Below are 57,671 nucleotides of genomic sequence, written 5' to 3'. Positions count from 1 at the left end.
GAGCTCAACGCCGAGGGCCGCACCTTCGTCATCGTCGAGCACAACATGGAGCTGGTGATGAGCCTCTCCGACCATGTCGTGGTCTTCGACCGCGGCCGGCCGATCGCCTCCGGTGCGCCGGCGGACGTGCAGAACGACCCACGAGTCCTGGAGGCCTACCTTGGTGTCTGAACCGCTTCTCGCGCTGCGCGACATCGAGGCCGGCTACGGCCGCGCGGCACTGGTCCTGCGTGGCCTCACGGTCACCGTTCCGGCAGGTCAGATCGTCTGTCTCGTCGGTCCCAACGGTGCCGGCAAGTCCACCGTGCTCAAGGTCGCCAGCGGCATGCTGACGCCACGCTCGGGCACCATCACGGTCGACGGCGTCGACGTCACCCGCAACGGTCCGCAGCAGATGCTCCGCGCGGGCATGGCTCACGTCCTCCAGGGCCACTCGGTCTTCAAGGAGATGACCGTCGCCGAGAACGTCGGGCTGGGCGCCTATACCGTTCGCGACGCGGCGGCGGTGGCCGAGCGGACCGACTTCGTCAAAAGCCTGTTCCCGGTCGTCGCGGAGCGCTGGCACACCCTCGCCGGCGCGCTCTCGGGCGGTCAGCAGAAGCAGGTCGAGTTCGCCCGCTCGCTGATGGTGAGCCCGAAGGTCGTGCTGCTCGACGAGCCCAGCATGGGCCTGGACCCGAAGACCACCGCGACCGTGTTCGAGCAGGTCGTCCGCATGCGCGACGCCGGTCTGGCGGTCCTGCTCGTCGAGCAGAACGCCCGGCGGGCCCTGGAGTCGGCCGACCTGGGCTGCGTACTCGATCTGGGGAAGGTGCACATCGCAGGGGCAGCCGCCGACCTGCTCGCCGACCCGCGGATGGCGGAGCTCTATCTCGGGGGAGCCGCGACGACCTCAGCAGGGGCCACCGATGGTCCCGAATAGGGGAAGGGAAGCACCATGAGATGGAAGCTGAACCGAATGATGGGGCGAGGCGTACGCGCCGGTGTGATCGCCCTCGCCGTTGCCCTGGCCGCTCCGATTGTCGGAGCGCAGGCCCATAGCACCGAAGGCCCCGGCCTGGCCGTGGTCAAGCCCCGGGCCAGTCTGGCCGACTGGGATCCGCTGACCGATGAGAAGTGGGCCTTCGAGGACGGCCAGGTGATCCTGACCGAGCCGGGGACGCCACAGCCGGGCCCGCGACGCCCCTTCGAGTACGCCATCGTCACGCAGGGCCCCGAGATCGGCTCGCTCACCTACCGCGCCGAGGTGCGCATCGACGAGGCCGTCACGGTCACCAACCGTGACGTGATCCTGGTCTGGAACTACCAGTCGCCGACGCGCTTCTACTACGCCCACCTCTCGACCGACAACACCATCTACCCCCACAACGGCATCTTCGTGGTCAACGACGCCGACCGGCTGCGGATCGACCACCAGTGGAACGGCACGGTCGGTGCCGCGCCGTCGATCACCGACGCGGAATGGCACGACGTACGCCTCGACTACAACGCCCGCACGGGCGCGATCGCGGTCTACCTCGACGGTGCCGACGAGCCTCGGATGACCGCCACCGACACCAGCTTCGCCGGAGGCCGGTTCGGCTTCGGTTCCTTCGACAACTTCGGGCGCATCCGTGACGTGACCGTCGCGGGCGTACGTCATCGCTGAACCTTCGGTAAGGAGAGAACAACCCATGGAAACCTCACGTCTATGGGGCAGACAGGCGCGGGCCGGCCTCGCCGTCGGCGCCCTGCTCGCCGCGCTGCTCACCCCCACGCTCTCGCTCAGTTCCGCAGGCGCCGCCATCCCCGGCAGCGAGCCCGTCCCCGACCCCATCCCCGAACAGCCCGTACGCAGCAGCCTCGGTCTCGTGCTCGAGGAGGTCACCCAGCTTCCTGCGACCGAGCCCTACCCGGCCCCCACCGACCAGCGCCTCGTACGCCACAACCGCATCAACTTCATCGGTGAGGTCCCCGACGGCTCGGGCCGGATGTACGTCCCCGACCTCAACGGGCCGATGTACCTGCTCGAGAACGGGCAGCAGCATGAATACCTGAACCTCCGGGACCACTTCGTCGACTTCTGGTCCGGTGCCGGGCTGGGCAGTGGCGCGGGCTTCATCACGTTCCACCCCGACTTCGAGAAGAACGGGCTCTTCTACACCACCCACACCGAGCGCTTCGGCGGCTTCGCGAAGACCCCGACGTTCCCGTCCCAGACCAACCCCGGCTCCGGGCGGACGGTCAGCGTCGTGACCGAGTGGCACGCCACCGACCCGACCGCGGACACATTCGCAGGAACCAGCCGTGAGGTGATGCGGATCGACTTCGCCGGACAGATCCACGCCATCCAGCAGATCGACTTCAACCCGACCGCTCGGCCCGGCGACGAGGACTACGGCCTGCTCTACATCGCCTCCGGTGACGGCGGCAACGGCGTCCGCAGCGACGACCCGCAGAACCTCGCCAATCCCTTCGGCAAGATCCTGCGCATCGACCCGCTCGCCCGCGACGGGCGCAACGGGGCGTACGGGGTCCCGGACAGCAACCCGTTCGTCGACCGGGAGGGCGCGATCGGCGAGATCTGGGCGTACGGCATGCGTGATCCGCACCGGTTCTCCTGGGACGTCGAGACGGGCCGGCTGCTGCTCGGCCACATCGGCCAGCACGCGATCGAGGGCGTCTACGACGTCCGGGCCGGCGACAACCTCGGCTGGAGCGAGATCGAGGGCCGGCTGCTCTACGACAACACCGACGAGTGCGCCCTCTACACGGTGCCCGACGACTACGACATGTCCGGCTTCACGCTCCCGGTCGCGTCCTTCGACCACGACCCGCCGGCCAACTACCCCTGCACCTCCGACAGCGGCCACGCGGTCAGCGGCGGTGTCGTCTACCGCGGCCGCTTCGACGACCTCCGCGGAAAGTACGTCTTCGGCGACCTGGTCAACGGCGAGGTCTTCTGGACCGACGCCCGGCAGATGAAGCGGGGGAGCAGCCGAGAGGCGACCCTGCACCAGATGCAGCTCTTCGACACCTCGGGCAAGCGGCTCTCGATGCAGGACTTCGTCGACCACCCGCGCGTCGACCTGCGCTTCGGTACCGACTCTCGTCGCAACCTCTACCTGCTGGCGAAGGCCAACGGGAAGATCTGGAAGGTGGTGAACACGGTGCAGCGGCCGTGGCCGAGCGAGGTCGTGCCGTCGCTGCGCGAGGACCTGGTCAGCTACTACGACTTCGAGCACCCCTTCGCGCCGGGGTCGCGCGAGGAGGACCAGGGCTTCTCACGGACGCTGCTGAACCAGGTCAACGGCGGCAACGCGATGCAGGTCACCGACTCTGCCTACCGGACCAGCAACAACGCCCTGCAGACCAAGCAGGTCGACCCGGAGGTCAACGGCAACGACGACTGGAAGGCAGGGTCGTGGAACCAGAACGGCGTCGCGTCGCTGGCGCCGTTCGCGGGAGCCGAGCAGATCACCGTGGCCGGCTGGTTCAAGGTCGACATGGACGGTCCCGCGCTCAACTCGGTGACCGCCGACCCGACGGACCGCTACAACGCCATCGGTCTGGCAGGGGTGCTCTCGGGCAACTCCGACGGCCACGGCGTACGCGCTCTGCTCGAGCTCATCAACGTCAACGGCACCCTGCGCCTGGTCGCGCTCGGCCGCCGGCTCGACGAGGGGGCGTCGCAGACGTTCGCGGCCTCGGCGGACTGGCAGACCCTGCTGCCGCGCGGGCAGTGGGTGCACCTGGCGGCGACGTTCGACTACACCACCGGGAAGATGGCGCTCTACCGCAACGGCAAGGCCGTCGAGGGGTTCTACACCTCGGCCGGTGACCCGTGGCAGGTCGACGGCACCGGCACCTCCGACACGTTGCCGCGAGGCATCAAGGTCGGCGGGTCGTTCCCGCAGGACACCGTCGAGCGAAACCCCTGCGACTGCCGGATGGACTCGCTGATGTTCCTCGACCGGGCGATCACGCCGGACGAGGCGCGGGCGCAGTACCAGCGGTTCGTCAACGGCCGCTGACGCCCGGGGGCTCCACGGCTCGGTCCATCAACGGACCGGGCCGTGGACCTCGCTACGGAGCCTGGCCATGGTGGTGTCGAGGTCGGCCGCGGTGCGGGCGGCGGCGCCGAGCTCGTCGCGCAGGGTCGAGGGGACGGTGCCGTCGTACTTGTAGTAGATCGAGTGCTCGACGCTGGCCCAGAAATCCATCGCGATGGTGCGGATCTGCAGCTCGACCGGGACGTCCACAGCGCGGTCGGAGAGGTAGACCGGCACCTTGATGATCAGGTGGAGGCTGCGGTAGCCGTTGGCCTTCGGCTCGGCGATGTAGTCCTCGACCTCGACGACGTCGACGTCTGACTGGCTGCCCAGCATCTCCATGATCCAGTAGACGTCGGAGACGAACGGGCAGACGACCCGGATCCCGGCGATGTCGCGGATCTGCTGCTCGAGCGCCTCGAGGGTGAGCGGGCACCCGATCTTGCGGGCCTTCGCGAGCAGGCTGTCGGGCGACTTCAGCCGGGTGCGTACGTGCTCGATCGGGCTGTGGTCGTGGGTGTGCTCGAACTCCTCGCGCAGGATCGCGATCTTGGTAGACACCTCGTCGATCGCGAACTTGTAGCGCATCCGGAACCTCGCCAGCTCGCGCGCCATGTCACGAGTCATGTCGCCGGCGCTCGTCTCGACGAGATCGACCAACCCGTTGATCGGGTTGTCGTCGACTGTTGTCATTGTCCCCTCCTGACAGAGTCATCTTTGCAGGCGGCGACAAGAAGATGATGCGGTGCCCGACACGCGACCGACATGCGACCGACACGCGATCGGCACACGAGGGCACGAGACCGAGGCGAGCGGCCCATACCTCACCGGGTCTTCCGTCCCTCACTTGGACACCAGGTGTGCAGCCGGATGGGTGCGCTCGATACAGTGACACCCCTCGGGGGATAAATACCCCTCGGGGGATACCAGGTCTTTCCGGGTTGCCTACGAGTAAGGACACTTCCCCCACATGCGCATTCTGCTGCTCGTCTCCGCGTTCAACGGCCTGACCCAGCGGGTCTGGTGCGATCTGAAGGAGGGTGGCCACGACGTCGGTGTCGTGCTGGCGCCCGTTCATGACGACTCGTCCCTGGTGGCGACCGTCGAGGCGATCGAGCCCGAGCTGATCCTGTGCCCGTTCCTCAAGCACCGGGTGCCCGAGGCGGTCTGGGGGAGCTACCCCACGGTCGTGATCCACCCGGGCCCGGTCGGTGACCGGGGTCCTTCCTCGCTCGACCACGCCACGCTCGACGGGCGGGACCGTTGGGGCGTCACCGCTCTGTCGGCCGTCGAGGAGATGGACGCCGGGCCGGTCTGGGCGACCGAGACCTTCGCGATGCCCGAGGTCCCGATCGCGAAGAGCGCCCTCTACAACGGGCCGGTCGCCGACGCGGCGATGGCCTGTGTCGCGGAGGTCGTCCGGATGGTCGCGGCCGGGGAGGCGCCGAAGCCCGCCGAGGAGTGGCCTACGGAGGTCGAGGGCACCGGTGAGCTGCCGCTGCTGCGTCGGAAGGCGTTCGAGATCGACTGGTCCGCGCCGGCCACCGAGATCGCGCGAAGGATCGCGGCGGCGGATGGCGCGCCGGGTGCTCCGGCGATCGTCGAGGGCAAGACGTACTGCCTCTTCGATGCGGTGGCGACCCCGGACGACCATGGCGAGCACGAGCACGGCACCGTGGTCGGTGTCGACACCGACGCGGTCGCGATCGCCACCGGCGAGGGCACCTTGTGGGTCGGCTACGCCGCGACGCTCGAGAAGAAACGCGGCCCGAAGCTCCCGGCGGCGTGGGTGCTCGACACCCGCCACGCCCCGTATCTGAGGATGCCTGACGCGTTGGCCGAGACGACCTACGAGCGCGACGGCGACGTCGGCTACCTCACCCTCCGCTCCTACAGCGGCGCGATGCACACCCAGCAGTGCCGGCGAATGACCGATGCGGTGCGCAAGGCGCTCATCGAGGACACCACGGTCCTGGTCGTACGCGGTACCGAGCACGCCTTCTCCAACGGCATCCATCTCGGTGTGATCGAGGCGGCGCAGGACCCGGCGGCCGAGGCCTGGGACAACATCCGGGCCATCGACGAGCTCTGCGTGGCGATCGCCGAGGCCGAGCAGCTGACCATCGCCGCGTTCACCGCCAACGCAGGTGCGGGCGGCGTGATGGCCGGGCTCTGTGCCGACATCACGGTCGCGCGCACCGGGGTCGTGCTGAACCCCTACTACGACATGGGCATCTTCGGCTCCGAGCTGCACACCTGGGGCCTGCCGAGCCGTGTCGGCACCGAGAAGGCCGATGAGCTGCTCGGTGCGAAGCTGCCGATCTCGGCTGCCGAGGCCGCCCGTATCGACATGGTCAGCGAGCTCGGTCCGCGCGACTCGGCCGAGTTCGAGGGCTGGCTGCGCGACCTGGCGAAGAGCTACACCGCACCCGAGGCGTACGTCTCGGCCCTGGCCGCCCGCGAATCACGCCGGGACCGTGCGATGCCGCTGTCCTACTACCAGAGCATCGAGCTGGCCGAGATGGCCCGCGACATCTTCGACGACCGGCACGGGTTCGCCGCGAAACGGAAGGCATTCGTCACCAAGGCCGCGCCGACCGAGACGCCCTCGAAGATCCGGTTCTGACAGGTGACCTGTTGACAGACTAGAACGTGTTCCACCAATCTGAGACGTGTGATCTGACTCACACGCCTCAAGGAGGAGCACGTGACCCAGGCGCCCCCGCCGCCCGAGATGACCTTCCAGAAGTCGGGCCGCGATCCTGCGGCGATCGGCACCGTGCTGGCGGAGTGGCTGGCCACGGCGCTGCCGCCCGGTGCCGATCCCGAGGTCGCCATCCTCGGCGGCATCGACGCCAACGGGCTCTCCAGCGAGACCGTCCTGCTCGACGTCACCTCGACGGTGGACGGGTGGAGGCAGACGAAGGCGTACGTCCTCCGGGTGGCGCCCCGCCCGGAGGACATCCCGGTCTTCGCGACCTATGACCTGCAGGCGCAGTACGACGCGATGCGCCTGGCCGGCTCGCTGTCCTCCGTGCCGGTGCCGGAGGTCGGTCTTGCCGAGATGAGCGGCTTGGTGCTGGGGACGCCGTTCTTTCTGATGGAGCGGGTCGAGGGGGTGGTCCCGTCGGACGTGATGCCCTACAACTTCGGCGACAGCTGGCTCTTCGACGGCTCTGCCGCGGATCGGGCGGCGCTGCAGAAGCGCTCGGTCGAGGTGCTCGCCGGGCTCCATGCGATCCCCGATGCCGCCTCGCGGTTCGCCTTTCTCGACCCGGCCGTGGCCGATCATCCCGGCGAGACGCTGATCGCTCGCAATCTGGCCAAGACGCGCGCCTGGTATGACTTCGCCTCCTCCGCCGAGGAGTGGGGCGGCCGCTCGCCGCTGGTCGAGCGAGGCCTGGCCTGGCTCGAGGCCAACCTGCCCGACGATGGCGGCGAGCCCGTCCTGTGCTGGGGTGACGCGCGGATCGGCAACATCATCTACCGCGACTTCGCGCCGGTCGCCGTCCTCGACTGGGAGATGGTCGGCCTCGGCCCTCGCGAGATGGACGTGACCTGGATGATCTTCGCCCACCGCATCTTCGAGGACCTGGCCGCGATGCTCGGCCTTCCGGGGATGCCGGACTTCCTCACCGCCGACGACGTCCGCGACGCCTATGTCGCCGCGAGCGGTGTCGAGCTCGGCGACCTGACCTGGCACGAGGTCCACGCCGCGGTCATGTGGGGCGTCATCTACCTGCGGATCGCCGCCAGACAGATCCACTTCGGTGAGATCGAGGCACCCGAGGATCCCGAGTCGGCGCTCTATCACCGGGCGATGTTCGAGGCGATGCTCGACGAGGTAGGGGCATGAGGGTTCCGGGGGCTCACGGGGAGTACGTCGGCGTCGGCCCGCTCGACGAGTACCCGATCCACCAGTTCCCGCGACCGGCGGCCTGGGCCGGCAGCAGCGACCGCAACTTCTACGACCGCTGCTATCTCAACGCCCACGACCGCACCGGCGACCTCTTCCTGATCACCGGCATGGGGTTCTACCCCAACCTCGGCACCAAGGACGCGTACGTCCTGCTCCGCCGTGGCGACGAGCAGACCGCCGTGCATCTCGGCGACGGTGCCGACCCGCGGGGCGGTGACCGGATGGAGCAGCGGGTCGGGGCGTACCGGATCGAGGTCACCGAGCCGCTGCGCAAGCTGCGGCTGGTGATGGAGGAGACCCACGGGGTCGCGCTGGACCTGCGGTGGGAAGGCTCGTTCGACGTGGTCCAGGAGCAGCCGCACGTGATGCGCCAGGGGGCCGCCACCGTCCTCGACGCACAGCGGTTCGCGCAGGTCGGGACCTGGGAGGGGGTGATCGAGGTCGACGGCGAGACGATCGTCGTCGACCACGATCGCTGGGTCGGCACCCGGGACCGGTCCTGGGGCATCCGTCCATCGGGGGAGGGCGTGCCGCCGGGCAAGCCGGCCGACCCGGGGTTCGAGGGGATGTGGTGGCTCTACGTGCCGTTACGGTTCGAGGAGTTCGCCGTCGTCCTGATCATCCAGGAGACGCCCGACGGCTTTCGCACGCTCAACGACTGCACCCGGCTGTTTGCTGACGGGCGGGTCGAGCAGCTCGGCTGGCCGCACGTCCGGATCCACTACCGGGACGGGACGCGGATCCCGGAAGGCGCGACGATCACATGTACGACGCCGGCTGGCGAGCAGCTGCTGCTCGAGGTCTCCTCGCTGCTGGGCTTGCCGATCCATGTCGGTGGCGGCTACGGCGGCGACTCCGACTGGACGCACGGGGTGTGGAGGGGCGCCGGGTTCACCGAGCGGCTGACCTATGACCTGAACGCGCCGGAGGTCGCCGGCCGGGTGCCGTTCGGCGTGATCGACCACGTCGGGCGCGCGGTCGCGCACGGACCGGGCGCCGACGGTGTCGAGGGCTGGGGGCTCTTCGAGCACGGGGTCCTCGGTCGCCACGACCCCTCCGGTTTCACCGACTGGCTCGACCGGGTCTGACGCTCGCCGACTCGGCGAGGGTGGTGCTGCGGTCAGCGGACGACGTCGGGCGTCATCAGATCCTGGTTCTCGTCGACCCACTCGCCCATCCGATCCTCACGGACGGCGCGCCACAGGTCGCGGTCGCGGGAGGGGTCGAGACGTACGACCGACTGGTCCCCGACCATGCCGGTGCCGTCGGTGGGGACGGTGAGGTAGCTGATGTCGTCGGTGCGGAGGTTGCGGAGCGAGGCGGCGAGCTTGGCCATCTGGGTGGTCGACCAGTCGTCGTCGACGGAGGCGTGCTCGGAGAAGAGGGTGAGAAGGTCGAGGACCTGGTCGGGGTTCTTGCGCAGCTCCTGGTTGAGGGTCTGCTTGAGGAGCGTGCGGAGGAAGGCCTGCTGGCGGGCGACGCGGTCGAGGTCGCCGTCCTGGAGCCCGTAGCGCTGGCGTACGTAGAGGAGCGCCTGCTCGCCGTCGAGGTGATGGCGGCCCGCCTCCCAGCGGACGTCCCGGGCTGAGTCGTAGACGGTCTTCGGGATGTCGATGTCGACGCCGCCGACGGCGTCGGTCAAGGCCTTGAAACCGTCCCAGTCGATGACCGCGAGGTGGTCGATGCGTACGTCGGTCATCTTCTCGACCGTCTCGACGGTGAGCCTGGGGCCGCCGAAGGAGTAGGCCCAGTTGACCTTGCCCTTCCCGTGGCCGGGGATGTCGACCCAGGAGTCACGGGGGATCGAGATCACCGAGGCGGAGTGCCGGTCGCCGTCGAGATGTACGAGCAGCATCGTGTCCGACCGCGCCTGACCCGGCTCCCAGCCAGGAGCCTCGGCGCCGGTGGTGGGGGCGTCGGAGCGGGTGTCGGTGCCGAGCACGAGGATGTTCACCGCGTCCGCGGCCGACCCGGAGGTGGGCTTGGCCGGCCGGTCGGTCAGCCCGGTGAAGGTGTCGGGCAGTCGGTTGATGTTGCCCTCCACCTTGGCCTGGAGCCACAGGATCCCGGTGAGTGCCGCCGCGCACAGCAGCAGGAGGCACACCAGCAGCCCGATCAGAGGCTTGCGGGCGCGGCGCCATCCGCGCGCGGGGGTCTCGCCCGCAGGATCCGACTGCGGCGGCACGGGCGGGTGATCGAGGAGGGCCACCCGAGTATGTGACCCGGCACGCCGCCCTGGCGGGGCCGAGATGCTCGCCATTCCTCAATTTCAGGCACCGGTCGGTAACGGCTGGTAACCAAAAATAGGTAGGCAATACGTCGTGCGGAGCGACTGAGTAAAGTCACTTTGCTGTACGGCGCTGTTCATGCCGGAGCTCGGGGTCTCCGCGTGTTTCCAGCCGCCTGGCTGTGTCTTGGGAGGGCGCAGCACGAAGATGACCAGGGGAGAGCTGTGTCGAAGTCAAGAGTCGGTCCGGACGAGCCAGCCCGGCTGCACGAGGCTGCCTCCGTGCTGGCCGGGATCAGGGCGGCGACCACGCTGCTCAACTCGCCGAGCGGGATCGACGGGATCGGCGAGGAGCGGCGCGCCGCGATGTCGGCGATGGTGCAGAGCGAGCTGGAGCGGCTCGAGCGGATGGTGCGCCGGCAGCAGCAGGCCGTACGCCCGGCGAACCCGGAGCCCACCGATGACGTCCGCGCCGAGGTGATCGACCTCGACGCAGTGGTCGCCACCATGGTTCTCGCCCACGAGGCCAAGGGCACCGAGGTCGCGTGGTGCCCCAGCCGGATGCTGGCGCTCGGCGACTCCGACCAGGTGACCGAGGCCCTCAACGTGCTTCTCGACAACGCCGCCGACCACGGCAGCGGCTCGGTCCGGATCGAGGTGCGTGCCGCCGGACCTGGAGACTCGTCGGTCGAGATCGCGGTGACCGACGACGGGCCCGGGGTCGCGCCGGAGCTGCGCCGCCGGATCTTCGCCCGGGGCGTCAGCCGACCGGGATCGGCCGGCCAGGGGATCGGGCTCCACACCGCCCGCGACCTGATGGAGCGGCAGGGTGGCTACCTCGAGCTGGCCGAGACCGGAGAGCGCACCACCTTCGTCCTCGGCATCCCGATGCTCGGCTGCGTCGACGATCACGACACCCCGACCAGGGGAGGTCGCCGTGGTGTCGCCGCGTAAACGGGTGAAGGTGGTCATCGTCGAGGACCACACCCTGTTCGCGGAGTCCCTCGAGCTGGCCCTCACCTTCGAGGGTTACGACGCCCACCGCATCGATCTTCCGGAAGAGCCGCCGTCGGAGGCCAAGCTCACCTCGCTGATCATGCGCTCCCAGCCACGCATCGTCCTGCTCGACCTCGATCTGGGGCAACACGGCTCGGGCGTACGCCTGATCGCCCCGCTCGCCAGAGCGGGCGCCGACGTCGTCGTGGTGACCGGCGCGACCGACGAGGCCCGCTGGGGCCACGCCCTGCACGCCGGGGCGCGGACGGTGCTGTCCAAGACGGTGCCGCTGGGCGAGATCCTGGGCACCGTACGCCGCCTCAACTACGGCCTCAGCGTGCTCGACGTCGACGAACGTGAGCGCCTGATCCGAGCCTGGGTGGGACAGGAGCAGGGCATCATCGAGATCCGCCGTCGCCTCGCGCAGCTCTCCCGACGGGAGTCGCAGGTGCTCGAGCACCTGATGGACGGCCTCACCGTGGGCGAGATCGCCAAGCTCCGCGTGGTCTCGGAGGCGACCGTGCGCACGCAGGTGAAGTCGATCCTCGCCAAGCTCGGCGTCTCCTCGCAGATCGCGGCGGTCAGCATCGCCCACAAGGCCGAGTGGCGGGCTGCCTGACGTCCCGCCGGCTCAGCGCGCGACCAGGCCGTCGTCGTCGTTCGTGCCACGCAGGACGTAGAGGGTGCCGGTCTGCGGGCAGCGCCAGGCGTCTCCCTGGGCGACCAGCGGCGCGCCGGCATGCCCGACCCAGCCCACCCGCCGCGCCGGGACCCCGACGACCAGGGCATGGTCCGGTACGTCCCGGGTGACCACGGCACCCGCCGCGACCATCGCCCAGGCGCCGATCGTGACCGGAGCGACGCAGACGGCGCGGGCGCCGATGCTGGCGCCGGTGCGTACGGTCACGCCGACCGCGTCCCAGTCGTCTCCGTCCTTCAGGGTGCCGTCCGGGTTGACGGCACGAGGCAGGCAGTCGTTGGTGAACACCACCGCCGGCCCGACGAAAGCACCGTCCTCGAGCACCGCCGGCTCGTAGACCAGCGCATGGTTCTGGATCTTGCAGCGGTCGCCCACCACGACCCCGGGACCGACGTAAGCCCCGCGGCCGATGATGCACTCGCTGCCGACGCGGGCGTGCTCGCGGATCTGGGCCAGATGCCAGACGAGGGTTCCGGCGCCGATCATGGCGCGGTCGTCGATGTCCGCGCTCGGTTCGATGCGGGGTTCGATCCGAGGTTCGACCCGGGGTGCGATCCGGGGCTCCGCCCCTATTTCCTCCATGGTCATACCGTCAGCAAAGCGGGACCGGGAGGCGTGCGGGGCGGCCTCGGCGCGGCGTACCCGATTCAGCGTAGGACCGCGGGCGAGGCCGCCTCCGAGATGAGGACCCGCGGCTTCGCGGAGGCCGAGGTGTCGAGGGACCAGACGTCGCTGACCGGCTCGTCCTCCCGCTCGAGGCCGTAGAGGACGGTGTCGTCGTCGAGCCACTCGATCTGGTCGTCGATGCTGTGGGTCTCGCCGGCGAGCACGGTGCGCCGCCCGGTGGCGAGGTCGAGCACCGCGGGCGCCCACCGGGTGCCGTCCTCGACGGCTTCTTTGAACGCGATCCGGGTGCCGTCGGGAGAGAGCGAGGGACACTCGACGTGGTCGGCGATCGTGGTCAGGGAACGCGCGGAGAGGTCGCCGCGGGCCAGGTAGGTCCGGCCGCCGGTGGCGACGGTGGCGTAGAACGTACGGTCGTCGTCGGCGAAGGTGACGCCCCAGATGTTGCGGTCGACGGGCGAGACCCGGCGGCCGTCGACGACCAGCTCGAACTTCTCCAGGTCCCCGTAGCTCGCCCCGCCGATCCGGCGGACGACGGTGCGCGTCGAGAAGCCGCTGACCATGTAGGAGTCGCCGTTGACGAAGACGGTCGAGGAGACCAGCTTCCCGTCCGGCGAGATCCGGGTGCGGCTGGGCAGCCCGGGCAGATCGATGCCGTCCACCTCGCGCCATTCCGTCCCCGGGGTCGAGGTCGTCAGGTCGGTCGCCCGGTAGCGGCTGACCACACCCCGCTCGGTCGTCAGGCAGGAGACCGACTTCGCCTGCGCGTAGACCCGGTCGCAGCTCAGGTCGGTCAGCGCGCGGGCACCGCCGGGGTCGGCCAGCGCCACCGCGCCGACATGGCCGTAGTCGGCATCGCGTCCGGTGTGCTGGAAGAGGATCCTGGGCCCCTCCTCGACTTGCGCAAGGGAGGTGGTCGTCGCGTCGGTCGCCTGGGACGTCCGGCGGTCGTTCTCGGCGATCGCCGAGAGGGCGTACGCGGTCATGCCGGCCGTGACGAGGACGACGACCGCGCCGAAGGCCGCGGTGCGCCGCGTCATGGGTGCACCTCGGTGGCGATCTCGGCGCCGCTTCGCTCCGACCCCAGGAACCGGCGCAGCACGGCGAGCCCGGCAGGGATCGCGGCGACCAGCACCACGCAGACGGCGAGCATCGCGACCCGGGGGCCGACGGCGTACCAGAGCAGGCCGAAGCCGGTCGCCGCGACCAGCCGGGCGAGAGCGACGGCGGTCTGGGCGGTGGCGATGCCGGTGGCGCGTACGGTCTCGGGGACCAGCCGTCCGGCCACTGCGGCCAGGGTGCCGTCGGTCGCGGCGTAGAAGACGCCGAGGAGGAGCACGGCGGCGCAGGTCGTCCAGAGCGCGCCGGAGCCGCTGGCGGCGCACAGGTAGGCGGCCGCGAGCGGGAGGTGGCCGAGCACGAGGACCTTGACCCGCCCGACGCGGTCCGCGAGCCGGCCCATCGGGACGGCCAGGGCGAGGTAGGCGAGGTTGGTGCCGACGTAGAGGACCGGGAACCACTGGGCCGCGAAGCCACCGGTCTCGAGCAGCGCCAGGTAGACGAAGCCGTCGCCGACGGTCAGGAGCGCGAGGACACCGGACACGGCCGTCACCCGGGTGAGGCCGGGGGTGAGCGCGGCACGCCAACGCATCTTGGCGCGTGGCGTGCGGCGCGGCCCGGCCCGGCGGACATCTCGGCGGACGGCCCCGGTGCGGAACGGGACGAAGAAGGCCATCGTGGCCACCCCGAGCACCGCGAAGCCGAGCGAGACGACCAGGACCGTGTCGTAGCCGTCGGCGATCCGCCACAGGATCACGAACGCCAGCAGCGGCCCGAGCGTGGCCCCGATCGTGTCCAGCGCCCGGTGGACGCCGAAGCTGCGGCCGAGGCGCGCCGGGTCGCTGGTGGCGGCGATCATCGCGTCGCGCGGAGCGGTGCGTACGCCCTTGCCGACGCGGTCCAGCGAGATCGCTGCGGAGATCGTCCCGAAGCCACCGGCGAAGATCAGCCCGAGCCGCGCGACCGCGCTCATCGCGTAGCCCGCCAGCGCCACCGGTTGTGGCCGGTCGGTGCGGTCGGCGGCCCATCCGGCCGCGATCCGCACCAGCGAGGAGACACCCTGGTAGAGCCCGTCGATGAGCCCGTACGCCACCGGCGAGAGCCCCACCACCGCGGTCAGGTAGAGCGGCAGGATCGCCGAGACCGACTCCGAGGAGATGTCGGTCAGCATGCTGACGATGCCGAGGGTGATGACCGTCCGGGAGACCCGCCCGCCGGTGCGCTGCGGCCCGGCACTCGTGGTGGGACGGTCGCTGAGAGAGAGGTACACCGGCGCTCAGGTCTTCGTGCGAAGGACGGAGTAGAGGCTGAAGTCGACGGCTCGACGGCCGGTTCGGGTGACCGTGACGCTCACCGTCTCGTCGCCGCGCTGCAGCGACACGGCAGGGGCGTTCTCGACCGAGGCCGTGGTGACCTCCTTGAACCCGTGCTGCGCGAGGCGGGTCCGGAAGTGGCGCAGTACGTCGCAGGGCCGCCGGCAGCTCGCGGTCAGCGCCACCTGGAGCACACCCTTGGTGGGCGTGACGCTGGAGACGTCGACGGTGGTCCGCGCCGGCGGCGCGAGAGCGGTCGGGTAGCCGGCGACGAGCGCGCCCTTGCGCACCGCCTGCTCGGGCAGCGGCTCCGAGATCAGCGCCGCCGACTTCGTACGCGGCTTCTCGGTCAGTCCGGGAAGGCCGGACTCGGTGGGGCTCGAGGCCGCCTCCGGCAGCGCCTCGGTCGCGGGCTCGGGATCCGACTTCGACTTCTGCCCGGACCCCGATCCGGAGCTCGCGTCGGCACCCGGTGAGCCCGACTGGGACGCCGACGCGCCCGCCTGAGCCCCGTCCTTGCCGGACGAGGAGTCGGCGAAACGTCCGGGCACCCAGAAGATCGTGACGCCGACGAGCACGCCGAGCAGCACGAGAAGAGCGAGACGCTTGAGGTTCACGAGACCAGTCGACGCGCTGGGGAGCCGCGTCGAGACCGATGCGTGTGCCGCGTACCAAATTTCAGGCAGCCTGCCGGACCGGCCACCGTCCGTGGAGTGGAGCCGTGCGACGTTGCCGTAGCCGGGAACTGTCCCGGCCGTAGCATCCCGGGGGACGGGCCACGTTGAACACCGCCGACTTTCTTCTCGAGCTAGCGCCCGAGGATTCGATCGCGCTCGCCGAAGCGGGTCGCGAGTACACCTTCGAAGAACTGCGATCCAGCGTGTCCGTGCTGACCGAGCGTCTCTCCACGCTCGGTCTGACCCCGGGTACGCCGGTCGGGATCATGGCGCCCAACGGGCTGTTCTGGGTCTCGGCCTATCTCGCGGCGCTCCGGATGGGTCTGGTCGTGGTGCCGCTGGCCGTCACGCTGCCGGCCGAGGAGGTGGTGGCCCGGGTGCGATGGGTCGGTGCGGATGCGCTGCTGGTGGGGCGCTCCCAGGCCGAGGCGCTGCGGCTGAGCCTGCCCAGGAGCCTCCCGGTCGTCGTGGAGCGGAAGGAGCGGCTCGTCCCGAAGCAGCGATCGGCGCCGGTCGAGCTGCCCGAGGCGGTCGACGTCGACCCGGACCAGGACGCGCTCTACATGTTCACCTCCGGCACCACCGGCGACCCGCGCGCGGTGCGGCTCACCCACCGCAACATCCAGGCGAACACGACCTCGATCCTCGGCTACCTCGACATCACCTCGGCCGACCGGATGCTGGTGGTGCTGCCGTTCACCTACGTCTTCGGGCTCTCGCTCCTGCACACCCATCTACGCGCCGGCGCCGCGATGGTCATCCAGCCGACGTTCGTCTTCCCGCAGGCGGTGGTGGACCGGATGGCGTCCGCGCGCTGCACGGGCTTCGCCGGGGTGCCCTCGACGTTCGGGATGCTGCTGCGCAACAGCACGTTCGGCTCCACGGCGGTCCCCACGCTGAGGACGATCCAGCAGGCCGGTGGCCGGCTGGCCCCCGCCCTGGTCGAGCAGATGGCGCGCGCCCAGCCGCAGGCGAAGGTCTTCGTCATGTACGGGGCGACCGAGGCCACCGCCCGGCTCTCCTACCTTCCGCCCGAGGAGCTCTTCTGCCGGCCGGGGTCGATCGGCCGGGGAATCCCGGGCGTGGACCTGCGGGTGCTCGACAGCGACGGGGTGCACGTCGAACCGGGCGCAGTCGGCGAGATCTGGGCCAGCGGCGCGAACATCTCGCCCGGCTACCTCGACGACCCCGAGGCGACGGCCCGGAAGATGCCCGGCGGGATGCTGCGTACGGGAGATCTGGCGAAGGTCGACGAGGACGGCTACATCTACGTGGTCGACCGGGTCGAGGACTTCATCAAGTCGTGGGGGCACCGGATCGCGAGCCAGGACGTCGAGGCTGCGGCGCTCTACCTGCCGGACGTGGTGGCTGCCGCCGCGGTCGGGATCCCGGACGAGGCCGCCGGCGAGCGGGTCGAGCTGGTGGTGGTGCGTCGGCGCGGGTCGGGCCTGCGGGGCGCCGACGTGATCGCGCACTGTCGGGAGCGGCTCTCGAAGCACATGGTCCCCGAGGTGGTCCGCTTCGTCGATGCGCTGCCGATGAACGCGAACGGAAAGGTCATCAAGCGCGACGTACGCGCGATGTGCCTGCGGCTGGCACAGGAACCGGCCGAGGGGCAGGACGACGACGTCGATGATGCGGACGATGCGGGTTTCGAAGGGGTCAAGGTGGGGTGAGGATGTCGGTGAGGAACGTGTCCAGGTCGGTGAAGCTGCTGGCCGGAGTGTGGGCGGGAGTGCTGGTCGTCGGGGTCGCCCTGGCCGGCGCATGGTTGCTGAGGAGTCCAGGGATGAACGACCAGGTCGCGATCACAGGGCCTTCCGAGTCCGAGCTGCGGGCCGTGGGCCAGACCAAGGTGCTCTTCGGGCACAACTCGGTGGGGATGAACATCATCGACGGGGTCTCGAAGGTCTACTCCGACGCCTCGGTCTCAGCGCCCGTCATCGCCGATGTCACCGGCGGGACCGTGGACGCCGAGGGTGAGGGCGCGATGCTGCGGCATGCCTACATCGGGGTCAACGAGGACCCGGCGAGCAAGTTCGCCGCCTTCGAGGAGGTGATGGACAGCCCGGCCGCGAAGGACATCGATGTGGCGCTGATGAAGCTCTGCTACGTCGACATCACCGCAGCCACCGATGTGCAGGCCGTCTTCGACGCCTACGTGTCCACGATGGCCGCGGTGGAGGCAGCGCATCCGGACGTACGTTTCCTCTACACGACCGCGCCGCTCACCGCCGACCGCAACTGGAAGTCCAAGGTCAAGGCGGCCCTGGGTCGAGACGACCAGATGGGGCCGGCCGACAACATCGCCCGGGAGCGCTACAACGCGATGATCCGGGAGAAGTACGCCGCCACCGGCCGTCTCGTCGACATCGCCGCTGCCGAGGCGGAGGGCACCGGGGAGCGCAGCCAGGACGGCACCACCTACTACGTGCTCAACGAGAACCTGACCTTCGACCGTGGTCACCTCAACGAGGCCGGCTCGGAGGCCGTCGCCGCGGAGCTGCTCAGGGTGGTGGCGACCCACAGTCCGGTCGCCTGAAGTGCAGACGTCGGGCGATGAGTATGCGATGAGCCTGCAGGGGGTCGGGATCGACGTCGCCGACATCCGGCGCTTCGCGCGGCTCCTGGCGATGCGCGGCTCCGGGTTCGCGGTGCGGTGGTTCACCGACGCCGAGATCGCCCAGTGCATGGCCGCGACGACCCCCGCCACGGCCTTCGCGATGAGGTACGCAGCCAAGGAGGCCGTCTGGAGGGCGCTCGGTCCCGGCGAGTGGTCCGGGCCGCTGCCGTGGCGCGGGATCACGGTGCTGGAGGATGCTCCTGGGTCGCTCTCGGTCAGCCTCGAAGGCCCTGCCGCCGAGCTCGCGACCCTGGCCGGTGTCACCGTGGTGCGGGTCGCCACCGTCCCCGGGCCCCGGATGGCCATCGCCACCGCCGTCGCCGAAGGCGACCCGATGCGAGGTGACAATGCCTGACCTTCGACTCGACCACATCGGCATCCAGGTCCGCGACCTGCACCGCACCGCCGAGGCCTTCGAGCGGCTCTTCGGCTACCGGCGCGTCACCGACCCCGTCGTGAACACCCGTCACGGGGTCCGCGGGGTCTTCCTGGAGAAGCCCGACTCTCTGCCCATCAAGCTCATCACACCGGTGACTCCTGGGCCGCACTCGTACGGCCTCCATCATCTGGCCTTCATGGCACCTGATCTCGAGGTCACGCTCGTCGAGCTCGGGGCTGCTGGGGCTCGTACGCTCAGTCCGCCGCAGCCTGGGGAGATGTTCGACGACGAGCTCATCGCGTTCGTGCGGGCTGCTGGGATCAACGTGGAGCTCATCACCACCGATCGGCGTCGGGGGCGGATCGACTGATCGTGGTCCGGTGGTCGAGCTTGTCGAGACCATGCTCCGGTGGTCGAGCTTGTCGAGACCACGTGTCGGGGACCAGCGACGCCCGGTGGTCGAGCTTGTCGAGACCACCCTGTGCGTAACCGTTTCTTCGTGGCGGATCTGGGCCGCCGACCCTTTCCTGAGGGTGTTCTCGATCTGGTCCGGCGTCAAGGACGGGCCTTCGGCCCGCCGGCTTCGCCGGCCGCTTCGCGGTCCTGGACTCCGGACCAGATCGAGAAAAGATTTGGCTGGCTATCGGGGCGGCGGCCCGGGTGCGGCGCAGCGAGATTCTTGTACGGGATCGGACTGCTTTGGGGTGGGATGGTGGCCCTTCGGGCCACTTACCATCCACAAGAACGACGATGTTTGCTGACCGCGAAAAGGCCTTTGACCTGGGAGAATAGGTGGATCGATCGGCCTGTAGAAGGTAGAATCAGACCCATCGCAGCACACCTCTGAAGGAGGATCGTGATGAGTCTCGGGCGCGAGATCGACCACTGGGATGCCAACCCTGGCGATGCGATCGACGCTGCCTTGAGCGCCATCGAATCCTCCTTCCACGACCTGCTGTCCAGCGATCCCGTCTATTGGCGGACCGAGCAGAAGAAGGACCTGCTCGAACGACTCGAGAAGCTCCAGGCCCAGCAGGCCGCGTTGAAGCTGCGGGTGCTCGCTACCGCCGGCGATATCGCTGAGGAGACCGGTGCGAAGGACGCCTCGGGGTGGCTGCGGACCGAGCTGCTCGTCGACAAGGCTGTTGCCCGCGCCCAGATCAAACTTGCCGCCAGCGTCGGCAAGTACGAGCGCGTCGCCGCAGGTCTCGCCGAGGGTGTCGTGTCCCCGGACAAGGCCCGGGTGATCACTCAGGCACTCGACAAGATCGAGACCGACCCGGTCGCGAGCCGCGAGGACCTGGTCTTGGCCGAGAAGCTGCTGGTCGACTACGCCACCCGGCTGACCGCCAACGAGCTCCGCATCGTGGGGAAGCGCATCCTGGCCGAGATCGATCCGGCCCGGTTCGAGGACGCCGAAGCCAAAGCACTGCTGGCCGATGAAGAACGCGCCCAGCAGAAGACCGCGCTCCGGATCTGGGACAACCACGACGGGACCGTCGGGTTCGACGGTGTCCTCCCGACCTCGGTCGGGATGCGGTTCAAGCGACTGGTCGAGGCCTACGCCCAACCCCGCAAGCAACAGCTCCTGGACAAGGGTGCCCCGTTGCCGCCGTGGGGACGGTTGATGGGCCAAGGCTTCGCCCGGCTGCTGGAGACCGTCGACCCCGCCAGCTTGCCCAGGCACGGTGGCGACGCCACCACCATCAACGTGGTGATCTCCCTGGAGGAGCTCCGCAAAGACCTCGGGGTCGCGACCCTGGGCTACGACGAGACCAACGGCACCACCATCAGCGCCGCGGAGGCCCGGCGGATGGCGTGCAACGCCACCATCATCCCCTGGGTCCTCGGCGGAGATGGCGAGGTCCTCGACGCGGGCCGGGCCAGCAGGCTCTTCCAGCCGATCCAACGCAAAGCCCTCCGGTTACGGCACAAGTGCTGCCAGGCCGAAGGCTGCGACATGCCACCCGAATGGTGCGACGCCCACCACCTCGACCCCTGGGCAACCGGCGGCAAGACGAATCTCAAGGACGGCGCCCTCCTGTGCCCACACCACCACCGACTGGCGCACAACCTTGCCTATGTTCATGAGCGGTTGCCGGACGGCGGCACCATCCGCTTCACCCGTCGCCCCTGAACCAGCAGGACGAGCACGGACCGCACCCCCCGCCGAGTCGGCGCAACTGTCCCGTCTGGCGCGCGTGAGTCGGCGTGACTGTCCCGTCTGGCGCGCGTGAGTCGGCGTGACTGTCCCGTCTGGCGCGCGCGAGTCGGCGTGACTGTCCCGTCTGGCGCGCGCGAGTCGGCGTGACTGTCCCGTCTGGCGCGCGCGAGTCGGCGTGACTGTCCCGTCTGGCGCGCGCGAGTCGGCGTGACTGTCTCACGCACCGGGTCGGAGTCCTTGCTGCGGTTCTGGCGACGTCGTCGCTGGACCCTGGCGCCGTTTCCACGCTCTATTTCGGGACAGATGCGCCGACTCGGCGTTGGGTAGCGGGACAGATGCGCCGACTCGGCGTTGGGTGGCGGGGCAGTTGCGCCGACTCGGCGTTGGGTAGCGGGACAGTTGCGCCGACTCGGCGGGTATCAGGTTCAGGGGCTTCAGCCGTCCGTGGAACCCTCCCGACGCCCACGCCGGATCTCGGTGTCGAGAGCGTCGAGGTGCTGGGTCCAGAAGCGGCGGAACGGGGTGAGCCAGGCGTCGACCTCGGCCAGGGGGCCGGTGTCGAGGGAGTAGATGCGGCGGGTGCCGTCGGGACGTACGTTGGCGAAGCCGTGCTCGCGCAGGACCTTGAGCTGCATGGAGACCGCGGGCTGGCGGATGCCGAACTCGGCGGAGATGGTCTCGACGACCTCGCCGGAGGTGAGGTCGCCGGCGGCGAGGAGCTCGAGGATGCGGCGGCGTACGGGGTCGCCGAGGACGTCGAAGGCGTGCAAGCGGCTACTCCGGGAATGCGGTGTAGGCGGCTACGCAGCGTTCGCCGGCGGCGCGGGCCTGGTCGGGGGAGGTGCCGAAGGCGATGTCGGCCTCGACCCAGGCTGCGGCGGAGCCCTGGGTGTGCTCGATCATCGCGGGCAGCGCCTCGGGGGACATCGGGTCCATCTTCTCGGCGTCGGGGGCGGAGAGGTGGAGGGCGAGGCCGAGCAGCATCTGCTCCCAGCCGATGCCGACCGCGCTCGGGCCGAACTCCTTCCACTGCTCGGGCGGGACGGGGGCGGAGTGCTCGAGCCGGAGCAGCGTACGGCCTCCGGAGGCGGTGAGGGTCGCGTCGACCCACGACTTCATGTCGCCGTAGTCCCAGGTGATCGACAGCAGCTTCGGGCGGTCGCAGGCGAGGATCTCGCCGCCGGCGTTCCCCTCGAGCTGGTAGCGGCCGCCGACCTCGAAGTCGCCGGTGACGGGCATCAGCCAGCGCGGGATGCGCTCCTTGGTGGTCAGCGCGTCCCAGACCTCGTCGGGGTCGGCGTCGTAGCTGCGCTCGACGACGAGCACGCGCAGCTCCTCGCCGCCGCGGGTCGTCGTGGTCAGCGCGCGGTCGACCGCGCCGAGATGGTCGGCAGGAATGAAAGGTGGTGTGCTCATGCCTGCCGACGTTATATCAATGAATCTTGATATTCAACCCGCTCAGCCGACGGGCAGGTGGGCCTCGGGTCCGACGAACCGGAAGGCGATCTGGAGCTTCTTGAGGCTGCGGGGATCCGGGGTCGACTTCGCACCGGTGCCGCCCGTCTTGAGCTCGAACTTCTTCCAGGCGGCGAGGGTGGCGTCGTCCACGATGCCGTTGACCACGAGGTTCGCTCCGGCCTTGACGTTGAGCGCGTTCTGGATCCAGCCCACGCCATGGGTGCGGATCCGCTTGCCCTTGCGCAGTCCTGCGGCGATCTGGAACTGCTTCTGGATGATCGCCAGGTTGGACTTGGTCTCCTTCGGCTTCCAGGCCGGCTTGGCCCTCGACCTCGCGTACGCCGCGTAGTCGAAGATCGTGGCCTTGACGTCGGCGGGGTGCCAGGTCTCGTCCGAGCCGACGCCGTGCTGGCCGCTGAGACCGAACGCGTGGTTGTAGTAGTCGGTGATCTGCGAGCTGGTGGCCAGGAAGCCGAAGAGCGCCGGGCCGCCGTCGACGAACTTGCCGACGGTGACCCCGAGGTCACGGAAGTCGTCGGTCCGGACCACCCCGGACTGCGGCGGCAGCGTGAATCCGTGGATGTGATGGCCGAACTTCGGCGGGAACCGGTACCAGCACGCGTAGCCGTTGGCCCGCAGCCACTTCTCCTGCGTCCTCCAGTTCACGCCCGGGATGTGCAGATCGGCGCAGGCGTCGTGATCATGGGTGCCGGCGGACGCCTTGACGGTGGTGTTGAACGGGGCCTGGACCGGGTCGGTGCGATCTCGCCGGGCTCTGGTGTGGTGTCAGACATGGAACCTCCTGGTTCTGGGTGGGACATGTCTCCACCTCTCAGCCTGTTCCGGTCAGCGCACGGCGAATCGCAACACCGGCGATCTACCCAGGACTGGCGATCTCGGCGACCTCCTCGACCAGCATCGGAGCCGCGTGGAAGTAGGCGGTCGTACGCCGCTTCTGCTCGATGTCGCGATAGACGCGCTCGACCTGCTCGACGGTGAGCCCGGTGGCCTCGGCGACGGCTGCGGTGGGGACGTCGTTGTTGAGGCCGTACAGGCACAGGTCCATCCGCTGGTAGGGCAGCGAGAAGTAGAACTCCTCCTGCGACTGCTCCAGCGAGTAGGTGTCGGTGGTCGAGGGCCGCGCCTGGATCTCCTCGGGCACACCCAGGTGGGCGGCCATCGCGTAGACCTGAGACTTGTAGAGATGCGCGATCGGCTTCAGGTCGGCGGCACCGTCGCCGAGCTTCACGAAGAAGCCCTGGTCGTACTCGAGCCGGTTCGGGGTGCCGGCGACGGCGTAGTTGAGCCTGTCGGCGTGGAAGTACTCCAGCGCCTTGCGGGCACGCTGCTTGAAGTTCGTCGCCGCGACGATCTCCAGGTAGGCCTCGGTGGTCAGTCGGTGGGTGCTCTGGGTGCCGTGCGGGTCCTCGACGACGACGGAGAACAGCCGGAACGTGTCGGAGTCGACCACGCTGGGGAGCACGATCTTCGACTTCCACCCCGGTCCGTACGCCGATACCACTCGCCGGATCGCGTCGTCGCGCCGTTGGTAGGCGCCGAGACCGACCAGGACGGGGGAGATGTCCTCGAGCACCGAGTCGATCCCGAGGGAGTCGGTCAGCTTCGTGCTGTAGCCGATCGTGTCGTCGGACGACTCCTGCTCGGGCATGTGCAGCGCGAAGACCCGCTCCCGGCCGAGCGCCTTGACCGCCAGCGCGGCGACCACGCTGGAGTCGATCCCGCCGGAGACCCCGAGCACGATGCCCTTGCGCTTGTTTGCCACCAGATAGCGGCGGATCGCATCGCCGATCCGGGTCGCCTCCGCCTCCTCGTCGAAGCGGAGCGTCTCCGGTCCGTACGCTGCGTTCTGGCTGGTCGTGGCTGTGCCTGTGATGGCTGGGCTGGTGGTCATGCCGAGGTCCTTCCGGTGGGCTCGAGGCCGGTGGGTTCGAGAGTGGTGTCGAAGACGGTGAGTGGTTCTGGTGGCACGGCCGCCGCGGCCGGGCCGGTGAGCAGCTCGCTGTGCAGCAGCTGGGTGGACAGCACGGCCACCAGGCGCATGTTGTCGGTGTTGCCGAGGCCGCGGCCCTGGGTCCGCCGGGCCTTCTCCAGCAGCCGCTGGACGAGCTCGGGACGGAAGACCCCGGCCGCCTCCAGGGAGGCGCCCGAGGTGACGTCGAAGACCCAGTCCGGGGTACCGCCGGCGAAGAAGGCCGCCGCGTCGGGTGCCCGGTAGGGCTGCTTGGGCCGGCGCAGGATCTTTTCGGGCACCAGGTCGGCGAAGGCCCGCTTGAGCAGGTGCTTCTCGTCCAGGCCGTGGATCTTGTGCTCGGCCGGGACCCGGCCGGCGAGCTCGGCGACGTGCGGGTCCAGGAACGGAAACCGGCCCTCGACGGAGTTGCCCATCAGCATCCGGTCCCCCTGGGAGGCGAGGATGTAGCCGGGCAGCAGGGTCGTCATCTCCAGCCACTGGGCGCGCGCCACCGGGTCCCAGGAGGCGGCCGCGGCGGGCATGCCGGCGACGACGACGTCGGCCGCGCCGCCGCCTGCCGAGCGGAGCTCGGGCCGCAGCATCGAGGCCAGCACCGCGGTGGAGTCCCAGCGTGGCCGGTGCGACATCGCCAGGTCGTCGGGCGAGAGGTTGCGCGAGAAGAAGCTCCGCGCGAACGCCGGCGCCTGGTTGGGGGAGCGGTGCATCCACGGGTAGAGCTGCTCGACCGCCGCCTCGGCGGCCGCCGGGTCGCGCAGCCACAGGTCGCGGATCTTGGCCTCGCGGAAGATGTCGTAGCCGCCGAGCACCTCGTCCGCGCCCTCGCCGGTGACGACCACCTTGAAGCCGGCGTCCCGCACCAGCCGGGAGAGCAGGAACATCGGCGCCGGGGCGGTCCGCAGCAGCGGCGACTCGGCGTGGCGTACGACCTGGGGGAAGACGTCGGCGATGTCGCGCTCGCTGACCACGACGTCGTGGTGGACGGTGCCGAGACGCTCGGCCATCAGCGCCTGGAAGCCGCCCTCGTCGAACTCGGCCTCGGCGAACCGCAGCGAGAACGTGTGCAACGGCGCGCTGGTGAACCCGGCAATCGCCCCGGCCGTGACCGCGGAGTCGATCCCGCCGGAGAGGTACGCAGCCACCGGCACGTCGCTGCGCTCGAACCGCAGCCGGGTGGCGGCCATCAGCGTCGTACGCAGCGCCTCGGCGTTGGCCTCCAGGTCGGTGAGCTCCTCGGCCCCTGCCTGTGGGAACGAGGGCGCCCAGTAGCGCTGCTCGACCTCCACGCCGCGACCGTGCCCGTCACGAACGATCAGGTAGGAGCCGGGCGGCACCTGGGAGATCTGCCGGAAGACCGTGCGTGGCGCGACCGCCGACCACAGCGTCAGCACCTGGTCGAGCCCGATCGGGTCCAGCTCGCGCGGGACGTCGGGGGAGGCGTAGAGCGCCTTCACCTCGGAGGCGAAGAGCAGCTGACCCGCCACGCGCGTGTAGAAGAGCGGGCGGACGCCGAAGCGGTCTCGGGAGAGCACGAGCGAGTCCGTGCGGCGGTCCCAGATCGCCAGCGCCCACTGGCCGTTGAACCGCTCGAAGCAGCCCGGTCCCCACTCCTCCCAGGCGTGCACGATGACCTCGGTGTCCGAGCGGGTGTCGAAGACGTGGCCGCGGGAGCGCAGCTGGGCGGCCAGCTCGACGTGGTTGAAGATCTCGCCGTTGAAGGTGACCCAGATCTGCCCGTCCTCGCGGCAGGAGCGGCCGGTCATCGGCTGGGTGCCGCCGGCGGTGTCCACGATCGCCAGCCGGGTGTGGCCGAGCGCGACCCTCTCGTCGCGGTAGTAGCCGCTGCCGTCGGGTCCGCGGTGGGCCAGGGCCCCCAGCATGCGTCGCACCAGGGCAGGCTCAGGCGACTCGGTGCTGCTCAGCACCCCACAGATCCCGCACATGGCGCTCCTCGATCGATCCCGGACGGTGCCCGAAGAGTTGCCCGCGAGGGCATCCCGGGACACCGGGATGGGGGCGTTTATCACCCAATGTCGGCATCTCCGGGCCTGATTTCGGCTCCCGGCCCTCTTCGGCTGACAGAACGGGAGGGCATTCGTAGACGTTCGTAGACAGGAGATGTGATGGCGGACGTACAGAGCACGATCGAGGGCTTCATCCTGGACAGCCTGCTGCTGGGTGACGAGACCCGGCTGCCCGGGCCGACCGAGTCGCTGGTCGAGTCGGGTGTCATCGACTCGACCGGGATCCTGGAGCTCATCGAGTTCCTCGAGGCGGAGTTCGAGATCTCCGTCGACGAGGCCGAGACCGTGCCCGAGAACCTCGACGGCGTCGCCAACCTGGTGGCGTACGTCGCCCGGAAGACGTCAGAGGCACAGAGCCTTGCTAGTTGACGGAGCTCGAGACACAGGCGACTTCGACGTCGACCTGGCCAAGATGTACGCGATCGTCCTCGACGGTCCGCGTACGTCTTGGCTGTCCAGGCTGCGGTTCTGGCTCTTCGACTACGAGCTGCACTGCGTCGCCTGCTACCGCTTCGGCCGCTGGGCGTCCCGGCTGCGCGCCCGCAACCGTCTGCTCGGCCTGCTGGCGCTGGGCGTCTACTGGTTCTGGAACCGGCGCAACATCCGCGTCCACCACACCGACATCTTCCGGCGCGCCGACATCGGGCCCGGGCTGCTGCTCATGCACCGCTCGGGGATCATCGTCGGTCCGGCCGTGGTCGGCAGCAACTGCGTGCTCCACCAGAACGTGACCATCGGACAGCGCATCGCCGACGGCGACCTGGGCGTGCCGAGGATAGGCGACGACGTCTGGATCGGTCCGGGCGCGGTGATCACCGGCGCGATCACGGTAGGCGACGGCTGCACCATCTCCGCCGGGACCGTGCTGTCCAAGGACGTCCCGCCGCACAGCCTCGTCGGCGGCAACCCCGGCCGGGTCATCGCCAAGGACTACGACAACAGCAACATGATCAACTACGTGATCGCCGACTCCGGCGGCTCGGCCGGCGAGGTGCGAGCGTCATGATCGCGAGCGTCGTGGTGCCGGCGCACAACGAGGCCCGGGGGCTGTCGGAGAACCTGACGGCCCTGCTCGACGGCCTCCCCCACGGGGCCGTCGACGTCGTGGTCGTGTGCAACGGCTGCACCGACGACACCGCCGCGGTCGCGCGGTCGGTCCCCGGCGTACGCGTCCTGGAGATCGCGGAGGCCTCCAAGGCGCGCGCGGTCGAGGTCGGCAACGCCGCGGCGGACGCCCCGCAGAGCACGCATGTCCCGCGGCTCCACCTGGACGCCGACGTACGCCTCACCGGCACCGACCTGCTCCGGATGCTCGACGCGCTCGACGAGGACGGCGTGCTCGCCGTCGCTCCCGAGCGGGCGGTGCCGCTGGCGTCGTCGTCCTGGCCCGTCCGCGCCTACTACCGCGTGTGGCAGGCCCTCCCCAGCGTACGCAGCGGCCTGTTCGGCCGCGGAGCCTTCTGCCTCAGCGCCGAGGGCCAGGCCCGGGTCGCCGCCGACGGCAGGGGCCTGATGAACGACGACCTGGTCGTCTCCGAGCTCTTCACCCCGGCCGAACGCCGCGTCGTCGCCGGCGCGACCGTGGTCGTGCAGCCGCCGCGTACGGTGAAAGACCTGGTCAGACGGCGGATCCGCGTCGCGACCGGCAACGCCCAAGCCGATGATCACGGCGCTCGGCACGGATCCACCTCGCTCTCGGACCTGCTCGTGCTCGGGCTGCGCAAGCCGGCGATCGGACTTCGGGTTCCGGTCTTCATGACAGTCACCCTCGTCGCCCGGATGCTCTCCCGAAGAGCTGTCCGGACCGGCGACTACACCACCTGGTTGCGCGACGAGAGTTCGCGAGCCTGATCCGAGAAGGAGCACGACTGTGAAGCTGCGAACGGGACTGGCCGCGTTGCTCGGAGTTGTTCTTGTCACCCCTGTCATCTCGCTGGTCACCGCGTCCAGCGCAAGTGCCGATCCGTGTGGCCCGGAGGGCAACGAGATCGCCTGTGAGAACAGCAGACCCGGTAATCCGTCGAGCGAATGGGGCATCACCGGCGCTGGGGACGACTCGATCCAGGGGTTCGCGACCGACATCAGCGTCGATGCCGGCAACCGAATCGATTTCAAGGTCGACACCGACGCCTCGGCCTACTCGATCACGATCTACCGGATCGGCTACTACGGCGGAGACGGCGCCCGCAGGATCACCTCGGTGACCCCGTCGGCGAACCTGCCGCAGAACCAGCCCAACTGCTATCGCGACACCACCACCGAGATCACCGACTGCGGCAACTGGGGGGTCTCGGCGTCCTGGAACGTGCCGGCGACCGCGGTCTCGGGTGTCTACATCGCCAAGCTGGACCGTGCCGACACCAACGAGTCGAGCCACATCACCTTCATCGTCCGCGACGACGACAGCAACTCCGACGTGGTCTTCCAGACCTCCGACACGACGTGGCAGGCCTACAACAACTACGGCGGCTCGAGCTTCTACGTCGGTGGCGGGAACGGAAGGGCCTACAAGCTGAGCTACAACCGTCCGTTCGCGACCCGCTCCGGCGGCACCTCCCACGACTTCTTCTTCGCCAACGAGTACCCGGCGGTGCGGTTCCTGGAGCGCAACGGCTACGACGTCAGCTACATCTCCGGGATCGACACCGACCGCTACGGCTCGCTGCTCACCAACCACAAGACGTTCCTGAGCGTAGGACACGACGAGTACTGGAGCGGGCGGCAGCGGGCCAACGTCGAGGCCGCCCGCGACGCCGGCGTGAACCTGCAGTTCCTCAGCGGCAACGAGGTCTACTGGCGGACGCGCTACGAGGCGTCGAAGGACGGCACCAACACGCCCTACCGGACCCTGGTCACCTACAAGGAGTCCTGGGCGCAGCAGAAGCTCGATCCGACCGCGGAGTCGACCGGCACCTGGCGCGACCCGCGCTACGCGCCGAAGTCCCAGGGCGGCGGGCTGCCGGAGAACTCCCTGACCGGCACGATCTTCATGTCCAACCTGACCGACCTGCCGGTGACGGTGAAGAAGTCCCAGGGCGGGCTGAGGCTGTGGCGCAACACCGGACTGGCCTCGATGACCGCCGACCAGACCGAGCTGGCCCCGCACACGGTCGGCTACGAGTCCGACGAGGACCAGGACAACGGCTTCCGACCGCCCGGCACGATCCGGTTGTCAGAGACGACCGGGTTCATCCCCGGTCAGTACATGCGCGACTTCGGGCGGACCACGGGCGACGGCACCACGACCCACGCGCTCACGCTCTACCGCGCCGCCAGCGGCGCGCTGGTCTTCGGCGCCGGGTCGGTCCAGTGGAGCTGGGGTCTCGACTCCGAGCACGACAACCCGTACCACGACGAGACCGCCGACCGGCGGATGCAGCAGGCGCAGGTGAACCTGCTGGCCGACATGGGCGCCCAGCCGACCACGCTGATGTCCGGACTGACCGCGGCCACGAAGTCGACCGACACGACCGGACCGACGGTCGCCATCACCTCGCCCACGGCCGGATCGACCCAGCCCAACGGCACCAAGGTGACACTCACCGGCACCGCCGTCGACACGGGCGGCGGCGTGGTCGCGGGGGTCGAGTACTCCCTCGACGACGGCACCTCCTGGCACCCCGCCACCGGGACGACCGCCTGGTCGGTGACGTACGTCCAGCCCGGGGTCGGCAGCACGCCGATACGGGTCCGCGCCGTCGACGACAGCGCCAACATCGGCGCCTCCGCGACCAGGAGCTTCAACGTCACCTGCCCGTGCAGCATCCTCGGGCAGCGGGAGGTGCCGACGACCTGGAACGCCGTCACCAGCCCGGCGACCCCGTCGGCCAACGACGGCGGTGCCGCCGAGCTCGGCCTGCGCTTCACGCCCCAGGCCGACGGGTACGTCGCGGGTGTCCGCTTCTTCAAGGGCGCCGGCAACACCGGCACCCACGTCGGCTCGCTGTGGAGCAGCAGCGGCGAGCGGCTGGCCCAGGTCACCTTCACCAACGAGTCCAGCGGAGGCTGGCAGTCGGCGACGTTCAGCCAGCCGGTCGCCGTCGCCGCAGGGGCGAGGTACACCGTCTCCTACACAGCTCCGGCCGGGCACTACGCCGTGGCGCCGTGGGCGTTCGCGGCGAAGGGGTTCGAGGCGTACCCGTTCGAGGTGGAGGGTGGCCACGGTGCCGCACCGGCGGGGGTCTACGCGAACGCGGGACAGTTCCCGGCGAGCTCCTACCAGAACCCCAACTACTTCGTGGACGTGCTGTTCACGACCACCGACGACTCGCCGCTGACCGCCACCAACCAGTGGCCGCTGGCCGGCTCCTCCTCGGTGCCGCGCAACACCACGGTGAGCGCCAGGTTCACCAAGCCGGTGGTCGCCTCGACCGTCGGGCTGCGGCTGACCGACTCCGTCGGCAACCAGGTGGCCGGGTCGACGGCCTACGATTCGACGACGAGGACGGTGACCTTCACCCCGTCCGCCAACCTCGCCGGGTTCGTCACCTACACCGCCACGCTCTCGGGCCAGGACAGCGGTGGGACGGCGGTCTCGACCGGAAAGACGTGGTCGTTCCGTACGGCCAAGCCACCGGCCACGGCAGGGGTCTGCCCGTGCTCGCTCTATGACGAGGACGCCACCCCGACGGTCCTCCAGGACCCGGAGAACGCGCAGCTGACGCTGGGCGTCCGGTTCCGGGCCGACGTCGCCGGCACCGTCACCGGGGTGAAGTTCTACAAGGGCGTCAACAACGCCGCCCCGCACACCGGCACCCTGTGGTCGGCCAACGGGGCCGTGCTCGCCCAGGGCACCTTCACCGACGAGTCGACGACCGGCTGGCAGACGCTGACCTTCACCCAACCGGTGCAGATCCAGGCCAACACCGACTACATCGCCTCCTACCGCACCAACGGCTACTACTCGGCCACCCCGAACGCCTTCGCCTCGTCCGACCTGTCGAAGCCGCCGCTGCGGGTGACCTCGACGGCCGGGGCGTACGCCTACGGCACCGGCTTCCCGGCGGCCACCTCGCCGTCGAGCTACATGGTCGACGTGGTCTTCGAGAAGGGCGCGCCGACGCTCACGATGACCTCGCGCAGCCCGGTTCCAGGGGCGGTCGAGGTGCCACGCTCGACCAACGTGGTGGCGTCGTTCTCCTCGGCGATCAACTCGGGCTACTCGGTGTCGGTGACCTCGGGCGGCCAACCGGTCCAGGGGACGACGACGCTCGGCAACTCCGGGACGACGCTCACCTTCGACCCCACGTCTCTGCTGCCCGCGGCCGCGGATGTGACGGTCACGATCAGCGGGGTCACCTCCACCGAGGGAGCCAGTCTGCCCACGCAGACATGGACGTTCCGGACCAGATCCGCGGAGACACCCGACAACCAGACGCTCTTCGGCGACGTGGTGCCCGCGGTCGAGGCCCAGAACGACAGCTCCCCGGTCGAGGTCGGGACGGTGTTCAGTCCCACCCGTGACGGGCGGGTCACCGCGATCCGGTTCTACAAGGGAGCCGGCAACGGTGGCACCCACGTCGGGTCGCTGTGGAACATGGCCGGCCAGCGGCTCGCCCAGGTGACCTTCACCAACGAGACCGCCTCCGGCTGGCAGCAGGCCACGCTGTCCAGTCCGGTCGAGGTGCAGGCAGGGGTGTCGTACATCGTCTCCTACCTGGCGCCGCAGGGGCAGTACGCGACCACGTCGCAGTTCTTCGCGACCGCCTACTCCTCCGGGGACCTGACCGCTCCGGCGGGCAACAACGGGCGCTATCTCTACGGTGCCGCCGGCGGCTTCCCGCAGTACTCGTTCGGGTCGACGAACTACTTCGCCGACGTCGTCTTCCAGCGGGCGGGCCCGACCATCTCGGTCACCGGGCGCGACCCGGAGCCGGGCGCGACCGAGGTCGCGACCTCGGTCAACCCGTCGATCACGTTCTCGACCGGGATCGCGAGCGGCTGGAACATGTCGGTCACGGCCAACGGGTCCTCGGTCGCGGGCTCGGCGGCACTGAGCAGCGACGGACGTACGCTGCGCTTCGCCCCGTCGGCGGCGCTGCCGGCCGGGGCGACGGTGTCGGTGACGGTCTCGGGGGTGGTCTCGACCGACGGGGCGAACCTGCCGACGCAGACGTGGTCGTTCACCACGGTCCCGCCGGTCGTGACAGAGGTCTCGCTGTTCACCGGCGTGACCCCGCAGAACGCCTCGACGTTCGACCTGATGCCGATCGAGGTCGGCACCGCGTTCACCACCTCGGTGGCCGGCTCGGTGACGGCGATCCGGTTCTACAAGGGCAGCGGCAACACCGGCACCCACGTCGGCTCGCTGTGGAACGCGGCCGGCACTCGGATCGCCCAGGTGACCTTCACCAACGAGACCGCGACCGGCTGGCAGCAGGCCACGTTGGCGACGCCGGTCGCGCTCACGCCAGGAGCGGTGTACGTCGTGTCCTACTACGCCCCCAACGGGCGCTACTCGTCCACCCCCGCCGCACTCACGCAGTCGCGGACGGTCGGCCCGCTGACGGCTCCGGGCGGAGCCAACGGCCGGTATCGGTACGGGGTCGGAGGGGGGCTCCCGAACCGATCCTGGAACTCCACGAACTACTTCGTGGACGTGAGGTTCCGCCCGGCGTCGCCGTAGGCCCGGCGAGCGGTCCCTAATTGGGGGGATAGGTGGGGCGAGGCTCTTCGGAGCCTCGCCCCACGCCGATTTCATGGTCGACATGACTGATGGTGAACCGCTCGGCGTGGCAGTGGTCGGGGCCGGTTACTGGGGGCCGAACCTGGTCCGCAACTTCCGGAACGCACGGGACTGGACGCTGGTCGCGGTGGTCGACCTGGACCTCGAGCGGGCCCAGGAGGTGATCGGGGGCGGCTCCGACGTGCTGGCCACGACAGACCTCGACGAGGTCCTCGCCCGCGAGGACGTGGACGCGGTCGCGATCGCCACCCCGGCCCGGACGCACCGAGGGCTGGTGGAGCGGGCGCTGCGCGCCGGGAAGCACGTGCTGGTGGAGAAGCCGCTGGCCGACGACGTGGAGTCGGGACGCAGCATGGTCGAGGCCGCGCGGGCCAACGGTCTCGTGCTGATGGCCGACCACACCTACTGCTACACGCCGGTCGTGCAGAAGATCCGCGAGCTGGTCGAGGACGGCTCGCTCGGCGAGATCCTGTTCGTCGACTCGGTGCGGATCAATCTCGGCCTGGTGCAGCCCGATGTCGACGTCTTCTGGGACCTGGCCCCGCACGACCTCTCGATCCTCGACTTCGTCCTTCCGGGCGGGCTGCGCCCCACCGGGGTGGCCGCCCAGGGCTCCGACCCGCTGGGTGCCGGGAAGGCGTGCGTCGGCTATCTCACCCTGCCGCTGGAGGGCGGGGCGATGGCCCACGTCCACGTCAACTGGCTCAGCCCCACCAAGATCAGGCAGATGGTGATCGGCGGGAGCCGGCGTACGTTGGTCTGGGACGACCTCAACCCCCAGCAGCGGCTGAGCGTCTTCGACCGCGGCGTCGACCTGGTCCAGCAGAGCGTGGACATCGCCGACCGCGCCGCCGCGACGATCTCCTACCGCCTGGGTGACACCTGGGCGCCGGCGCTGCCCGAGTACGAGGCGCTCTCCCGCATGGTCGGCGAGTTCGCCGGGGCGATCCGGGGCGAGCGCGCGCCGGTCACCGACGGGGCCGCCGGGCTCCGTGTCCTCTCCGTCCTGGAGGCGGCCCAGACCAGCCTCCGAGCCCGTGGCGCCCTCGTCGAGGTGGCCGCCGAGACACCTTCCCTGGAGCTGATCCGATGACATCTTTGAACGGTGCGAACGTGCTGGTGACCGGGGGTGCGGGCACGATCGGCTCGACCATCGTGGACCAGCTCCTCGCCGAGGGCGTGGCCCACGTCGACGTGCTCGACAGCCTGATCCGGGGCCGCAAGGCCAACCTCGACGACGCCCTCGCCTCCGGCCGGGTCACCCTGGTCGAGGGCGACATCCGCGACCGCGACCTCGTCGGTGACCTCACCGCCGGCAAGGACCTGGTCTTCCACCAGGCCGCCATCCGGATCACGCTGTGCGCCGAAGAGCCGCGCCTGGCCAACGAGGTGCTGGTCGACGGCACCTTCAACGTCGTCGAGGCCGCGGTCTCCGCGGGCGTCTCCAAGCTGGTCTACGCGTCCTCGGCCTCGGTCTTCGGCCTGGCCGAGGAGTTCCCCACGCCCGAGGGTCACCACCACAACAACAACGACACCCTCTACGGCGCCGCGAAGTCCTACAACGAGGGGCTGGTGCGGTCCTTCCGGGCGATGCACGGGCTCGACTACGTCGGGCTGCGCTACTTCAACGTCTACGGGCCGCGGATGGACGTGCACGGCGCCTACACCGAGGTGCTGGTGCGCTGGATGGAGCGGATCGCCGACGGCAAGCCGCCGCTGATCTTCGGCGACGGCCGGCAGACGATGGACTTCGTCTGCGTCCCCGACATCGCCCGTGCCAACATCCTGGCCGCCGCCTCCAACGTGACCGAGGGCGTCTACAACATCGCCTCGGGCACGGAGACCTCGCTGCTCGAGCTGGCCGAGGCGCTGCTGCGCGTGATGGGCGCCTCCGCCCTGGAGGTCGAGCACGGGCCCGAGCGTGCGGTCAACGGGGTCACCCGCCGGCTCGCCTCGATCTCCGCGGCCCGCGAGGACCTGGGCTGGACGCCGACGATCGGGCTCGAGGACGGGCTGCGGCAGCTGGTGGAGTGGTGGCGGCCGCTGCGCTCCGAGATCGCGGCGGGGCGGGCGCTTCAGGGTGGCGTCTCGTGAGCCGCATCAATGTCATGCAGCCCTGGCTGGGCGAGGAGGAGGTTGCCGCGGTCACCGAGGTGCTCCGCTCCGGCTGGGTCGCCCAGGGGCCGCGCGTGGCCGAGTTCGAGCGCCGCTTCGCCGCCTCCCAGCAGGCCGCGCACGCCGTCGCCACCTCGAGCTGCACGACGGCGCTCCATCTCGCACTGGTCGTCGCCGGAGTACGCCCCGGGGACGACGTCGTCGTCCCGTCCTTCTCGTTCATCGCGACCGCCAACGCTGCGGTCTACGTCGGTGCGCGGCCGGTCTTCGCCGACGTCTCGGCGGTGACCGGGAACCTCACCGCGAAGACCGTGCGGGCGGCCCTCACGCCGCGGACCACGGCGGTGATCGTGGTCGACCAGGGCGGGGTGCCGGTCGACCTGGACGCGATCCGGGAGGTCTGCGACCCGCTCGGCATCGTGGTGATCGAGGACGCGGCGTGCGGTGCCGGTTCGACCTACCGCGGCCGTCCTGTCGGCGCCGGTGCCGAGATCGCAGCCTGGTCCTTCCACCCGCGCAAGATCCTCACCACCGGCGAGGGCGGGATGATCACCACCTCGCGCGAGGACTGGGCCGCGCGGGCGCGGAAGCTGCGCGAGCACGCGATGAGCGTCTCGGCCGCCGACCGGCACGCCAGCCTGGTCTCCCCGCCGGAGTCCTACGACGAGGTCGGGTTCAACTTCCGGATGACGGACCTGCAGGCCGCGGTCGGCCTGGTGCAGCTGTCCCGGCTGCCGGAGGTCGTCGCCCGGCGGCGCGAGCTCGCCTCGGTCTACGCGAAGGCGGTCGCCGAGATCGAGGGGCTGCGCGCGGTCGCGGACCCGGCCTGGGGGACCTGCAACTTCCAGTCGTTCTGGATCGAGGTCGGCTCGGCGTACGGGCTGGACCGCGAGGGGTTGCTGACCGCCCTGGCCGAGGCCGGGATCTCGGCGCGGCGCGGAATCATGGCGGCGCACCGGCAGCCTGCGTACGCCTCCTCGGGTGTCAGCCTCCCGGCCACCGAGCGCCTCACCGACACCACCCTCATCCTGCCGCTCTTCCACCAGATATCGGACTCGGAGCAGGCGCGGGTCATCGACGTACTCCGGGGGGAACGTCGATGACCGCGCTCGTTCTCGTAGCCGCGAGCGGGTTGGCGGGGGAGGTCGCTGCGGCGGCCTCGGCCAACGAGTTCCGCTACGACGAGATCGTCGCCGTCGACGACAACCGGGAGCGCTGGGGCGAGGTGATCGGCTCCGTCGACGGTGTCGGGGGCGCCAAGGTCATCGGCCCGGTCGAGGTCGTCACCGACTGCGGTGCCGACCTGGTGATCTGTGCCGGAGCCGGGACGACGCGTCGCCGCCTCGCCGAGCGGCTGAGCGGCTACGGGGTCGCGCCGGAGCGCTACGCGACCGTCGTCCATCCGTCGGCGTCCGTGCCGGCGGGCTGCGTGCTCGGCGCGGGGACCGTGCTGCTCGCCGGGGTCGTGCTGACCGCCGGCGTACGCGTCGGGCGCCACGTCGTCGTGATGCCCAACGTCGTCCTCACCCACGACGACATCGTCGGTGACTACGCCACCCTCTGCGCCGGGGTCACCCTCGGCGGCGAGGTCGTGATCGGTGAGGCCGCCTATCTCGGGATGAGCTCCTCGGTGCGTCAGCGCACCACCGTCGGAGCCGACTCCGTCCTCGGCATGGGAGCGGTCCTGCTCAACGACCTGCCCGCCGGGGAGACCTGGGCCGGAGTGCCCGCCCGCAGTCTCAATTCACGTCAGGAGCTGATCTGGTGAAGGTGCCGTTCGTCGACCTCGGGGCGCAGCAGTCGGAGATAGAGGACGAGGTACGCCTCGGGCTGGACCGCGTCTTCGAGCGCACCGCCTTCGTGGGCGGACCCGAGGTGACCGCCTTCGAGAACGCCTACGCGGCCTATGTCGGCGCCGACCACTGTGTCGGTGTCGGCAACGGGACCGACGCGCTCGAGCTCGCGATGCGGGCGCTGGGCGTGCGGCCCGGGGGCGAGGTGATCGTGCCCGCGAACACCTTCATCGCGACCGCCGAGGCGGCCACCCGGATCGGCGCCGTGCCGGTCCCGGTCGACGTCGACGAGTCGCACCTGCTGATCGACCCGGCCGCGGTCGAGCGGGCGATCACGCCGCGCACGCAGGCGATCGCGCCGGTGCACCTGTTCGGGCAGACCGCGTTCGCGGAGCAGCTGCTCCCGCTCGCCGAGGCTGCGGGGATCGCGGTGATCGAGGACGCCGCACAGTCCCAGGGGGCCCGGCGTCACGGCCGGCCGGCGGGCTCGCTCGCGACCGTCGCGGCGACCAGCTTCTACCCGGGCAAGAACCTCGGCGCGGCCGGCGACGCGGGTGCCGTGACGACCTCCGACCCGGAGATCGCCCGGATGGTCCGGCTGCTCTCGGCGCACGGCTCGGAGACCAAGTACGTCCACGAGGTCGCCGGGATGAACTCCCGCCTCGACACCGTCCAGGCCGTCGTGCTCTCCGCCAAGCTGGCCCGCCTGGAGAAGTGGAACGAGCTGCGCCGACAGGCGGCCGACCGCTACCACCGTCTTCTCGACGGCATCCCCGGCGTCCGTCTGCCAGAGTCCGCGCCGGGCAACGTCGACGTCTGGCATCTCTACGTGGTGCGGGTCGCTGACCGTGACCGGGTGCTGTCGGCACTGCTGGACGCCGGGATCGGCGCCGGGATCCACTATCCGATCCCGGTGCATCTGACGGCTGCGTACGCCTCGCTGGGGTTCGGTGAGGGTTCCTTCCCGGTGGCGGAGAAGGCCGCGCGGGAGATCCTGTCGCTGCCGATGTTCCCGCACCTGAGCCCGGAACAGCAGGAGTACGTCGCCGACGTGCTCGCCGCGGCGGTGAGGCATGGGTGAGGTGCGTACACCGGTATCCATCGTCTGCGTCTACAACGACCCGGCGGTGCTGGAGTCGTGTCTGGAAGCCTCGGTCAAGGCCGGTCCGGAAGCATCACGGCAGACCGAGGTGATCCCCGTCGACAACGTCTCGGGTGAGTTCGCGAGCGCCGGTGCGGCGCTGAACCACGGCGCCCGGCTGGCGCGCAACGAGGTCGTCGTCTTCGTCCACCAGGACGTCTACCTGCACTCGCTGCCCGCGCTGGAGGCCGCCGCCGCGACCCTGCTCGCCGATCCGGCGATCGGGGTGCTGGGAGCGGTCGGGGTCAGCCACCGCGGCGAGGTCATCGGCGCGATGCGCGACCGGGTCGTCCCGCTCGGCCGATCCACCTCGGTCCCGGTCGACGTCGACTCGCTCGACGAGGTGCTCTTCATGGTCACCCGGTCCCAGGTGCTGCGCGAGCCGCTCTCGGAGTCGCCCGACCTGGCCTGGCACGCGTACGCCGTCGAGTACTGCCTCCGGATGCGCGCCTCCGGCCGCCGTGCCGCCGCCGTCGACATCCCGCTGACCCACAACAGCATGACCACCAACCTCGCCCGCCTCGACGTCGCCCACCGCAGCGTCGGGCACGCCTACGCGGGCCTGGTGCCGGTGCGTACGACCTGCGGGATCGTCGGCGGTGAGCACGGCGCCACCTCCTGGCCGGTCCGGCGCGCCCGCGGCGCGCGTCGGTTCCTGGGGGAGTCGGTCAGCGCCCGCCGGGTGACCCGCTCGCTCCGCAGTGTCGCGCGGCCCGTCCGTGGCCAGGTGGTGCTCGCCGACATCCGGCTGCTCGTCGACGACGTCGCCCGCCTCGCCGGCAGCTCCTCGATCCGCGTCATCGACCCCTCCCGCGACGGCACCGTCGGTGAGGCCGAGGGCCTCGAGCGCAACGGCGTCCCCTTCTCCGCCGCCACTCTCCGCTGGCCCGGTGTCGTCGCCGCCGTCGCCGCCACCGCCCCGGACCAGCTCCTCCTCGTCTCCGGCCTGCGCCCCGAGGAGATCGCCCCCCTCGCCGCCACCGCGTCCGCGCCCTATGTCGTCGGTCTCGCCCGCGACACCGGCCTCTGGCTCCTCGTCGGCGTCGAGCCTGCCGTCCTCGCCTCGCTGTGGAGCAGGCCGCGGAACCGGGCGTTCTTCGTGGGGTGAGCGGTGGGCGTCGGGATACCCGGTTAACCGGGTATCCCTGTACTTCTCAGGCAATGCAATGCCAGAGAAGTGCAGGGATTGCCGGAGAAGTCCGCCCGCTTCGGCCGTACGCAGGCGAATGAATGGAAAGACGGGCAACCGAAAATGTCGGTGGCCCTCGGCAGGATGCGAGGCATGACTCTCTCATTCGACGATTCCCGGCTCACTCCGATCGCCCTCCGCAAGGAGCTGCTCGACAACGGGCACAACGATCGATCGCTGGCTCAGGCGCTACGGACGGGAGCACTCGCGAGGCCGCGGCGCGGTGCCTACGTGGACGGGAGTCTCTGGGAGGGGCTCTCGGAGGAAGACCGCTACGCCGTCCGCTGCCGCGCCGCGTATCGCCAGTCGAAGACCGATGTGGTCCTATCGCACGTCTCGGCGGTGCCGTTCCGCGATGGGCCACTGTGGGGCCTGGATCTCGGCGAGGTGCACCTGAGTCGTCCAGACCATCGCACCGGCAGGCGGGAGGCCGGCGTACGCCAGCACAGCGGGAAACTGCTCGAGTCGGATGTCGTGACCGAGAACGGTCTACTGCTGACCTCGCCGGAGAGAACCGCCGTGGAGGTGAGCACCGTGGCTCCCATGGTCGCGGCTCTCGGTGTCGTCAATGATCTGCTGCACCGGAAGATCACGACGCTCAAGCGGGTGAAGGAGCGGTATGAGCTCTCGATGGAACACTGGCCGAACTCGCTGTCGACCCAGGTCGTACTGCGTCTGGCGGACCCTCGTATCGAGTCGCTCGCCGAGTCGTTGTTCGTCGGCGTCGCGTGGCTGCAAGCCTTACCGATGCCGATCCCTCAATACGAGGTGACGGACTCCGAGGGCAAGACTCGTCGACTCGACTTCGCGCTTCCAGAGCTTGGGGTCTGGTTCGAGATCGATGGCAAGGTCAAGTACGAGCGGCCGTACCGGGTTGGAGAGACAGCGACTGACGTGGTGCTTCGGGAGAAGCGGCGCCAGGACCGGATTGCCGAGGCGACGGGATGGCGCTGCATGCGGATCACATGGGCTGATCTGCAGGATCCGGTCCGCCTGGCTGCTCGGATCCGCGCATTCCTGGAATCTGTGAAGACGGCCCACGTGCCGCGGAGCGCCTGAGGCAGATTCCTTGCGTCCGTACCGATCCACACATCGTGGGTTCTCTGCAGCCACACGCGCAACAGCGCTCAGGCAATTCCTGCACTTCTCTGGCATTGCACTGCCAGAGAAGTGCAGGAATACCCGGTTAACCGGGTATCACGTCACGCCGGCGCCGCAACCGCGCCCGCACCGCCGCGGCAGCCCACTCGGGCGCGAGGTCGCGGACGCGGCCGGCGCCGCCGCGGCGGGTCTGGCGCCACAGCGAGATCCGGTCGGTGAGCGGCATCGCGCCGAGGAGACCGGCGGTGATGTCGGCGGAGGTGCGGCTGAACGGGTTGGTCGCCTGGACGGAGACGGTGAGCAGGTCGAGGTGGCCGCGGCCACGGACGGGTGAGACGAAGTCGTCGTCGAGGAGCTGGGGCATCCGGTAGAGCGACTCGGCGTCGGTGACCCAGCCGGGCCCGGTGTGGCACTCGAGGATCGCCTGGGCGGTGGCCGTGCCGCGCGTGATCCGCTCGCGCGGGCGCCGGACGAGGTCGAGAAGGGTGTCGCGCAGCTGGTCGGGGGTCTTCGGCCGCAGCATCAGATGGTCGATACCGGGGGAGTCGGAGCCCCACACCGCACACTCGGGCCGGTGGCCGCGGAAGGTCACCACCGGGTTGGCGAGGCCGCCCGACTCGAGCAGCGAGGTGAGCCCGGCGAACGGGAACGAGTCGAGGTAGACGTCGGCGGCGTGGTGGAGCGGGGCCACGTCGGCGAGCATGCCGACGGCCTGGATCCGCCCGGAGGTACGCCGCGCCAGCCCCGCCCACGGCTCCGACTCGGGGTCGGGGCCGGCGACCCGCCACTGCAGCCGGGGCTCGGCGGCCACGGCGGCCTCGACGGCCGCCAGGTAGGTGTCGCCGCCCTGGAACTTGCTCGAGTCGGCGGCGGTCACGACCAGCACGTCGGAGGAGCGGATCTGCCACTGGGGCTTCGCCGTCTCGCGCCGCTTCGTGCGGCCGCGGACGGCCAGCGGGCGGTTGCGGAGGACCGACCGCTCCATCGGCAGACCGCGACGGTGCAGGGCGAGATCCTGGCCGCTGCGGCGCAGGTGGACGACCCGGTCGTAGGCCCGCACACCCACCCAGAAGACGTGGTCGGTGTTGTCGATGTAGACCACCGGCGGCAGGCCGCGGCGGTCGGCGAACGCGAGTGCGGGGACCACGTCGAAGGGGTGGCAGTGGGAGACCACGAGGTCGGCGGTCGAGGCGAGCGCGCGCAGCCGCGCGGCGCGGTGCATCAGCGACCCGGGCGCGGTGTCGAGCATGGTCAGCCCGACCCGGTCCCCGAGCCGGGAGGCGATCTTCGCCGGCAGCGGCGAGGTCATGTGCCGAGTGGCGACGATCTCGTGGGAACGGTCGGCGAGCTGGTCGGTCCAGCCGGCGATGATCTGGGTGTGGCCCCCGCTCTGGTACATCTGCGTGACCACGTGCAGCGTGCGCGGCCCGGGCACCGGCGCGGACGTCGAGGGGAGCGACCGGCCGAGGTCGCCCAGCAGCAGTTCGAGCGGCTCGTACGCGAACCAGCCGGTGTGGTTGCCCCAGGCGAACTCCGCCGCGGCCTGGGCCAGGGCGGCCGCGCGCTGCGGGCGCCGTCTCCCGGCGGCTGCTGCGGCGGCGTACATCTGCTCCAGGGTGGCGTGGTTGTCGTCGAGACGGTCAGACATGGACGTCCTCGCTCCGGGTCGAGGGGGGCTCGGTCGGGGTGGGGGAGCCGGCACCGGAGCGGAACCAGCGGACGTCCTCGCGCCGGCGCCGCAGCAGCACCGCCCAGACGGCGGCGAGCACCAGACCGGTGACCGCGCAGGTCACCCAGACCGACGGCTGTGCGGCACGCAGCCCGATCGCCGCCACCCAGACGGCGACAGCGCCGACGGCTGGCAGGGCGGCTCCGGCCGCGAGGCCTCCGAGCCCGATCCCGGCCCGGGCGAGGTAGAAGAGGTGCAGCGGCAGGATGACGACGAGCCCGACCGCGAACGTGGCCAGACCGACACCGCCGACGCCGTCCCAGGTCGCCCCCGCCAGCAGCGCCGGCACCAGGGCGACCAGCCAGACGATCTGGATCGTCATCAGGCTGCGGGTCGAGCCGGCGATCACCAGGAAGTCGTAGGCGAGCTCGAAGGAGATCCGCAGCACCGCCAGCGCGCCGAGCCAGAGAAGTGGGGCCGCGGCCGCCAGCCAGACCTGACCGTAGACCAGCCGGATCACCTCCGGCGCCAGCGCGGCCAGCGCCGAGCAGCCCGGGAGCGTCACGGTCAGCACCAGCGCGGAGAGCCGGGAGAAGGCGTGCCGCATCCCCTCCGGGTCGCGCTGCAGCCGGGAGAAGATCACCGGTGTGACCTGCCGCAACGGTTTCGACAGCATCGTGACCGGCCAGCTGGAGAGGTTGAAGGCGACGACGTAGAACCCCAGCGCGGTCGCGCCGAGCGCGCTGCCGATGACGATCTGGTCGGCGAACCCCACCGCGAAGACCAGGATGCTGGTCACCGCGAGCGGCGTGCCGAAGCGGAGGAGCGCGACCGCGTGCGACCGGGAGAGCCCCATCCGCCACGGCAGCGGCGACATCCGCAGGAACATCACGGTGGTGACGGCCACGCCGAGGAGATGCCCGATGACCAGCGAGAACGGGCCCGCGCCGGCCAGCGCCAGGCCCAGCATGACCGGCACCGCCACGAGCGTGGCCATCTGGTCGATGAGCATCCGCTTCCCCTGCATCAGGTTGCGCTGCAGCAGCGCCGCAGGGGTGGCGGTGATCCCGCTGAGCACCACCGGGACGGCGAAGAGCGCCACCAGCACCGCCGCGTCCGGCTCGCCCATCGCCCGCGCGTAGGGACCGGCCCCGAGCACCATCCCCGCGGCGATGAGCACGCTCGCGGCGACCGAGATCGTGGTCACCGTCGGCGCGATCTCGCGCGGGTCGTCCTTCCAGCGCACGATCGCGAGGCTCACCCCGAGCTCGTTGAAGCTCAGCACCGCCATCAGGGCGAGGAAGGCGACGGCGTACGTGCCGTAGCTCTCCGGCCCGAGCAACCGCGCGACGAGGATGCCGACGACCATCGTGCCGAGCTTCGTCACGGCGGTGTTCGCGATGCTCCAGGCGAGGGCCGTATGGGGGCGGCCGTGTCCGTGCTGGGTGTCAGGCACCGTCGGGCTCCGTGAGGGTCTCGGTGCGGCGCTCCCGGCGTCGCAGCAGGATCGGGTCGATGCGTACGACCAGGTAGAGGGTCGCGGCGGCGCCGAGCATCCCGGAGACGGCGAACGCCCGCTTCGAGCTCCCGCCGACGGGGTAGACGACGGTCGAGCCGGGCGCCTCCTTGGTGGTCATCCGGAAGGCCTGGGCGACCTGGTACTCGTCCTGCACCCGGTCCAGCGCGGCCGTCATGTCCTCGACCAGCTGCTCCTTGCGCTCGCGGACGATCTCCGGGTCGGAGCCGACGACCTCGATGATCAGCCACTGGTCGGTGTAGTTGGGCGCCCACTGGCCGCCGGTGTCGGGCAGCCGGACGGTCCAGCCGTCGCGTACGCCCATCCCGATCAGACCCGCGTCGGTGGCCGTGAACTTCGGCACCTGCCGGGTGCCGGCGACGAGCTTGCCCACCACGCCGGCGGTGATCACCAGGTCCTCGGAGGTCGCCCGCAGCGCGTTCGGGTACTGCGCGTTCTTCGGGGCCAGGAAGACCAGATCCGTACGCGTCCAGTAGATGCTCCGGTCCTGGCTGGCGTAGTTGGCGACGGCGAGCGTGATGATCGCGCCGACCACGACGAACGGCCATCGCCGGACCATCGCCCGTAGCAGGTCCCACAGCGCCATGCCCTGAACGCTAGGTCCGGGGCCGCCATGTCCGGCCAGGTCAGCGGGGTCATCGCCCAAATCGGGTAGGAGCCCGGCGAGGTCGGTCCGGGCCGATCCGGGATGGGTACGTTCGGGCCCATGGTCTTGTCGGAGTTCGTCGGTGCGATCCGGCGGCGGTGGTATCTCGCGGTCGTCGGCATCCTGTTGACCGGAGTGCTCGGCTGGAGCGCGTCGGCCTTCGTGGCACCGTCCTACACCGCCCGGGGCCTCGTCCTGATGCTCCCGTCGAAGAACGCGGTCGGCCCCGGCGGCAACCCGTTCCTGGGGCTCGGCGGACTCGACCTGCCGGCCCGAGTCGTGGTGGCGTACTACACCAGCGCGCCCGCTCAGGAGGCGATCGCCGAGGTCACCCCGGGTGCCTCGGTCACGGTCTCGATGGAGGAGTCGACGCGTGGGCCGGTGATCGCCATCGACGTCAGCGCGGATACCGAGGCCAACGCGATCACGGCGCTGAACTTCGTCGCCGACTCCATCCCGGAGACCCTCGGTCGGCTCCAGGACGAGGTCAACGCGAAGGGCAACGCCCGGCTGCGCTCGCGACCGCTCGCGCTGGACGAGACCGCGGCGATCGACGGCAGCGGGCCGCTGCGGGCCCGCATCATGGCGGTCGTGCTCGGCATCGCGATGACCGCGGTGCTGATCTATGCGATCGACGGGATCGCGCTGCGCCGCCGGCTGGCCCGCGAGGAGCGGGGCACGTCGCTCGCCGCCCAGGACGTCGCCGACGACGAGCCCGATCAGGACGACCTCGACGACCTCGGCGAGGGTCGGGGCGTCCGGGACGACCACGTCGTCCAACGCCTCCACGGATGAGGTAGCAGCGATGGCCGTACGCCGTGGTGTCGATGCGGTGACGTGGCTGAGCCTCTACACGTTCGCCGTCTTCGTGATCCCGTCCTGGCTGGTCTTCCGGCCGCTGGGCAGCGCCGGGTCGGTCTCGATGCTGATGGGTCTGGGCAGCTTCGCGATCTGGATGCTGCTGAGCATCGGCCGGCCGCTGCCGGAGAGCCGGCCCCCGCAGCCGATGCGGCTGATGCTGGCCCTGTTCCTGTTCAGCGTCGGGATCACCTACGTCATCGCGATGTCGCGCCCGATCAGCCGCGACGAGGTGAGCCCGGCCGACGTCGCGATCCTCGCGATGGTCTCCTGGGTGGGCACGCTGCTGCTCGCCGGCGACGCCATCCCGAGCATGGCCAGGGTCCATGTGCTGGTGTGGCGCCTGGTCGTGGGCGGCAGCTTCCTCGCGGTCCTCGGCCTGGCCCAGTTCTTCGCCCGGCAGATCTTCGTCGACCGGATCTCGATCCCTGTCCTGACCCCGATGACGACGGTCGAGCTGGCGATGCGCAACGGCCTCGTACGCCCAGCCGGGACCGCCCTGAGCCCGATCGAGTACGGCACCCTGATGGGGATGCTGGTGCCGATCGCGCTCCATGTCGGCTTCCAGCACCGCAACCTCAACCCGCTCGTCCGCTGGACCCCGGTAATGCTGATCTGCATGATCATCGCCGCCTCCTCGAGCCGGTCGGCCTACCTCGGCGCCGCCATCGCGGTCGCGGTCTGCATGATCGGCTGGTCGCGCAAGCAGCGCGCGTTGGTGTTGGGACTCGCGGTTGGCGGGCTGGGGCTGGTGTTCCTGGTTGCGCCCCGAATCATCAACTCGGTGACCGGCATGTTCGTCGGCGCCGAGGAGGACCCGAGCGTCACCTCGCGCACCGACAGCTACGGGGTGGCCTGGTTCTTCGTCGACCGCAACCCGTTCTTCGGGCGCGGGCTGGGGACCTTCCTGCCGAAGTACCGCATCTTCGACAACCAGTACCTCCAGATGATGGTGAGCGTCGGGATCATCGGCGTGCTGCTCTTCGCGGCGTTCGTCGTCGCGACGTTCATCCAGCTCGCCCGGGTCTATCGGGCCTGTGAGGACCCGAAGACGCGCGACCTCGTCATCTCGCTCATCGGGGCCGCGGCGGCCGGCTTCGCCGGGCTCGCCTTCTTCGACGCGTTCGCCTTCCCGATGACGATGGGCACGATCTTCCTCGTGCTCGGGCTGGGCAGCGCGGTCACGCGTCTGGAACGTACGGATCGCTCAGGTCGTGCAGGGCAGGTTGCGCACCACGACGGGCTGGCCGGCGGAGTTCAGCGTCGCGGTTGACGCCTGCCACTGGGTGATCAGGCTGCACCTGACGTCGAGCGGCCCGAAGACCCAGCTCCGGTCGATCACGTACAGGTTCCGCACGCTGCCCGGCGTGCCGAGCCGGAAGGGGTAGCCACCGCCGCTCACGACCAGGCCGTCGATGTCGACGGCGGCGTTGTCCTGGTCGGGGTAGAAGAACGGGGCGGTGCCGCCACAGTTGTTCGTGTCGACGAAGTCGATGACGGTCTTCCGAACCGTGAGCGCACCGCCGCCGTACCCCTGGATGCCGTCGCCGTGCCAGTCGGTGCAGACGTCGGGGGAGACGACGCGTACGTAGGAGTCATGGATCGCCACGCCGCCGCAGGCCGACCTGCCTTGGGCCCGGAAGCCTTCCGGGACGCCGTCGATGAGGACGTTGCGCGCCGTGTAGCCGCCCGAGGTGACCGCCGGCCAGGCGTCGTCCGTCGTCGGGGCCGTGCCACGGACGATCTCGGAGTCCTCGATGACGAGACCGGTCGCGCAGGTGGCGCTGGTGTAGTTCGCGATCACCGAGCCGACGGCCTGCACCCGGCGCAGGGTCACGTTCCTGGCGGTGACGTTGATCGTCCCGTTCGTCACGCGCAGGTCCTCGACGACGGCTCCCGGTGTGTTGATCGTGTAGGTCCCGGTCACCGCCCGCTTCGGCTGCCACCCGTCCGGCAGCCCGGCCGAGGCGCGGGTCGGGAAGCCACCGGAGGGAGGGGCGGAGGTGGGCGTGGAGGCGGAGGTCGTCGGAGCGCCGGCCGGGGAGTTCGGTGAGCTCGGAGAGGTCGATGGCGCGCTCGGGCTGATGCTCGGCGACGGGCTGGGGCTCAGGGTCGGAGGTGCGACGGTGGGCGATGCACGGTGGCGTCGACCTGGTGGTCGATGGCCCGGTACCGCAGGGGCCGCGTGGTCGGAGCGGACGCCGACCTTCTCAGGATGAGCGGTCGCCGGTCCGAACGTCCACAGGGCACCGCCGGTGACGAGGGTGACCAGGACGCTGGCGAAGGCGGTACGTCGCCACCGGGTGGTCCTGCGGGAGTCGTGGGGAGGTCGGTCGATCCGTCGTCGATGCGTGCTCGGGGGCATGCTGTGCGAGGGCATGAATGCACCTGTTCGTATGGGATACCGGCAACGGCATCGACACTACGTTTGATCCTTCCCTGACAGGCACCCCCAAAACTCGGTATAAATGGCCGGTTTCGGGGGCTCGGAGGTCACTCGCAGGGTAGGTCGCGGATCGGTACGGGCTGGCCGGACGAGTCCATCGTGACGACCGCTGCGCTCCACTCGGTGACCACCGAGCAGTCCACGTCGAGCGGGTTGTAGACCCAGCTCTGGTCGACGACGTAGAGGTTGCGGACCGGACCGGGCATGCCGTTGCGGAACGGGTAGCCCCCGCCGGCCACGACCAGGCCGTCGATGTCGACCGAGTCGTTGCCCTGACCCGTGGGGTTGAAGAACGGGGCGGTGCCGTGGCAGTTGTTCTTGACGTCGAGGATCATCACCGTACGCCGCACCGTGACCTTGCCGCCGCCGTAGCCCTGCAGGCCGTCGCCGTGCCAGTCGCTGCACACGTCCGGGGAGGTGACCCGGACGTAGGAGTCATGGATTTTGACGCCGCCGCAGCGCTCCTTGTTGGAAGCGCGGAGCCCCTCGGGGACGCCGTCGATGACGACGTTGCTCACCGTGTAGCCGCCGGCCGAGACCGCCGGCCAGGCCTCCTCGGTCGTGGGCGCGCTGCTCCGGACGAAGTCGGAGTCCTCGATCCGCAGGCCGGCGTTGCACTGGCCGTTGTAGTCGTTGACCACGACCGAGGCGATCGCCTCGATACGGCGCAGCGTGACACCGGGTGCGGTGACGTAGATGACCCCGTTGGTGATCCGCAGGTCCTCCACGACCGCACCGCGGTGCCGGACCCAGAAGTCACCGGTCACCGTGCGCTCCGGCCGCCAGCCGTCCGGCAGCCCCGCCGACTCGCGGGTCGGGAACCCCTTGGCCGGCGGTGCGGCCGCGGTCGTGGACTTCGTACGCTCCGGGGCGGTCGACGGCGTGGGGGTCGGCGTCGGCGGGGTGGAGGAGGCCGTCGGGCTGGGATCGGCCGAGGGCGTGGGGGTCGGCGTCGCGCTCGCCGGTGGTGGGACCGTCGGCAGCGAGTCGGAGCCGACGTTGCGCACCTGGGCGGCGTTGGGCCACAGGAACCAGGTCGTGGCGGCCAGCAGCAGGGCCAGGCCCGCTACGACCGCGATCCGCCGGCGCCGGCCTGGCTTGGTTGGCATGTGTTCGCACCCGTTCGCGTCTCGATGACTATGTATCTTCGGCAATGTCTGCTCGACCCTGCCCGACCGCGAGGCCGGGGGCATCCTTCAAACTGGTTACTTCGCAACGGGCCGGCTCCTCGTCTCAGCGCAGCCTCTTGACGAGACCCGCCGCCTGGCGTTCCATCCGCCGGGCGATGCCCTGCCCGTTCAGGATCTGGCTGCGTACGCTGGCGCCGTCGTCGCTCGCGGTGATGCTGAACCTCGGCTGCAGCCAGGCGCCGGCCACCGCGTGGGCGCGGTCGCTGGTGTAGACGTGCTGGTAGCCGAGGCGGCGCAGATGACGCAGCGTGGTGCGGTCGTAGCGGCCGAGCGGGAGCGCCGCCTCCTCCACCACCTCACCGGCCGCCATGGTGATCTGCTCGCGGGCCTCGATCAGCTCGCGGCGTACGCCTGCGCCGTCGAGGCCGCGCCAGCTGACGTGGTTCATGCCGTGAGTGCCGATCCGCATGCCCGCCACCCGCAGGAGGCGGATGTCGAGGCGGTCCACGCTCCCCGGCAGGCCCAGCCGCCCGGCCAGGACGAAGAAGGTCGCGGTCAGGCCCCGGTTCAGCAGGCCCGGCAGCCCGAGGGCGACGTCGGAGTGGTTGCCGTCGTCGAAGCTGATCCGCACCTCGGGGCGGCCGGCCACGGCGTCCAGGATGTCCTCGTAGGCGTCCTGGCTGATCCAGTAGCGGTCCTCGCCCGGCTCCAGCTTGCGCTGGGGCTCGCCGATGCCGTGGAAGCAGATGTTGGTCACGTGGGCGGGCATGTTCTCCACGCTAAGGAGCCGGAGGCCGTGTCCGGTCGCCCGGCGCGAAGGCCTACCTCATACGGGGGATCTGCGCTCGGGAGGCCGCTCGGTGGGGGGCCGACGCCGTCGAGACTCATGACGTGTCGCACCGGATCCGCACCATCGCCGTCGTGGTGGTGACCTACAACAGCGCTCACCTGCTGGCCGATCTCCTCGCCTCTCTACCGGGTGGGCTCGACGGCCTCGGGTGGCGGCTGGTGATCGCCGACAACGCCTCGGCCGACGACACGGTGGCCGAGGCGCGTCGACTCGCGCCCGAGGCGACCGTCGTCGAGACCGGGCGCAACGGCGGCTACGCCGCCGGGATCAACGCCGGCGTCGCGGCCGCCTTCGCCGGGGACCCCGGCCTCGACGCGGTGCTGGTGCTCAACCCGGACGTACGTCTCGAGCCCGGCTGTGGCGTGGCGCTCGCGGGCGAGCTCGCCCTGCCTGCGGGTGGGCAGCCCGGGGTCGGTGTCGCCGTTCCCCACCTGGTCGACGCCGAGGGCCGGCTGATCGAGTCGATGCGCGGTGCGCCGAACCTGGTCAGGGCCTTCGCCGACGCCGTCGTGGGCGCCAACCGCGCCGGGAGGGTCCGGTGGGCGGGCGAGATCGTGGCGTCGCCGGCCGAGTACGAGCGCGCTCAGGACACCGACTGGGCCGAGGGCTCCACCCAGCTGATCAGTGCCGAGTGCTGGCGGGCGTGCGGGCCGTGGGACGAGTCCTACTTCCTCTACTCCGAGGAGACCGAGTTCCACCTGCGCGCCCGTGACCGCGGCTTCCGGGTGCGGTACGTCCCCTCCGCTCGCGCCGTGCACCTCGGTGGTGAGTCCACCACCTCTCCCGGGCTGTGGGCGCTGCTGGTCGCCAACCGGGTGCGGCTCTTCACGGTCCGTCGGGGACGGGTCCAGGGGGCGGCGTACTGGCTGATGGTGCTGGCCCGCGAGTGCAGCCGCGCGCTGCTGGGGAAGCAGACCTCGCGACGTGCCGTACGCACCCTGGTCAGCCCCCGGCGGATGAGCGCCCCGCGTGGCCCGGAGTGGGTGGCGAGCGCATGAAGGCCGTGCTCGCCCCGATCACGGCCGAGGACCTTCCGGCCGTCTCCATCTTCCTGCACCAGGAGCTGAACCCGCGGGTGCGGGAGCTGGAGTGGACCCAGGCGCTGCGGGTGCCGTGGGACGTACCCCAGCCCAACCACGGGTTCTTCCTCGCCGAGGGGGAGCGGGTGGTCGGGGCCTATCTCGCCTACTACTCCGAGCGGGCGGTCGGTGCCGAGAAGCTCCAGATCTGCAACCTGGGCGCCTGGTGCGTGCTCGACAGCCACCGCCACCAGGGGCTGCGGCTGCTGACCACGCTGCTCAAGCAGCCCGGCTACGAGTTCACCGACTTCTCGCCCTCGGGCAATGTGGTCGCGCTCAACCGGAAGCTCAAGTTCACCGACCTGGACACGACCACGTCGCTGGTCCCCGCGGTCACGCTGCCGGCGCGCGGGGTGCGGGTGAGCAGTCGTCCCGACGTACTGGACTCCGTCCTGCAGGGCGAGGAGCGGGACCTCTACGCCGACCACCGCGCCGCGGCGGCGGCCCGGCACGTGGTGCTGAGCACCGGCTCCGAGCACTGCTACGTGGTGGCCCGCAAGGACACCCGCAAGGGCGTACGCGCCTTCGCCTCGGTCCTCTACGCGAGCAACCCGGAGCTGCTCCGGCGGCATGCGCCGCGGCTGGCCACGCACCTGCTGAGGCAGCACGGCGCCGCGGCGACCCTGATCGAGCACCGGGTCGCCGGCGGTGCGCCCGCCGGGTCGCACCGGCTGTCGCGGTCGCGTCCGAAGATGCTGCGCAGCGACGCCCTCGATCCGTCCCGGGTCGACTACCTGTACAGCGAGCTGACATGTCTGGAGTGGTGAGATGACGTACGTCGCAGGACCGACGGTGGGGGGCGTGCCGGTGCGGCTGCTGGCGGAGCGGGTCGGGTCGACACCGTTCTTCGCCTACGACCGGGCCGCGATCGACGCCCGGGTCGCCTCGTTGCGGTCCGCGCTTCCTGCGGACGTGCACCTGAGCTATGCGGTCAAGGCGAACCCGATGCCGGCGGTGGTCCAGCACCTGGCCCGGAGACTCGACGCCCTCGATGTCGCCTCGGGGGCCGAGATGCGGGTGGCGCTCGACACCGGGATCGCTCCCGGCTCCGTGAGCTTCGCAGGACCGGGGAAGTCGGTCGCCGAGCTGACGCAGGCGGTCGCGGCCGGGGTGCTCGTCGAGATCGAGTCGCCGCTCGAGGCAGACCGCCTGGTCGAGGCCGCCGAACGGCTCGGTCTTCGGCCGCGGGTCGCGGTGCGGGTCAACCCGGACTTCGAGGTCAAGGGCTCCGGGATGCGGATGGGCGGCGGCGCGCAGCAGTTCGGCGTCGATGCCGAGACCGTGCCGCTGCTGCTCAAGACGCTGCACGACCGCGACGTCGAGGTGGCCGGCTTCCACGTCTTCTCCGGCTCCCAGAACCTGCACGCGTCGATTCTCGCGGAGGCGCAGGAGCGCACGGTCGACCTCGTGCTGCGGCTGGCCGACGACCTTCCTGCGGGGATGACCTACCTCAACATCGGCGGCGGCTTCGGGATCCCCTACTACACCCAGGACCGTCCTCTCGACCTCGGCCTCGTCGGCTCGCGGCTCGAGGAGCTGCTCGCCACCCGGGTACGTCCTGCCCTGCCGTCCGCGCAGGTCGTGATCGAGCTCGGCCGCTATCTGGTCGGCGAGGCGGGGGTCTATGTGACCCGGGTCGTCGACCGCAAGATCTCCCGCGGCAAGACCTTCCTCGTCGTCGACGGTGGCATGCACCACCAGCTCGCCGCCTCCGGCAACTTCGGGCAGGTCATCCGCCGCAACTACCCGATCTCCGTCGCGGCGGCCAGCGAGGGCGGGGAGGAGACCGTTCAGGTCGTCGGCTGCCTGTGCACGCCCCTGGACCTGATCGGCGACAAGGTGAGCCTGCCGCGGGCCGAGGTGGGTGACCTCGTCGTGGTCCACCAGGCCGGGGCGTACGGCCTCACCGCCAGCCCGACCGCGTTCCTGAGCCACCCGGCGCCGCTCGAAGTGCTCGTCTGAACCCCTGAACCCGTTGAACCCGAAGGAGTCCCCATGACCATCGACACCACCGAAGCGACGCTCGACCGGGTCGGCGAGGCGATCACCGAGGTGATCGGCCCCGACCACAGCGCCGGCACGCTCACCGCGGACACGCTGCTGTTCGGCTCCCTGCCCGAGCTCGACTCGCTCGCCCTGGTCGAGCTGATCACCGTCCTCGAGGACCGCTTCGGCTTCGAGATGGACGAGGACGACATCAACGCCGAGGTGTTCGAGTCGGTCGGGTCGCTGGCCGAGTACGTGCGCGGGCAGCTGGGGTGATGTCTGTCCCAGGGATACCCGGTCGACCGGGTATCCCTGGACCTGACGGGCACTGAAACGCCAGTCAAGTCCGTGTAGTGCCTGTCAAGTACGCCTGCTCGACCAGCATCTGAGACGCCGCCTGGTCGATCTTGCCGTTGCCGAGGCGGGGGATCTGGGCGACAGGGACGAGTAGGTCCGGCACCGAGTCCGGGCGCAGGACCGTCGGGAGACCACGACGGAGGTCGTCGATCTGGGTGGCCGGGCCCTCCACGAGACTGACCAGGTCGCCGGTGGGGGTGGCGGCGGTGAAGGTGGCCAGGCCGAAGGCCTGCTTCACCTCGGCGTCGAGGGCGTCCAGGTCGACGAAGCTGGCGCTGCGCTTGACCCGGCGCCCCGCGCGGCCCAGGCAGAAGAGGTCCTCGCCGCGGCGGGCGCCGAGGTCGCCGGTGAGCACCTTCTCCGGGCTGTCCCAGCGCGGGTACTCCCCGTTCGGGGCGCCGAAGAGGTAGCCGCCGGGCAGATGGGGCGACTCGATGGCGAGCAGCCCCTCGGCGGGCGCTCCGTCCTCGTCGGCCGACAACGACGTACGCCACGCCCCGACCGCGCCGCGCCCGATACCGAGCGCCCCGTGGACCGTCGGCAGCTCGTCGCCGGCATCGAAGCGGGCGGCACTGGCGAACCCGATCGTCTCGCTGGTGCCGTACGTGTTGACGACCGTCGCGACCCCGAGGTCGAAGACCCGCTGGGCGTCGGTGGCGGAGAGCCGGTCGCCGCCGGAGCCCCACACCCGCAGGGTTCGCGGGGCGGCGTCGACCCGTTCGGCGGCCGCGAGGTCGATGAACCGGGGAGCCAGCCGCAGGTGCGTCGCCTCCACCCGGGCGCAGAAGCCGAGCGGCCGGAGCCGGTCACCCAGCGAGCCGGACAGGTGCAGGGAGGCGCCGGCGGCCAGGGCGACCAGCAGGTTGGTCATCGCCAGGTCGTAGGAGAGGTGCGAGACCTCGGCCCACGCCGAGGAGGCGTCGAGGTCGAGCGCGGCCGCTCCGTGCGGGACGAAGGCATCGATCCCGGCCCAGGCCGACACCACGCCCTTGGGGCCGCCGCCGGTGGAGCCGGAGGACATCGCGACGTACCCGGCCGCTCGTGGTTCCGCCGCCGACGACGACGAGGCGACCGCCCGGATCCCCGACCGGTCGAGGACGACGTCGGGGTGGAGCGCCTGGACGAGCGAGCGGCGGTGCTCCTCGGGCGCCGACGGGTCCACGAAGCAGACCGAGAGGTCACCGAGGATCGCGGCCACGAGCGCGACGACCGCATCGGTGGACAGCGGCAGCGCGACCGCGACCAGCGGACGTGGGACGCCCGCGGCCGCGACGAGGGCGAGCCGCAGCTCCTCGGCCGCGTCGACCAGCCCGTCCGGGCCGACCGACGTCCGCCGATCCGCGATCACGGCCTCCGACAGAGGTCGGGTGCGTACGGAGAGGATGCGCTCGGCCAGCGGGTTCACAGAACGCGAGGCTAGGAGCCGCGAGCCGTCGGGGTACGGGCCTCGCGACTCACGATCCCCGGATTGGGGGATATGCCGTACATGCCCGACAAGCCGGTCCCCGCCCCCTCAACGCTGCTCCTATGGTCAAAGAGATCGTGGCAAAGACGCACGTGCTGATCATCGTCCAGAACCTTCCCGTGCCGCTGGACCGACGGGTCTGGCTGGAGTGCCAGGCGCTGGTCGCGCGCGGCTACGAGGTCAGCGTGATCTGTCCGAAGGGCCCCGGCGACCCAGGGCGCCAGCAGCTGGGCGGCGTACGCATCTACAAGTACAAGCCCGCGCCGCAGGCCCGCGGCGTGCTCGGTTACCTGCTCGAGTTCGTCTACTGCTGGATCCGCACGGCGCTGCTGGCCAACAAGGTCTGGCGCGACCGTCCGTTCACGATCATGCAGGCGTGCAACCCGCCCGACACCTACTGGCTCCTGGCCCGCATCTGGAAGCGCCGCGGCGTCCGGTTCGTCTTCGACCAGCACGATCTCAACCCCGAGCTCTTCCTCTCCCGGTTCGGCACTCCGACCTCCCTGCCCGCTCGCGCCCAGCTGGCCGCGCTGCGCTGGCTCGAGAAGCAGACGTACGCCGCCGCCGACCAGGTCATCTCGACCAACGAGTCCTACCGGAAGGTCGCGATCACTCGCGGCGGGATGGACCCCGACGACGTGACCGTGGTCCGCAGCGGACCGGACACCTCGGTGATGCGTCCGGTGCGGCCCCATGACCCGCCGCCCCACGCAGACCGTCACACTCTCGTCTACCTCGGGATCATGGGGCCCCAGGACGGTGTCGACACGGTGCTGGAGGTCATGGAGGAGCTCGTCCACCGGCGCGGCCGCACCGACGTCGACGCCGTGCTGATGGGCTTCGGCGACTGCCTCGAGGACCTCAAGCGCCGCTGCACCGAGCTGGGCCTCGACGACGTGGTCACCTTCACCGGGCGGGCCGGCTCCGCGCTGATCGCCCAGCACCTCAGCGCCGCGGCCGTCGGCCTGTGCCCCGACCTGAAGACGCCGCTCAACGACGTCTCGACGATGAACAAGACGATGGAGTACATGGCGTACGCCCTGCCGTCGGTCTCCTTCGATCTGGTCGAGACGCGGGTCTCCGCCGAGGACGCCGCGCTCTTCGTCCCGTCCGGCGACGTCGCGGCGTTCACCGATGCGGTCGAGTCGCTGCTGGACGACCCCGAGCTGCGCGTCGAGCTGGCGTTGCGGGCACGGGAACGGGCGGCGAAGGTCCTCGACTGGGGGCCGCAGTCGGCGGCGTACGTGCAGGTCTACGACTCCATGTGCGCGATCGGGGAGTCACCGAAGGCCGTCGAGGGGTTCGAGTACGTCGATCTGGACGACCCGGACGCACTGCGACAGTTCGTGCTCACCCGCGGACCTGCGGTGACGTAACCGATTTCGGGTATATGACCCGGACTTCGGGACCGCGGGCTTCGCGGATCCCCTTGGATGGCTCCTTGTGCTGAAATAGGAGCCATCGGCTCCTAGCAAACTAGGAGTCAACCCCACGTGACCCCCACTGTACGGATGCTCGGGACCCGTGGCGTGCCCGCTGCCCATGGCGGTTTCGAGACCGCGGTGGAGAACATCGGACTCGACCTGGTCGACCGCGGCTGGCGGGTGGTCGTCTACTGCCAGGACGACGAGCCGCACGCGGACCTGCGCATCGACTCGTGGAAGGGCATCGAGCGCGTCCACGTGCCGGCCCGTCACGACGGTCCGCGCGGGACGATCGAGTTCGACGTCGGCGCGGTGCGGCACGCCGCCCGGGAGGCCGCTCAGGACGGCAGCGTATGCGTGACGTTCGGCTACAACACCGGCGCGCTCAACTCGGTGCTGCGCTCCCGCCGCATCCCCAACATCATCAACATGGACGGCATCGAGTGGAAGCGGGCCCGCTGGTCCGGCCCCGAGAAGGCGTTCCTGTGGACGCAGGAGCGGGCTGCCTGCTGGCTCGGTGACCATCTCATCGCCGACCACCCCGAGATCGCCCGTCACCTGGCGACCCGAGTGCCGGCCGAGAAGATCACCACGATCGCCTACGGCGCGCCTCGTGTCGTGGACGCGCCCGAGTGGCCGGTGCTCGACCACGGGCTGGAGCCCGGCTCCTACCTGACGCTCATCGCTCGCCCCGTGCCGGAGAACAGCATCCTCGAGGTCGTCCGGGCCTTCTCCAGCCGCCGGTGGGGCCGGAAGCTGGTGGTCCTGGGTTCCTACGACCCGTCCGACGACTACCAGCGCGCGGTCCTGAAGGCGGCGAGCGACGAGGTCGTCTTCCTCGGCGCGATCTACGACACCGACATCGTCTCCGCCCTGCGCTTCCACTCGGTGGCGTACGTCCACGGGCACCAGGTCGGCGGCACGAACCCGTCGCTGGTCGAGGCGCTGGGCTGCGGCAACGCCGTGATCGCCCACGGCAACCGCTACAACCGCTGGGTCGCCGACGGCGCCGCGCTCTACTTCTCCGACGAGGCCGGGGTCGTCTCTGCGCTGGAGCGGGTCCTGTCCGAGCCCGAGCTCACCGCGTCGCTGTCCGCGGCCGCCCGTGCCCGGCACTCGGCCGAGTTCACCTGGAGCCGGATCACCGATCAGTACGAGGCGCTCATCCGCACCCACCTGCGCTGAGGTTCTCTAGACGTCGGTGGCGATGTCTGGCGCGCGGGGTGCGGCCTCGCGGGCGGTGTAGGCGCGGTAGGCGAGCACGCAGGCGACGGTGAGGACGGCGGCGGTCACGGCGCAGGCGGTGAAGAGCATGTGCCACTCGTTGTGGTCGGCCGCGGGCCCGGCGACGACGGCGGCGATCGAGCTGCCGATGAAGAGCGAGGCGGCGAAGCAGGCCACGACGGTGCCGCGCGCCTCGGGAACGATCGAGGTCGCCCAGGTCTGCAGCGAGGTGTGCAGGAAGGCCCAGGTGACGCCGAGCATGATCACGATGCCGATGATGGTGGGCACCGAGACGCGCATGGTCGCGACGGCGTACCCGACCGTCAGGGCGCTGCCGCCGATCCCCATCAGCGCCCAGCGGGGCAGGTGGCTTGTGAGTGTTTTGAGGACCTGCGAGGAGAGCAGGACCGCGATGCCGTACGCAGCCGCCGCCAGCCCCGCTCGCGCGGCGTCGACGCCCTGGGCCTGCAGGGCGGGGGCGAGGAGGGTGAGGACGCCCAGGACCAGGCCGCCCTCGACGAAGACGAGCAGCCCGACCACCAGCACCCAGCGGTTGCTGAAGGCTGCCCGGAACGCGGCTCTCACGCCGCCGTTGGTCGCTCGTGGCGGCTCGGCGAGCCTCCTCAGACCCCAGGCGCTGACCAGGGCCACGACCGCCGGCACCGCGAACACGACCCGCCATCCCGCCAGCTGACCGGTGATCCCCGCCGCTGCCGCCGCCAGCGCGGTCCCGACCGCCATCGCCGCCATCAGGTCCGAGAGGGCTCGCTGCCGGTGGGTGGCGGAGACGGT

The 57,671-nt window shown here is 70.4% G+C and carries 52 protein-coding genes (2 of these 52 cut by a window edge); 33 read left to right on the top strand and 19 right to left on the bottom strand.

The annotated features are described in order from the left end of the window. The 4 genes in view from OG984_RS14875 to OG984_RS14860 are tightly spaced (at most 25 nt apart) and all read left to right on the top strand, a layout consistent with a single transcriptional unit that may run on beyond the window. Positions 1-171: the final stretch of an ABC transporter ATP-binding protein gene (locus OG984_RS14875; RefSeq protein WP_328527079.1), read on the top strand. The gene continues 579 nt to the left of window position 1, outside the view; 171 of the gene's 750 nt are visible here — the last part of the coding sequence; its start codon lies off the left edge, out of view; the stop codon is at positions 169-171. After that, on the top strand, positions 164-922 hold the full coding sequence (locus tag OG984_RS14870) for an ABC transporter ATP-binding protein (RefSeq protein ID WP_328527078.1): 759 nt from the start codon (positions 164-166) through the stop codon (positions 920-922). The genes OG984_RS14875 and OG984_RS14870 overlap by 8 nt, the downstream gene beginning before the upstream one ends. Before the next feature lie 15 nt (positions 923-937). Then, on the top strand, positions 938-1,648 hold the full coding sequence (locus OG984_RS14865; protein WP_328527077.1) for a hypothetical protein: 711 nt from the start codon (positions 938-940) through the stop codon (positions 1,646-1,648). 25 nt (positions 1,649-1,673) lie between these two features. Continuing rightward, the gene (locus OG984_RS14860; protein ID WP_328527076.1) at positions 1,674-4,013 is read left to right on the top strand and encodes a PQQ-dependent sugar dehydrogenase; all 2,340 of its coding nucleotides are present in this window, start codon (positions 1,674-1,676) and stop codon (positions 4,011-4,013) included. Between the two features lie 27 nt (positions 4,014-4,040). On the opposite strand, the gene OG984_RS14855 is transcribed toward OG984_RS14860, so the two are convergent. After that, entirely contained in the window at positions 4,041-4,724 is a 684-nt protein-coding gene (locus OG984_RS14855) for a GTP pyrophosphokinase (protein ID WP_328527075.1), read from the bottom strand. Positions 4,725-5,001: 277 nt separating this feature from the next. On the opposite strand from OG984_RS14855, the gene OG984_RS14850 reads away from it, so the two are divergent. The 3 genes from OG984_RS14850 to OG984_RS14840 all read left to right on the top strand — a co-directional run bounded on the left by OG984_RS14850 (position 5,002) and on the right by OG984_RS14840 (position 9,038). Continuing rightward, complete coding sequence (locus tag OG984_RS14850; protein WP_328527074.1) at positions 5,002-6,657, top strand: enoyl-CoA hydratase-related protein; 1,656 nt, start codon at positions 5,002-5,004, stop codon at positions 6,655-6,657. Between the two features lie 81 nt (positions 6,658-6,738). Further along, a complete protein-coding gene (locus tag OG984_RS14845) occupies positions 6,739-7,887 on the top strand; it encodes a phosphotransferase family protein (protein WP_328527073.1) in 1,149 nt (382 codons plus the stop codon). Continuing rightward, a complete protein-coding gene (locus OG984_RS14840) occupies positions 7,884-9,038 on the top strand; it encodes a hypothetical protein (protein ID WP_328527072.1) in 1,155 nt (384 codons plus the stop codon). Before OG984_RS14845 ends, OG984_RS14840 begins: the two co-directional genes overlap by 4 nt. Positions 9,039-9,070: 32 nt before the next feature. Here OG984_RS14840 and OG984_RS14835 read toward each other — a convergent pair whose 3' ends face one another. Continuing rightward, entirely contained in the window at positions 9,071-10,159 is a 1,089-nt protein-coding gene (locus OG984_RS14835) for an LCP family protein (protein WP_328527071.1), read from the bottom strand. 243 nt (positions 10,160-10,402) lie between these two features. On the opposite strand from OG984_RS14835, the gene OG984_RS14830 reads away from it, so the two are divergent. After that, entirely contained in the window at positions 10,403-11,131 is a 729-nt protein-coding gene (locus OG984_RS14830) for a sensor histidine kinase (RefSeq protein ID WP_328527070.1), read from the top strand. Beyond that, the gene (locus OG984_RS14825; RefSeq protein WP_328527069.1) at positions 11,118-11,792 is read left to right on the top strand and encodes a response regulator transcription factor; all 675 of its coding nucleotides are present in this window, start codon (positions 11,118-11,120) and stop codon (positions 11,790-11,792) included. The genes OG984_RS14830 and OG984_RS14825 overlap by 14 nt, the downstream gene beginning before the upstream one ends. 12 nt (positions 11,793-11,804) lie before the next feature. Here the strand turns inward: OG984_RS14825 and OG984_RS14820 are convergent, their stop codons facing one another. The 4 genes from OG984_RS14820 to OG984_RS14805 are packed head-to-tail and all read right to left on the bottom strand — an operon-like array spanning position 11,805 to position 15,486. Next, positions 11,805-12,461, bottom strand: coding sequence for an acyltransferase (locus OG984_RS14820; RefSeq protein ID WP_328527068.1), 657 nt, complete (start codon positions 12,459-12,461; stop codon positions 11,805-11,807). Between the two features lie 59 nt (positions 12,462-12,520). Continuing rightward, positions 12,521-13,537, bottom strand: a complete 1,017-nt coding sequence (locus tag OG984_RS14815) for a hypothetical protein (RefSeq protein ID WP_328527067.1) — start codon at positions 13,535-13,537, stop codon at positions 12,521-12,523. Continuing rightward, entirely contained in the window at positions 13,534-14,826 is a 1,293-nt protein-coding gene (locus OG984_RS14810) for an MFS transporter (protein ID WP_328527066.1), read from the bottom strand. The genes OG984_RS14815 and OG984_RS14810 overlap by 4 nt, the downstream gene beginning before the upstream one ends. A gap of 6 nt (positions 14,827-14,832) precedes the next feature. After that, positions 14,833-15,486 (bottom strand): hypothetical protein, encoded by a 654-nt coding sequence (locus OG984_RS14805; RefSeq protein ID WP_328527065.1) that lies wholly within the window; start codon positions 15,484-15,486, stop codon positions 14,833-14,835. Positions 15,487-15,650: 164 nt separating this feature from the next. Here OG984_RS14805 and OG984_RS14800 point away from each other — a divergent pair, with 164 nt between their 5' ends. From OG984_RS14800 to OG984_RS14780, 5 genes are all read left to right on the top strand, one after another. Beyond that, positions 15,651-17,222 carry a class I adenylate-forming enzyme family protein gene (locus OG984_RS14800; protein ID WP_328527064.1) on the top strand — a complete coding sequence of 524 codons (1,572 nt, stop codon included), beginning with the start codon at positions 15,651-15,653 and terminating at the stop codon, positions 17,220-17,222. An 8-nt stretch (positions 17,223-17,230) separates the two neighbouring features. Continuing rightward, positions 17,231-18,088, top strand: a complete 858-nt coding sequence (locus OG984_RS14795; protein WP_328527063.1) for an SGNH/GDSL hydrolase family protein — start codon at positions 17,231-17,233, stop codon at positions 18,086-18,088. Between the two features lie 28 nt (positions 18,089-18,116). Next, the gene (locus tag OG984_RS14790) at positions 18,117-18,524 is read left to right on the top strand and encodes a holo-ACP synthase (RefSeq protein WP_328527062.1); all 408 of its coding nucleotides are present in this window, start codon (positions 18,117-18,119) and stop codon (positions 18,522-18,524) included. Next, complete coding sequence (locus OG984_RS14785; RefSeq protein ID WP_328527061.1) at positions 18,517-18,918, top strand: VOC family protein; 402 nt, start codon at positions 18,517-18,519, stop codon at positions 18,916-18,918. The genes OG984_RS14790 and OG984_RS14785 overlap by 8 nt, the downstream gene beginning before the upstream one ends. Positions 18,919-19,407: 489 nt before the next feature. Beyond that, on the top strand, positions 19,408-20,685 hold the full coding sequence (locus OG984_RS14780; protein ID WP_328527060.1) for an HNH endonuclease signature motif containing protein: 1,278 nt from the start codon (positions 19,408-19,410) through the stop codon (positions 20,683-20,685). A 461-nt stretch (positions 20,686-21,146) separates the two neighbouring features. Here OG984_RS14780 and OG984_RS14775 read toward each other — a convergent pair whose 3' ends face one another. The 5 genes from OG984_RS14775 to asnB all read right to left on the bottom strand — a co-directional run bounded on the left by OG984_RS14775 (position 21,147) and on the right by asnB (position 26,103). Beyond that, positions 21,147-21,482: an ArsR/SmtB family transcription factor gene (locus OG984_RS14775; RefSeq protein WP_328527059.1), complete on the bottom strand. Its 336-nt coding sequence runs from the start codon at positions 21,480-21,482 to the stop codon at positions 21,147-21,149. Positions 21,483-21,486: 4 nt separating this feature from the next. Then, positions 21,487-22,128, bottom strand: a complete 642-nt coding sequence (locus OG984_RS14770; RefSeq protein WP_328527058.1) for an SRPBCC family protein — start codon at positions 22,126-22,128, stop codon at positions 21,487-21,489. Between the two features lie 42 nt (positions 22,129-22,170). Continuing rightward, complete coding sequence (locus tag OG984_RS14765; RefSeq protein WP_328527057.1) at positions 22,171-22,836, bottom strand: hypothetical protein; 666 nt, start codon at positions 22,834-22,836, stop codon at positions 22,171-22,173. 211 nt (positions 22,837-23,047) lie between these two features. After that, entirely contained in the window at positions 23,048-24,082 is a 1,035-nt protein-coding gene (gene nadE / locus OG984_RS14760; protein ID WP_328527056.1) for an NAD(+) synthase, read from the bottom strand. Then, positions 24,079-26,103 carry an asparagine synthase (glutamine-hydrolyzing) gene (gene asnB, locus OG984_RS14755; RefSeq protein ID WP_328527055.1) on the bottom strand — a complete coding sequence of 675 codons (2,025 nt, stop codon included), beginning with the start codon at positions 26,101-26,103 and terminating at the stop codon, positions 24,079-24,081. The genes nadE and asnB overlap by 4 nt, the downstream gene beginning before the upstream one ends. A gap of 180 nt (positions 26,104-26,283) precedes the next feature. Here asnB and OG984_RS14750 point away from each other — a divergent pair, with 180 nt between their 5' ends. The 11 genes from OG984_RS14750 to OG984_RS14700 all read left to right on the top strand — a co-directional run bounded on the left by OG984_RS14750 (position 26,284) and on the right by OG984_RS14700 (position 40,166). Next, complete coding sequence (locus OG984_RS14750) at positions 26,284-26,553, top strand: acyl carrier protein (protein WP_328527054.1); 270 nt, start codon at positions 26,284-26,286, stop codon at positions 26,551-26,553. After that, positions 26,543-27,190, top strand: a complete 648-nt coding sequence (locus OG984_RS14745) for a serine O-acetyltransferase (protein ID WP_328527053.1) — start codon at positions 26,543-26,545, stop codon at positions 27,188-27,190. Before OG984_RS14750 ends, OG984_RS14745 begins: the two co-directional genes overlap by 11 nt. Continuing rightward, complete coding sequence (locus OG984_RS14740; RefSeq protein WP_328527052.1) at positions 27,187-28,035, top strand: glycosyltransferase; 849 nt, start codon at positions 27,187-27,189, stop codon at positions 28,033-28,035. Before OG984_RS14745 ends, OG984_RS14740 begins: the two co-directional genes overlap by 4 nt. Positions 28,036-28,054: 19 nt before the next feature. Continuing rightward, positions 28,055-32,809 (top strand): DUF4082 domain-containing protein, encoded by a 4,755-nt coding sequence (locus OG984_RS14735; RefSeq protein ID WP_328527051.1) that lies wholly within the window; start codon positions 28,055-28,057, stop codon positions 32,807-32,809. A gap of 82 nt (positions 32,810-32,891) precedes the next feature. Then, complete coding sequence (locus tag OG984_RS14730; protein WP_328527050.1) at positions 32,892-33,962, top strand: Gfo/Idh/MocA family protein; 1,071 nt, start codon at positions 32,892-32,894, stop codon at positions 33,960-33,962. Then, the gene (locus OG984_RS14725) at positions 33,959-34,963 is read left to right on the top strand and encodes an NAD-dependent epimerase/dehydratase family protein (RefSeq protein ID WP_328532298.1); all 1,005 of its coding nucleotides are present in this window, start codon (positions 33,959-33,961) and stop codon (positions 34,961-34,963) included. The genes OG984_RS14730 and OG984_RS14725 overlap by 4 nt, the downstream gene beginning before the upstream one ends. Next, the gene (locus OG984_RS14720) at positions 34,960-36,087 is read left to right on the top strand and encodes a DegT/DnrJ/EryC1/StrS family aminotransferase (RefSeq protein WP_328532297.1); all 1,128 of its coding nucleotides are present in this window, start codon (positions 34,960-34,962) and stop codon (positions 36,085-36,087) included. The genes OG984_RS14725 and OG984_RS14720 overlap by 4 nt, the downstream gene beginning before the upstream one ends. Next, positions 36,084-36,752, top strand: a complete 669-nt coding sequence (locus OG984_RS14715; protein WP_328532296.1) for an acetyltransferase — start codon at positions 36,084-36,086, stop codon at positions 36,750-36,752. The genes OG984_RS14720 and OG984_RS14715 overlap by 4 nt, the downstream gene beginning before the upstream one ends. Beyond that, positions 36,749-37,858 carry a DegT/DnrJ/EryC1/StrS family aminotransferase gene (locus tag OG984_RS14710; RefSeq protein ID WP_328532295.1) on the top strand — a complete coding sequence of 370 codons (1,110 nt, stop codon included), beginning with the start codon at positions 36,749-36,751 and terminating at the stop codon, positions 37,856-37,858. Before OG984_RS14715 ends, OG984_RS14710 begins: the two co-directional genes overlap by 4 nt. A gap of 1 nt (position 37,859) precedes the next feature. Next, positions 37,860-39,026, top strand: coding sequence for a glycosyltransferase (locus OG984_RS14705; protein WP_328532294.1), 1,167 nt, complete (start codon positions 37,860-37,862; stop codon positions 39,024-39,026). Positions 39,027-39,200: 174 nt separating this feature from the next. After that, positions 39,201-40,166, top strand: a complete 966-nt coding sequence (locus OG984_RS14700; protein ID WP_328532293.1) for a hypothetical protein — start codon at positions 39,201-39,203, stop codon at positions 40,164-40,166. A 127-nt stretch (positions 40,167-40,293) separates the two neighbouring features. On the opposite strand, the gene OG984_RS14695 is transcribed toward OG984_RS14700, so the two are convergent. Genes OG984_RS14695 through OG984_RS14685 form a run of 3 tightly spaced genes read right to left on the bottom strand, consistent with a single transcriptional unit; the run spans position 40,294 to position 44,000 of the window. Continuing rightward, positions 40,294-41,856, bottom strand: a complete 1,563-nt coding sequence (locus tag OG984_RS14695) for a hypothetical protein (protein ID WP_328532292.1) — start codon at positions 41,854-41,856, stop codon at positions 40,294-40,296. Beyond that, positions 41,849-43,333: an oligosaccharide flippase family protein gene (locus tag OG984_RS14690; protein WP_328532291.1), complete on the bottom strand. Its 1,485-nt coding sequence runs from the start codon at positions 43,331-43,333 to the stop codon at positions 41,849-41,851. Before OG984_RS14690 ends, OG984_RS14695 begins: the two co-directional genes overlap by 8 nt. Further along, on the bottom strand, positions 43,326-44,000 hold the full coding sequence (locus OG984_RS14685; RefSeq protein ID WP_328532290.1) for a hypothetical protein: 675 nt from the start codon (positions 43,998-44,000) through the stop codon (positions 43,326-43,328). The genes OG984_RS14690 and OG984_RS14685 overlap by 8 nt, the downstream gene beginning before the upstream one ends. Positions 44,001-44,120: 120 nt before the next feature. On the opposite strand from OG984_RS14685, the gene OG984_RS14680 reads away from it, so the two are divergent. Next, positions 44,121-44,855: a hypothetical protein gene (locus OG984_RS14680; RefSeq protein WP_328532289.1), complete on the top strand. Its 735-nt coding sequence runs from the start codon at positions 44,121-44,123 to the stop codon at positions 44,853-44,855. Between the two features lie 10 nt (positions 44,856-44,865). Next, positions 44,866-46,191 carry an O-antigen ligase family protein gene (locus OG984_RS14675; protein ID WP_328532288.1) on the top strand — a complete coding sequence of 442 codons (1,326 nt, stop codon included), beginning with the start codon at positions 44,866-44,868 and terminating at the stop codon, positions 46,189-46,191. On the opposite strand, the gene OG984_RS14670 is transcribed toward OG984_RS14675, so the two are convergent. The 3 genes from OG984_RS14670 to OG984_RS14660 form a co-directional block, all read right to left on the bottom strand. Beyond that, positions 46,126-47,298 carry a hypothetical protein gene (locus tag OG984_RS14670; RefSeq protein ID WP_328532287.1) on the bottom strand — a complete coding sequence of 391 codons (1,173 nt, stop codon included), beginning with the start codon at positions 47,296-47,298 and terminating at the stop codon, positions 46,126-46,128. The genes OG984_RS14675 and OG984_RS14670 overlap by 66 nt on opposite strands. A gap of 113 nt (positions 47,299-47,411) precedes the next feature. Further along, positions 47,412-48,473 (bottom strand): hypothetical protein, encoded by a 1,062-nt coding sequence (locus tag OG984_RS14665; RefSeq protein WP_328532286.1) that lies wholly within the window; start codon positions 48,471-48,473, stop codon positions 47,412-47,414. 124 nt (positions 48,474-48,597) lie between these two features. After that, entirely contained in the window at positions 48,598-49,263 is a 666-nt protein-coding gene (locus tag OG984_RS14660) for a polysaccharide deacetylase family protein (protein WP_328532285.1), read from the bottom strand. A 122-nt stretch (positions 49,264-49,385) separates the two neighbouring features. Between OG984_RS14660 and OG984_RS14655 the strand changes: the two genes are divergently transcribed. From OG984_RS14655 to OG984_RS14640, 4 genes are read left to right on the top strand one after another with little or no spacing between them, the layout of a single operon-like run. Further along, the gene (locus OG984_RS14655; protein ID WP_328532284.1) at positions 49,386-50,342 is read left to right on the top strand and encodes a glycosyltransferase family 2 protein; all 957 of its coding nucleotides are present in this window, start codon (positions 49,386-49,388) and stop codon (positions 50,340-50,342) included. Next, positions 50,339-51,190 (top strand): hypothetical protein, encoded by an 852-nt coding sequence (locus tag OG984_RS14650; protein WP_328532283.1) that lies wholly within the window; start codon positions 50,339-50,341, stop codon positions 51,188-51,190. Before OG984_RS14655 ends, OG984_RS14650 begins: the two co-directional genes overlap by 4 nt. Position 51,191: 1 nt before the next feature. Further along, positions 51,192-52,385 carry a pyridoxal-dependent decarboxylase, exosortase A system-associated gene (locus OG984_RS14645; protein ID WP_328532282.1) on the top strand — a complete coding sequence of 398 codons (1,194 nt, stop codon included), beginning with the start codon at positions 51,192-51,194 and terminating at the stop codon, positions 52,383-52,385. Between the two features lie 33 nt (positions 52,386-52,418). Further along, the gene (locus OG984_RS14640) at positions 52,419-52,685 is read left to right on the top strand and encodes an acyl carrier protein (RefSeq protein WP_328532281.1); all 267 of its coding nucleotides are present in this window, start codon (positions 52,419-52,421) and stop codon (positions 52,683-52,685) included. 64 nt (positions 52,686-52,749) lie between these two features. Here OG984_RS14640 and OG984_RS14635 read toward each other — a convergent pair whose 3' ends face one another. Continuing rightward, positions 52,750-54,171, bottom strand: coding sequence for an AMP-binding protein (locus tag OG984_RS14635; protein WP_328532280.1), 1,422 nt, complete (start codon positions 54,169-54,171; stop codon positions 52,750-52,752). Positions 54,172-54,308: 137 nt separating this feature from the next. Here OG984_RS14635 and OG984_RS14630 point away from each other — a divergent pair, with 137 nt between their 5' ends. Together OG984_RS14630 and OG984_RS14625 are read left to right on the top strand one after the other, a co-directional pair. Further along, positions 54,309-55,607 (top strand): glycosyltransferase family 4 protein, encoded by a 1,299-nt coding sequence (locus OG984_RS14630; protein ID WP_328532279.1) that lies wholly within the window; start codon positions 54,309-54,311, stop codon positions 55,605-55,607. 117 nt (positions 55,608-55,724) lie between these two features. Continuing rightward, entirely contained in the window at positions 55,725-56,840 is a 1,116-nt protein-coding gene (locus OG984_RS14625) for a DUF1972 domain-containing protein (RefSeq protein WP_328532278.1), read from the top strand. A 6-nt stretch (positions 56,841-56,846) separates the two neighbouring features. Here OG984_RS14625 and OG984_RS14620 read toward each other — a convergent pair whose 3' ends face one another. Further along, positions 56,847-57,671, bottom strand: partial view of an MFS transporter gene (locus OG984_RS14620; RefSeq protein WP_328532277.1) — the 3' portion only. 372 nt of this gene lie beyond the right edge of the window; only the last 825 of its 1,197 coding nucleotides appear in the window; its start codon lies beyond the right edge, outside the window — the gene reads right to left on this strand; its stop codon occupies positions 56,847-56,849.

It is taken from the genome of Nocardioides sp. NBC_00368, from assembly GCF_036090055.1.
Lineage (GTDB): Bacteria > Actinomycetota > Actinomycetes > Propionibacteriales > Nocardioidaceae > Nocardioides.
The sequence above is the reverse complement of the archived record's forward strand: the minus strand, read 5'-3'. Positions and strand labels throughout refer to the sequence as shown.

Excerpts from the sequence above, each read along its gene's own strand:
- OG984_RS14665 (WP_328532286.1), bottom strand. The coding sequence starts at position 48,473 with ATGCCAACCAAGCCAGGCCGGCGCCGGCGGATCGCGGTCGTAGCGGGC.
- OG984_RS14780 (WP_328527060.1), top strand. The coding sequence starts at position 19,408 with ATGAGTCTCGGGCGCGAGATCGACCACTGGGATGCCAACCCTGGCGAT.
- OG984_RS14645 (WP_328532282.1), top strand. The coding sequence starts at position 51,192 with ATGACGTACGTCGCAGGACCGACGGTGGGGGGCGTGCCGGTGCGGCTG.
- OG984_RS14815 (WP_328527067.1), bottom strand. The coding sequence starts at position 13,537 with ATGACGCGGCGCACCGCGGCCTTCGGCGCGGTCGTCGTCCTCGTCACG.
- OG984_RS14850 (WP_328527074.1), top strand. The coding sequence starts at position 5,002 with ATGCGCATTCTGCTGCTCGTCTCCGCGTTCAACGGCCTGACCCAGCGG.
- OG984_RS14675 (WP_328532288.1), top strand. The coding sequence starts at position 44,866 with ATGGCCGTACGCCGTGGTGTCGATGCGGTGACGTGGCTGAGCCTCTAC.
- nadE (WP_328527056.1), bottom strand. The coding sequence starts at position 24,082 with ATGACCACCAGCCCAGCCATCACAGGCACAGCCACGACCAGCCAGAAC.
- OG984_RS14730 (WP_328527050.1), top strand. The coding sequence starts at position 32,892 with ATGACTGATGGTGAACCGCTCGGCGTGGCAGTGGTCGGGGCCGGTTAC.
- OG984_RS14840 (WP_328527072.1), top strand. The coding sequence starts at position 7,884 with ATGAGGGTTCCGGGGGCTCACGGGGAGTACGTCGGCGTCGGCCCGCTC.
- OG984_RS14860 (WP_328527076.1), top strand. The coding sequence starts at position 1,674 with ATGGAAACCTCACGTCTATGGGGCAGACAGGCGCGGGCCGGCCTCGCC.
- OG984_RS14660 (WP_328532285.1), bottom strand. The coding sequence starts at position 49,263 with ATGCCCGCCCACGTGACCAACATCTGCTTCCACGGCATCGGCGAGCCC.
- OG984_RS14785 (WP_328527061.1), top strand. The coding sequence starts at position 18,517 with ATGCCTGACCTTCGACTCGACCACATCGGCATCCAGGTCCGCGACCTG.
- OG984_RS14695 (WP_328532292.1), bottom strand. The coding sequence starts at position 41,856 with ATGTCTGACCGTCTCGACGACAACCACGCCACCCTGGAGCAGATGTAC.
- OG984_RS14640 (WP_328532281.1), top strand. The coding sequence starts at position 52,419 with ATGACCATCGACACCACCGAAGCGACGCTCGACCGGGTCGGCGAGGCG.
- OG984_RS14700 (WP_328532293.1), top strand. The coding sequence starts at position 39,201 with ATGACTCTCTCATTCGACGATTCCCGGCTCACTCCGATCGCCCTCCGC.
- OG984_RS14650 (WP_328532283.1), top strand. The coding sequence starts at position 50,339 with ATGAAGGCCGTGCTCGCCCCGATCACGGCCGAGGACCTTCCGGCCGTC.
- OG984_RS14855 (WP_328527075.1), bottom strand. The coding sequence starts at position 4,724 with ATGACAACAGTCGACGACAACCCGATCAACGGGTTGGTCGATCTCGTC.
- OG984_RS14770 (WP_328527058.1), bottom strand. The coding sequence starts at position 22,128 with ATGAGCACACCACCTTTCATTCCTGCCGACCATCTCGGCGCGGTCGAC.
- OG984_RS14680 (WP_328532289.1), top strand. The coding sequence starts at position 44,121 with ATGGTCTTGTCGGAGTTCGTCGGTGCGATCCGGCGGCGGTGGTATCTC.
- OG984_RS14865 (WP_328527077.1), top strand. The coding sequence starts at position 938 with ATGAGATGGAAGCTGAACCGAATGATGGGGCGAGGCGTACGCGCCGGT.
- OG984_RS14715 (WP_328532296.1), top strand. The coding sequence starts at position 36,084 with ATGACCGCGCTCGTTCTCGTAGCCGCGAGCGGGTTGGCGGGGGAGGTC.
- OG984_RS14750 (WP_328527054.1), top strand. The coding sequence starts at position 26,284 with ATGGCGGACGTACAGAGCACGATCGAGGGCTTCATCCTGGACAGCCTG.
- OG984_RS14725 (WP_328532298.1), top strand. The coding sequence starts at position 33,959 with ATGACATCTTTGAACGGTGCGAACGTGCTGGTGACCGGGGGTGCGGGC.
- OG984_RS14820 (WP_328527068.1), bottom strand. The coding sequence starts at position 12,461 with ATGACCATGGAGGAAATAGGGGCGGAGCCCCGGATCGCACCCCGGGTC.
- OG984_RS14670 (WP_328532287.1), bottom strand. The coding sequence starts at position 47,298 with ATGCCCTCGCACAGCATGCCCCCGAGCACGCATCGACGACGGATCGAC.
- OG984_RS14790 (WP_328527062.1), top strand. The coding sequence starts at position 18,117 with ATGAGCCTGCAGGGGGTCGGGATCGACGTCGCCGACATCCGGCGCTTC.
- asnB (WP_328527055.1), bottom strand. The coding sequence starts at position 26,103 with ATGTGCGGGATCTGTGGGGTGCTGAGCAGCACCGAGTCGCCTGAGCCT.
- OG984_RS14740 (WP_328527052.1), top strand. The coding sequence starts at position 27,187 with ATGATCGCGAGCGTCGTGGTGCCGGCGCACAACGAGGCCCGGGGGCTG.
- OG984_RS14685 (WP_328532290.1), bottom strand. The coding sequence starts at position 44,000 with ATGGCGCTGTGGGACCTGCTACGGGCGATGGTCCGGCGATGGCCGTTC.